The 56808-nt window shown below is 74.6% G+C and carries 51 protein-coding genes (1 of these 51 running past the window's edge); 29 read left to right on the top strand and 22 right to left on the bottom strand.

Annotated features, from left to right (window positions below; all coding sequences use genetic code 11):
• Window positions 1-37 carry the 5' end (the start) of an amino acid-binding protein gene (locus ACFY3U_RS24875; RefSeq protein ID WP_387205893.1) on the bottom strand. It extends 665 nt beyond the left edge of the window, so 37 of the gene's 702 nt are visible here — the first part of the coding sequence; its start codon is at window positions 35-37; its stop codon lies off the left edge, out of view.
• Between the two features lie 148 nt (window positions 38-185).
• Here ACFY3U_RS24875 and ACFY3U_RS24880 point away from each other — a divergent pair, with 148 nt between their 5' ends.
• Window positions 186-1268: a phosphotransferase family protein gene (locus ACFY3U_RS24880; RefSeq protein ID WP_387205895.1), complete on the top strand. Its 1083-nt coding sequence runs from the start codon at window positions 186-188 to the stop codon at window positions 1266-1268.
• Complete coding sequence (locus ACFY3U_RS24885; RefSeq protein ID WP_387205897.1) at window positions 1268-2488, top strand: acyl-CoA dehydrogenase family protein; 1221 nt, start codon at window positions 1268-1270, stop codon at window positions 2486-2488. The genes ACFY3U_RS24880 and ACFY3U_RS24885 overlap by 1 nt, the downstream gene beginning before the upstream one ends.
• Before the next feature lie 65 nt (window positions 2489-2553).
• Here the strand turns inward: ACFY3U_RS24885 and ACFY3U_RS24890 are convergent, their stop codons facing one another.
• The 5 genes from ACFY3U_RS24890 to ACFY3U_RS24910 all read right to left on the bottom strand — a co-directional run bounded on the left by ACFY3U_RS24890 (window position 2554) and on the right by ACFY3U_RS24910 (window position 8340).
• Window positions 2554-3600 (bottom strand): LacI family DNA-binding transcriptional regulator, encoded by a 1047-nt coding sequence (locus ACFY3U_RS24890; RefSeq protein WP_387205899.1) that lies wholly within the window; start codon window positions 3598-3600, stop codon window positions 2554-2556.
• A 92-nt stretch (window positions 3601-3692) separates the two neighbouring features.
• A complete protein-coding gene (locus ACFY3U_RS24895; protein ID WP_387205901.1) occupies window positions 3693-5126 on the bottom strand; it encodes a GH1 family beta-glucosidase in 1434 nt (477 codons plus the stop codon).
• A complete protein-coding gene (locus tag ACFY3U_RS24900; RefSeq protein ID WP_387205903.1) occupies window positions 5123-5965 on the bottom strand; it encodes a carbohydrate ABC transporter permease in 843 nt (280 codons plus the stop codon). The genes ACFY3U_RS24895 and ACFY3U_RS24900 overlap by 4 nt, the downstream gene beginning before the upstream one ends.
• Before the next feature lie 10 nt (window positions 5966-5975).
• Window positions 5976-6941, bottom strand: coding sequence for a carbohydrate ABC transporter permease (locus ACFY3U_RS24905; RefSeq protein ID WP_387205905.1), 966 nt, complete (start codon window positions 6939-6941; stop codon window positions 5976-5978).
• Window positions 6942-7044: 103 nt separating this feature from the next.
• Window positions 7045-8340: an ABC transporter substrate-binding protein gene (locus ACFY3U_RS24910; protein ID WP_387205907.1), complete on the bottom strand. Its 1296-nt coding sequence runs from the start codon at window positions 8338-8340 to the stop codon at window positions 7045-7047.
• A gap of 378 nt (window positions 8341-8718) precedes the next feature.
• Here ACFY3U_RS24910 and ACFY3U_RS24915 point away from each other — a divergent pair, with 378 nt between their 5' ends.
• Window positions 8719-9507, top strand: coding sequence for a pyrimidine reductase family protein (locus ACFY3U_RS24915; protein ID WP_387205985.1), 789 nt, complete (start codon window positions 8719-8721; stop codon window positions 9505-9507).
• Between the two features lie 374 nt (window positions 9508-9881).
• On the opposite strand, the gene ACFY3U_RS24920 is transcribed toward ACFY3U_RS24915, so the two are convergent.
• Window positions 9882-11423 carry a M4 family metallopeptidase gene (locus ACFY3U_RS24920; protein ID WP_387205909.1) on the bottom strand — a complete coding sequence of 514 codons (1542 nt, stop codon included), beginning with the start codon at window positions 11421-11423 and terminating at the stop codon, window positions 9882-9884.
• Window positions 11424-11728: 305 nt separating this feature from the next.
• On the opposite strand from ACFY3U_RS24920, the gene ACFY3U_RS24925 reads away from it, so the two are divergent.
• Window positions 11729-12181 carry a hypothetical protein gene (locus ACFY3U_RS24925; RefSeq protein WP_387205911.1) on the top strand — a complete coding sequence of 151 codons (453 nt, stop codon included), beginning with the start codon at window positions 11729-11731 and terminating at the stop codon, window positions 12179-12181.
• On the opposite strand, the gene ACFY3U_RS24930 is transcribed toward ACFY3U_RS24925, so the two are convergent.
• Entirely contained in the window at window positions 12153-13718 is a 1566-nt protein-coding gene (locus ACFY3U_RS24930) for a hypothetical protein (protein WP_387205987.1), read from the bottom strand. The genes ACFY3U_RS24925 and ACFY3U_RS24930 overlap by 29 nt on opposite strands.
• Window positions 13719-14114: 396 nt before the next feature.
• Between ACFY3U_RS24930 and ACFY3U_RS24935 the strand changes: the two genes are divergently transcribed.
• From ACFY3U_RS24935 to ACFY3U_RS24980, 10 genes are all read left to right on the top strand, one after another.
• Complete coding sequence (locus tag ACFY3U_RS24935) at window positions 14115-15863, top strand: ATP-binding protein (RefSeq protein WP_387205913.1); 1749 nt, start codon at window positions 14115-14117, stop codon at window positions 15861-15863.
• Window positions 15864-15879: 16 nt separating this feature from the next.
• A complete protein-coding gene (locus ACFY3U_RS24940) occupies window positions 15880-17037 on the top strand; it encodes an exonuclease SbcCD subunit D (RefSeq protein WP_387205915.1) in 1158 nt (385 codons plus the stop codon).
• Window positions 17037-19511: an AAA family ATPase gene (locus tag ACFY3U_RS24945; RefSeq protein ID WP_387205917.1), complete on the top strand. Its 2475-nt coding sequence runs from the start codon at window positions 17037-17039 to the stop codon at window positions 19509-19511. The genes ACFY3U_RS24940 and ACFY3U_RS24945 overlap by 1 nt, the downstream gene beginning before the upstream one ends.
• An 82-nt stretch (window positions 19512-19593) precedes the next feature.
• A complete protein-coding gene (locus ACFY3U_RS24950) occupies window positions 19594-20562 on the top strand; it encodes a hypothetical protein (RefSeq protein ID WP_387205919.1) in 969 nt (322 codons plus the stop codon).
• Entirely contained in the window at window positions 20562-21419 is an 858-nt protein-coding gene (locus tag ACFY3U_RS24955) for a spermidine synthase (RefSeq protein WP_387205921.1), read from the top strand. The genes ACFY3U_RS24950 and ACFY3U_RS24955 overlap by 1 nt, the downstream gene beginning before the upstream one ends.
• Before the next feature lie 82 nt (window positions 21420-21501).
• Window positions 21502-22191: a sigma-70 family RNA polymerase sigma factor gene (locus ACFY3U_RS24960; RefSeq protein WP_387205923.1), complete on the top strand. Its 690-nt coding sequence runs from the start codon at window positions 21502-21504 to the stop codon at window positions 22189-22191.
• Window positions 22188-22964, top strand: a complete 777-nt coding sequence (locus ACFY3U_RS24965; protein ID WP_387205925.1) for an anti-sigma factor family protein — start codon at window positions 22188-22190, stop codon at window positions 22962-22964. The genes ACFY3U_RS24960 and ACFY3U_RS24965 overlap by 4 nt, the downstream gene beginning before the upstream one ends.
• Before the next feature lie 207 nt (window positions 22965-23171).
• Window positions 23172-23840 carry a hypothetical protein gene (locus tag ACFY3U_RS24970; protein ID WP_387205927.1) on the top strand — a complete coding sequence of 223 codons (669 nt, stop codon included), beginning with the start codon at window positions 23172-23174 and terminating at the stop codon, window positions 23838-23840.
• 178 nt (window positions 23841-24018) lie between these two features.
• A complete protein-coding gene (locus tag ACFY3U_RS24975; protein WP_387205929.1) occupies window positions 24019-24933 on the top strand; it encodes a DNA-3-methyladenine glycosylase family protein in 915 nt (304 codons plus the stop codon).
• Between the two features lie 365 nt (window positions 24934-25298).
• Window positions 25299-26045: a tyrosine-protein phosphatase gene (locus ACFY3U_RS24980; protein ID WP_387205989.1), complete on the top strand. Its 747-nt coding sequence runs from the start codon at window positions 25299-25301 to the stop codon at window positions 26043-26045.
• Between the two features lie 144 nt (window positions 26046-26189).
• Here the strand turns inward: ACFY3U_RS24980 and ACFY3U_RS24985 are convergent, their stop codons facing one another.
• Window positions 26190-27440: a DUF222 domain-containing protein gene (locus ACFY3U_RS24985; RefSeq protein ID WP_387205931.1), complete on the bottom strand. Its 1251-nt coding sequence runs from the start codon at window positions 27438-27440 to the stop codon at window positions 26190-26192.
• Window positions 27441-27752: 312 nt separating this feature from the next.
• Window positions 27753-28253: a DUF1990 family protein gene (locus tag ACFY3U_RS24990; protein WP_387205933.1), complete on the bottom strand. Its 501-nt coding sequence runs from the start codon at window positions 28251-28253 to the stop codon at window positions 27753-27755.
• 75 nt (window positions 28254-28328) lie between these two features.
• Here ACFY3U_RS24990 and ACFY3U_RS24995 point away from each other — a divergent pair, with 75 nt between their 5' ends.
• Entirely contained in the window at window positions 28329-28817 is a 489-nt protein-coding gene (locus ACFY3U_RS24995; protein ID WP_387205935.1) for a GNAT family N-acetyltransferase, read from the top strand.
• Here the strand turns inward: ACFY3U_RS24995 and ACFY3U_RS25000 are convergent.
• Both ACFY3U_RS25000 and ACFY3U_RS25005 read right to left on the bottom strand, forming a co-directional pair.
• Window positions 28792-29214, bottom strand: a complete 423-nt coding sequence (locus tag ACFY3U_RS25000) for an SRPBCC family protein (protein ID WP_387205937.1) — start codon at window positions 29212-29214, stop codon at window positions 28792-28794. The genes ACFY3U_RS24995 and ACFY3U_RS25000 overlap by 26 nt on opposite strands.
• A gap of 127 nt (window positions 29215-29341) precedes the next feature.
• Window positions 29342-29551 carry a hypothetical protein gene (locus ACFY3U_RS25005; protein WP_387205939.1) on the bottom strand — a complete coding sequence of 70 codons (210 nt, stop codon included), beginning with the start codon at window positions 29549-29551 and terminating at the stop codon, window positions 29342-29344.
• A 136-nt stretch (window positions 29552-29687) separates the two neighbouring features.
• Between ACFY3U_RS25005 and ACFY3U_RS25010 the strand changes: the two genes are divergently transcribed.
• The 4 genes from ACFY3U_RS25010 to ACFY3U_RS25025 all read left to right on the top strand — a co-directional run bounded on the left by ACFY3U_RS25010 (window position 29688) and on the right by ACFY3U_RS25025 (window position 33600).
• On the top strand, window positions 29688-30803 hold the full coding sequence (locus tag ACFY3U_RS25010) for an ATP-dependent DNA ligase (RefSeq protein WP_387205941.1): 1116 nt from the start codon (window positions 29688-29690) through the stop codon (window positions 30801-30803).
• A 54-nt stretch (window positions 30804-30857) separates the two neighbouring features.
• Window positions 30858-32420: an alpha/beta hydrolase gene (locus tag ACFY3U_RS25015; RefSeq protein ID WP_387205991.1), complete on the top strand. Its 1563-nt coding sequence runs from the start codon at window positions 30858-30860 to the stop codon at window positions 32418-32420.
• 100 nt (window positions 32421-32520) lie between these two features.
• Window positions 32521-32973, top strand: a complete 453-nt coding sequence (locus ACFY3U_RS25020; protein ID WP_387205943.1) for a GNAT family N-acetyltransferase — start codon at window positions 32521-32523, stop codon at window positions 32971-32973.
• Between the two features lie 105 nt (window positions 32974-33078).
• Window positions 33079-33600: a hypothetical protein gene (locus tag ACFY3U_RS25025; protein ID WP_387205945.1), complete on the top strand. Its 522-nt coding sequence runs from the start codon at window positions 33079-33081 to the stop codon at window positions 33598-33600.
• 91 nt (window positions 33601-33691) lie between these two features.
• Here the strand turns inward: ACFY3U_RS25025 and ACFY3U_RS25030 are convergent, their stop codons facing one another.
• From ACFY3U_RS25030 to ACFY3U_RS25045, 4 genes are read right to left on the bottom strand one after another with little or no spacing between them, the layout of a single operon-like run.
• The gene (locus ACFY3U_RS25030; protein ID WP_387205947.1) at window positions 33692-34420 is read right to left on the bottom strand and encodes an ABC transporter ATP-binding protein; all 729 of its coding nucleotides are present in this window, start codon (window positions 34418-34420) and stop codon (window positions 33692-33694) included.
• Window positions 34413-35414: an ABC transporter ATP-binding protein gene (locus ACFY3U_RS25035; protein ID WP_387205949.1), complete on the bottom strand. Its 1002-nt coding sequence runs from the start codon at window positions 35412-35414 to the stop codon at window positions 34413-34415. The genes ACFY3U_RS25030 and ACFY3U_RS25035 overlap by 8 nt, the downstream gene beginning before the upstream one ends.
• Window position 35415: 1 nt before the next feature.
• Window positions 35416-38115 (bottom strand): FtsX-like permease family protein, encoded by a 2700-nt coding sequence (locus tag ACFY3U_RS25040; RefSeq protein ID WP_387205950.1) that lies wholly within the window; start codon window positions 38113-38115, stop codon window positions 35416-35418.
• A gap of 37 nt (window positions 38116-38152) precedes the next feature.
• Window positions 38153-41347, bottom strand: a complete 3195-nt coding sequence (locus ACFY3U_RS25045) for an FtsX-like permease family protein (protein WP_387205952.1) — start codon at window positions 41345-41347, stop codon at window positions 38153-38155.
• A 210-nt stretch (window positions 41348-41557) separates the two neighbouring features.
• On the opposite strand from ACFY3U_RS25045, the gene ACFY3U_RS25050 reads away from it, so the two are divergent.
• On the top strand, window positions 41558-41809 hold the full coding sequence (locus tag ACFY3U_RS25050; protein ID WP_387205954.1) for a hypothetical protein: 252 nt from the start codon (window positions 41558-41560) through the stop codon (window positions 41807-41809).
• Between the two features lie 68 nt (window positions 41810-41877).
• Here the strand turns inward: ACFY3U_RS25050 and ligD are convergent, their stop codons facing one another.
• Window positions 41878-42906 (bottom strand): non-homologous end-joining DNA ligase, encoded by a 1029-nt coding sequence (gene ligD, locus ACFY3U_RS25055; protein ID WP_387205955.1) that lies wholly within the window; start codon window positions 42904-42906, stop codon window positions 41878-41880.
• A gap of 47 nt (window positions 42907-42953) precedes the next feature.
• Here ligD and msrB point away from each other — a divergent pair, with 47 nt between their 5' ends.
• Window positions 42954-43364 (top strand): peptide-methionine (R)-S-oxide reductase MsrB, encoded by a 411-nt coding sequence (gene msrB / locus ACFY3U_RS25060; protein ID WP_387205957.1) that lies wholly within the window; start codon window positions 42954-42956, stop codon window positions 43362-43364.
• 38 nt (window positions 43365-43402) lie between these two features.
• Here the strand turns inward: msrB and ACFY3U_RS25065 are convergent, their stop codons facing one another.
• The gene (locus ACFY3U_RS25065) at window positions 43403-43678 is read right to left on the bottom strand and encodes a glycoside hydrolase (protein ID WP_387205959.1); all 276 of its coding nucleotides are present in this window, start codon (window positions 43676-43678) and stop codon (window positions 43403-43405) included.
• Window positions 43679-43838: 160 nt separating this feature from the next.
• Between ACFY3U_RS25065 and ACFY3U_RS25070 the strand changes: the two genes are divergently transcribed.
• Entirely contained in the window at window positions 43839-44096 is a 258-nt protein-coding gene (locus ACFY3U_RS25070) for a Prokaryotic metallothionein (protein WP_387205961.1), read from the top strand.
• 37 nt (window positions 44097-44133) lie between these two features.
• Here ACFY3U_RS25070 and ACFY3U_RS25075 read toward each other — a convergent pair whose 3' ends face one another.
• Window positions 44134-44847 carry a TetR/AcrR family transcriptional regulator gene (locus ACFY3U_RS25075; RefSeq protein ID WP_387205962.1) on the bottom strand — a complete coding sequence of 238 codons (714 nt, stop codon included), beginning with the start codon at window positions 44845-44847 and terminating at the stop codon, window positions 44134-44136.
• Window positions 44848-44941: 94 nt separating this feature from the next.
• Here ACFY3U_RS25075 and ACFY3U_RS25080 point away from each other — a divergent pair, with 94 nt between their 5' ends.
• Both ACFY3U_RS25080 and ACFY3U_RS25085 read left to right on the top strand, forming a co-directional pair.
• A complete protein-coding gene (locus tag ACFY3U_RS25080) occupies window positions 44942-46036 on the top strand; it encodes a serine hydrolase domain-containing protein (protein ID WP_387205963.1) in 1095 nt (364 codons plus the stop codon).
• A 23-nt stretch (window positions 46037-46059) separates the two neighbouring features.
• Complete coding sequence (locus tag ACFY3U_RS25085; RefSeq protein WP_387205965.1) at window positions 46060-46518, top strand: GNAT family N-acetyltransferase; 459 nt, start codon at window positions 46060-46062, stop codon at window positions 46516-46518.
• A 17-nt stretch (window positions 46519-46535) separates the two neighbouring features.
• On the opposite strand, the gene hemQ is transcribed toward ACFY3U_RS25085, so the two are convergent.
• Genes hemQ through hemE form a run of 3 tightly spaced genes read right to left on the bottom strand, consistent with a single transcriptional unit; the run spans window position 46536 to window position 49744 of the window.
• Window positions 46536-47237, bottom strand: a complete 702-nt coding sequence (hemQ, locus tag ACFY3U_RS25090) for a hydrogen peroxide-dependent heme synthase (RefSeq protein ID WP_387205967.1) — start codon at window positions 47235-47237, stop codon at window positions 46536-46538.
• Window positions 47234-48643, bottom strand: a complete 1410-nt coding sequence (gene hemG / locus ACFY3U_RS25095; RefSeq protein ID WP_387205969.1) for a protoporphyrinogen oxidase — start codon at window positions 48641-48643, stop codon at window positions 47234-47236. Before hemG ends, hemQ begins: the two co-directional genes overlap by 4 nt.
• 6 nt (window positions 48644-48649) lie before the next feature.
• Entirely contained in the window at window positions 48650-49744 is a 1095-nt protein-coding gene (gene hemE / locus ACFY3U_RS25100) for a uroporphyrinogen decarboxylase (protein ID WP_387205971.1), read from the bottom strand.
• 125 nt (window positions 49745-49869) lie between these two features.
• Between hemE and ACFY3U_RS25105 the strand changes: the two genes are divergently transcribed.
• The 5 genes from ACFY3U_RS25105 (at window position 49870) to ACFY3U_RS25125 (ending at window position 56657) form a co-directional block, all read left to right on the top strand.
• Entirely contained in the window at window positions 49870-50442 is a 573-nt protein-coding gene (locus ACFY3U_RS25105) for a DUF3000 domain-containing protein (RefSeq protein WP_387205972.1), read from the top strand.
• A gap of 110 nt (window positions 50443-50552) precedes the next feature.
• The gene (locus tag ACFY3U_RS25110) at window positions 50553-51863 is read left to right on the top strand and encodes a ribonuclease D (protein ID WP_387205974.1); all 1311 of its coding nucleotides are present in this window, start codon (window positions 50553-50555) and stop codon (window positions 51861-51863) included.
• Between the two features lie 228 nt (window positions 51864-52091).
• Window positions 52092-53285 carry a thiolase family protein gene (locus tag ACFY3U_RS25115; protein ID WP_387205976.1) on the top strand — a complete coding sequence of 398 codons (1194 nt, stop codon included), beginning with the start codon at window positions 52092-52094 and terminating at the stop codon, window positions 53283-53285.
• Window positions 53282-55348: a 3-hydroxyacyl-CoA dehydrogenase NAD-binding domain-containing protein gene (locus ACFY3U_RS25120; protein ID WP_387205978.1), complete on the top strand. Its 2067-nt coding sequence runs from the start codon at window positions 53282-53284 to the stop codon at window positions 55346-55348. The genes ACFY3U_RS25115 and ACFY3U_RS25120 overlap by 4 nt, the downstream gene beginning before the upstream one ends.
• 166 nt (window positions 55349-55514) lie before the next feature.
• Window positions 55515-56657, top strand: a complete 1143-nt coding sequence (locus ACFY3U_RS25125) for a hypothetical protein (protein ID WP_387205980.1) — start codon at window positions 55515-55517, stop codon at window positions 56655-56657.
• Window positions 56658-56808 lie beyond the last annotated feature (151 nt).

Genomic DNA, 56808 nt, shown 5'->3' on the forward strand with positions numbered 1-56808 from the left:
GTCGGTCCGGCAGGGTCACCCGAACTCTGAGCAACATGTCTGTCCCTCCGCCGCGCGGGCCGGCCGTCGCGGCCGGCAGGCTGGGCTCAGCCTGCCGGTTGACCATTTCGACCCTGTTGCCGCGGCATGTCCCGGGCGGAAAATCCGACCTTGACAAGAAAGCTGAGCTGCCATCAACTATTCGGATGACCGAACCGGCCCTCGACCCGCCGCGGGCCGCCGAGCCCGCGACCCGGTCCCCGAAGGGGCTGGATCTGGACCGGCTCGCCGAGCACCTCGCCCAGCACCGGCCGGAGCTCGCCGGCGGCCCGCTGAGCGCGACGCTGATCGCCGGCGGCAAGTCCAACCTGACCTACCTGGTCCGCGCGGGCGAGCGCGAGGTGGTGCTGCGCCGGCCGCCGCTGGGGCACGTGCTGGCCACCGCGCACGACATGGCCCGCGAGTTCCGGGTGATCTCCGCGCTCGCCCCGACCGACGTGCCGGTGCCCGGGGCGCTGCTGCTCTGCGCGGATCCGGAGGTGATCGGCGCGCCCTTCTACCTGATGGAGCGGGTCACCGGCGAGGTGTTCCGCAGCCGCGCCCAGACCGACCCGCTCGGCGCCGACCGCCGGCGCGAGCTGGCGCTGGCGATGATGGACACCCTGGCCGCGCTGCACCGGGTCGACCCGGCCGAGGTGGGGCTGGCCGACTTCGGCCGCCCGGAGGGCTACCTGGGCCGGCAGGTCCGCCGCTGGGCGGGGCAGCTCGACCGGTCCCGCAGCCGCGAGCTGCCCGGCATCGACGAGCTGCGGGACCTGCTCGCCGCCTCGGTGCCGGAGGGCGCCAACGCCGGCCGGATCGTGCACGGCGACTACCGGTTGGACAATCTCCTCGCCGGAGTCGACCCGGTCTCGGTGCGGGCGGTGCTCGACTGGGAGATGGCCACCCTGGGTGACCCGCTGGCCGACCTGGGCCTGCTGCTGACCTACTGGGACGTGCTCGGCGACAGCGAGCTGGCCGAGGGCAACCCGGTGGCCGACGGCATCGGCCCGCGCGCCGGCTTCCCCACCGGGGCCGAGCTGATCGACCGGTACGCCCGGCGCAGCGGGGTGGACGTCGGCCCGCTGCACTGGCACGTGGCGCTCGGCTGCTTCAAGCTCGCGGTGATCTGCGAGGGCATCCACTACCGGCACACCCTCGGGCAGACGCTCGGCGGGGGCTTCGACCGGATCGGCGAGATGGTGGCGCCGCTGGTCGGGCACGGACTGCACGCGGTCAGGGAGAAGTGATGGAGTTCGCGTACGACGCCCGCACGGTCGAGCTGCGGGAGCGGCTGACCGCCTTCCTGGACGAGTGCGTCCTGCCGGCCGAGCCGGTGCACCACGAGCAGGTGGCCGCCGCCGGAGACCCGTGGGCGCGCCCGCCGGTGATGGGCGAGCTGAAGGCCGAGGCCCGTTCGCGAGGCCTGTGGAACCTCTTCCTCCCCGATTCCCGCTACGGCGCCGGCCTGACCAACCTCCAGTACGCTCCGCTGGCCGAGCTGACCGGCCGCAGCCCGCACCTGGCGCCGGAGGCGCTCAACTGCGCCGCACCGGACACCGGCAACATGGAGCTGCTGGCCGAGTTCGGCTCCGAGGCGCAGCGGGAGCGCTGGCTCAAGCCGCTGCTGGACGGACAGATCCGCTCGGCGTTCTGCATGACCGAGCCGGAGGTGGCCTCCTCGGACGCCACCAACATCGCCACCCGGATCACCCGGGACGGCGACCACTACGTGATCAACGGCCGCAAGTGGTGGTCGTCCGGGGCGATGGACCCGCGCTGCGAGATCTTCATCGTGATGGGCAAGACCGACCCCGACGCCGACCGGCACCGCCAGCAGAGCATGATCCTGGTCCCCCGGGACACCCCGGGCGTGACCGTCCGCCGGGGCATGACGGTCTTCGGCTACAGCGACGCCCCGCACGGCGGGCACGCCGAGATCGACTTCACCGACGTCCGGGTGCCGGCGGAGCACCTGGTCGGTGCCGAGGGCACCGGCTTCGCGATCGCGCAGGCCCGGCTCGGCCCGGGCCGGATCCACCACTGCATGCGGCTGGTCGGGATGGCCGAACGGGCCCTGGAGCTGCTCTGCCGGCGGGCCGCCGAACGGATCGCGTTCGGCCGGCCGCTGGCCGAGCAGGGCGTGGTCCGGGAGTGGATCGCCGAGTCCCGGGTCCGGATCGAGCAGGCCCGGCTGCTGGTGCTCAAGACCGCCTGGCTGATGGACACCGTCGGCAACAAGGGCGCGCACACCGAGATCCAGGCCATCAAGATCGCCACGCCGGCGATGGCGGAGTGGGTGATCGACAAGGCGATCCAGGGGTACGGCGGCGCGGGCGTCAGCCAGGACACCCCGCTCGCCGCCCTCTGGGCCCAGGCGCGCACGCTGCGCCTGGCGGACGGCCCCGACGAGGTGCACCGCGCCTCGCTGGCGAAGCGCGAGCTGCGCCGCTGGACCACGCCCGCCTGACCGTCGCCGCGGGCCGGGCGGGACCGCCGACGGGCGGCCGCAAGGGCGGCCCGTGACCAGCCCGCTCAGGCGGAGGCACGCTCGACGAGCTTGGTCTCCAGCAGCAGGTGCGGGGCGGGGATCTCGTCGCCGCGGATCCGGGCCACCAGCAGCCGGGCCATCTGCCGACCCATCTCCTCCACCGGCTGGAAGACCGTGGTCAGCGGCGGCTCCGCCTGCTGGGCGATCGGCGCGTCGTCGAACCCGATCACGGCCACGTCCTCGGGCACCCGGCGACCGGCGTCGCGCAGCGTGCGCAGGGCGCCGAAGGCCATCAGGTCGGAGGCGACGAAGACCGCGTCCAGGTCCGGGCAGGCGTCCAGCAGCTGCCGCATGGCTGCCACGCCGCTGCCCTCGCTGAAGTCGCCGTACGCGATCATGCGGGGGTCGACCTCGCCCCCGGCGGCCCGGACGGCGTCCCGGTAGCCGGTCAGCCGGTCGACGCCGGCGCCCATGTCCTGCGGCCCGGCCAGGTGCGCGATCCGGCGCCGGCCCTGGCCGGCCAGGTGCTCGACCGCGTTGCGGGCCCCGCCGATGTTATCCACGTCCACGAACCAGGCCGGCTGCGCGCCGGGCTGGAGCATCCGGGCCGGCCGGCCGCCGAGCACGGTCGGCAGGTCGCGCTCCTCCAGCAGGGTGGGCAGCGGGTCGGCGTCGTGCAGCGAGAGCAGCAGCACCCCGTCGACGTGCTGGTTGGTCAGGTGGTGCTCGACGCGTTCCCGCTCGATCGGCGACTGCACCATGGCGAGCCAGAGCTGCAGGGGCGTGTCCAGCAGACCGGAGCTGACGCCCCGGACGATGGCGGCGAAGAACGGCTCGGTGAAGACCCGCTCCCCGGACTCGGAGACCACCAGGGCGACCGAGTCGGTCCGCTGGGTGACCAGGGCCCGGGCGGCCCGGTTCGGGACGTACCCCAGCTCGGCGATGGCCTGCTGGACCGCGGCCCGGGCCTCCGGGCTGACCTGGGGCGAGCCGTTGACCACCCGGGAGACCGTGCCCCGCCCGACCCCGGCGCGGGCGGCGACCGCGTCGAGTGTCGGGCGCCCGAGCGACCGGGTGCGCTGCGTTGTCATGGGTCTGCTCCTCCGACGTCGGGCGGCGCCGGCACCCACCCGTGGGAGCGGGTGGGTGCCGGGGCCGCCCGGAAAACTGGCTGGCCTTTCGCCTATTGTGCGGCCAGACCGTTGCGTCGGATCACCTCGGCGTACCACCTGGCGCTGGACTTGGGGATTCGTGCCTGGGTGTCGTAGTCGACCCGGACCATCCCGAAGCGCTTGGTGTACCCCCAGGCCCACTCGAAGTTGTCCAGCAGTGACCAGGCGAAGTAGCCCTTCAGCGGCACCCCCGCCGCGATCGCCTCGTGCGCGGCGCGCAGGTGCGCGTCGAAGTAGGCCAGCCGGTCGACGTCGTCGACCCGACCGTCGACCACCGTGTCGACGAACGCGGAGCCGTTCTCGGTGACGTACAGCGGCAGGTCGGTGTACTCCTCGTGCACCCGACGCAGCGTCTCCACCAGGCCCGGGGCGTCGATCTCCCAGTCCATGTCGGTGACCGGCACGCCGCGGGTGACGAACCGGACGTCCTCGCTGCCCGGCCAGCAGGACGGCGCCCGCCAGTACCGCTCCGGCTCGGCGTCCGGCACCGGGGCGGCCACCACGTGCCGGCTGTAGTAGTTGACGCCGACCACGTCCAGCGGGGTGGCGATGGTGGCCAGGTCGCCGTCGCGAACGTGCCCGAAGTCGGTCACCTCGCGCAGGTCGGCGACCAGGTCCGCCGGGTACGACCCGCGCAGCACCGGGTCGAGGAAGAACCGGTTGGCCAGCCCGTCGATCCGGCGGGCGGCGTCCACGTCGGCGGGCGCGTCGCTGGCCGGGGTGACCGGGTACAGGTTGACGGTGATGCCCAGCTTGGCCTGCGGCAGGGACGCGCGCAGCGCCTGCACGGCGAGCCCGTGGCCGAGCATCAGGTGGTGCCCGGCCCGGACGGCCTCGGCCCCGTCGGAGCGGCCCGGGGCGTGCACCCCGGAGCCGTACCCGAGGAAGGCCGAGCACCAGGGCTCGTTCAGCGTCGTCCAGTAGTCGACCCGGTCGCCGAGGGCGTCTCCGACCAGCTGGGCGTAGTCGGCGAACCGGGCGGCGGTGTCCCGGGCCGGCCAGCCCCCGGCGTCCTCCAGCGGCTGGGGCAGGTCCCAGTGGTAGAGGGTCAGCCACGGCTCGATGTCGTGGGCCCGCAGCTCGTCCACCAGCCGGCGGTAGAAGTCCAGCCCCCGCTGGTTGGCCGGCCCGGACCCCCCGGGCTGGACCCGCGGCCAGGAGACCGAGAACCGGTACGACTTCAGGCCCAGCTCGGCCATCAGCCGCACGTCGTCGGTCATCCGGTGGTAGTGGTCGCAGGCGACGTCGCCGGTGTGCCCGGCCACCACCCGCCCCTCGGTGTGACTGAACGTGTCCCAGATGGACGGGGTACGGCCGTCCTCGGCGGCCGCGCCCTCGATCTGGTACGCGGCGGTCGCCGCGCCCCACAGGAAGCCGGGTGGGAAGAGGAGTTCCGGCCCCTGGTCGAGGACGCCGACCGCGGGCGGATGGGATGGATTACTCACGATTTGACGGCACCTTCCATGATCCCGCCGATGATCTGGCGGCCGAACAGGACGAACACGATCACCAACGGCACGGTGCCGATGGCGGTCGCGGCGAACACCTGCGAGTAGTCGGTGTAGTAGGCGTACGACAGGAACGCCAGCGACACCTGCAGGGTCGGGTTCTCGGGGGTGAGCACGGCGTACGGCCACAGGTAGGAGTTCCAGGTCTCCATGAAGGTGAGCAGGCCGAGCACGGCGGCGGCGGGGCGCAGCGCGGGCAGCACGATGTTCCAGAAGATCCGGAAGGTGCTGGCGCCGTCGACCCGACCCGCCTCGATCAGCTCGTCGGAGATGGCCTGGGTGGCGTACTGCCGCATCATGAACACCCCGAACGCGCTGACCAGGAACGGCACGGTCACCGCGAGCAGCGAGTCGTACCAGCCGAAGTCCTGGATCATGCCCCAGAGCGGGATCAGGCCGAGCTGGGTGGGGATCATCATGGTCACGATGATCGACAGCAGCAGGGCGTTGCGGCCCCGGAACCGCAGCTTGGCGAAGGCGAAGCCGGCGAGCGAGCCGGTGACCACCACGGAGATGGTCACCACCGTCGCGACGACCAGCGAGTTGATCAGGCCGGTGACGAAGTTCGCCGCGTCGTTGTCGAGCACCCGACCGAAGTTCGCGCCGAAGTCCCCGGCCGGGGTGACCGGCGGCGGCACGTCGTTGATCGAGTCCAGGCTGCGGGTGGCGATGACGATCATGTAGTAGAAGGGATAGATCGAGAAGAGCACCGCGAGCACGAGCGCGCAGTACATCAGCGGGCTGGTGCGCCAGAGGCGCTGGGATGCCTGGTTCACGGTGCGCTCCTCACTTCACCGTACGACGGACGAGCAGGAAGTTCACCAGCGAGACCAGGGCGATCATCACGAACATCGCCCAGGCGACCGCGGCGCCGTACCCGGCCGTGTTCAGGTTCTCGATGCCCAGCTCGTACATGTACATGGCCAGGGTCTGGAACTCGCGCTGGTCGCCGCCGATGATGTTGCCGTTGGCGAAGACCAGCGGCTCGGTGAACAGCTGCAGGCCGCCGATGGTGGACAGGGTGACGACGAAGACGAAGGTCGGGGTGAGCATCGGCAGGGTGATCCGCCAGAACTGCTTCCACTGGCCGGCGCCGTCGATCGCGGCCGCCTCGTAGAGATCCTTGGGGATAGCCTGCATGCCGGCCAGCAGGATCAGCGTGTTGTAGCCGGTCCATCGCCAGTTGACCATCGAGGCGATCGCCGTCCAGGAGCTCCACTTCTGCGCGTCCCAGTCGACCGGGCCGACGCCGACGTGCCCGAGCAGCCAGTTGACCAGGCCGAAGTCGCGCTGGAAGAGCATCCCGAAGACGATCGCGACGGCGGCGACGGAGACCACGTTCGGCATGAAGATGGCCAGCCGGAAGAACGTCCTGGCCCGCAGGAAGGTGCGGTTGAGCAGGGTGGCCAGGAACAGCGCGAGGAGCAGCTGCGGGACGGTGGACAGCAGGAAGATGCCGAACGTGTTGACGGTGGCGTTCCAGAAGTACTCGTCGGTGACGAGCCGGGTGTAGTTGTCGAACCCGATGAAGCTGTGCCCGCCGATCAGGTTCCAGTCGTGCAGCGACATCCACGCGGTGCGCAGCATCGGGTAGAACCCGAAGATCCCGAAGAGCACGAAGAACGGGGCGATGTAGAGGTACGGGGAGAGCTTCAGGTCGAGGCGGTGCGACAGCACCCCGGCCCGGCGGCGGGGCGGCGGGGGCGGTGGTGTGGTGGGTGACGGAGGTGCCGTGGTGGCGGACAGGCTCATCGGGAGTCCTTCCCTGCGCCGGTGAGGCGGGCGGTACGAGAGAGCGGACGCGACCGGTGGCGCCCGGGGGACCCGGACGCCACCGCCGCTCGGGGATCAGGGATCAGAAGGCGCCCTGCGTCTTGGCGTCCTTGGCGAACTGCTCCCAGGCCTTGTCCTTGGGGGACTGCCCGCTCTCGTACGACCGCAGTGCCGGCTCGAACGCGTTCTCCTTCACCGACTGGTGCTTCGGGCCGAGGTGCAGTGGCTGGATCTTGGCGACGCTGTCACCGAAGATCTTGCCGGTCGGCGCGTTGTTGAAGTACTCGTTGGTGTAGCCGAGGAACTCCGGGTTCTTCAGCGCCTCCAGGTTGGTCGGCAGCGGGCCCTTGAGCTTGAACGCCGCCACCTGGCTCTGGGCGTTGGTGAGGTACTCGGCGAGCTTCGCCGCCTCCTTCTGGTGCTTGCTCTGGCTCGGCACGGCGAGCCAGGAGCCGCCCCAGTTGCCCGCGCCGCCGGGGACCGGCGCCACGTCCCACTTGCCCTTGTTCTCCGGGCCGGAGTTGTCCGCGACGATGCCGAGCATCCAGGACGGGCAGAACGTCGCCGCGAAGGTGCCCTGCTTGAAGCCGGCGGACCACTCCGGCGACCAGGTGGCGCTCTGCGCGCTGATCTTCGCGTCGGCCATCGCGACCGCGGTGTCCCAGGACTTCTTCACCGCCGGGCTGGTGTCGGCGACGATGTTGTCGTCCTTGTCGTAGAACAGGTCGCCGCCCTGCTGGAACATCACCGCGCTGGCCGCGGTGGTCACCGAGTCGATCAGGCCCTTGCCGGTGGCGGCGCGGTACTTCTTGCCGGTTTCGATGAAGGCGTTCCAGTCCGGCCAGAGCGCCGCCACCTGGTCCCGCTCGACCGGCAGCTTGGCGGCCTGGAACAGGTCCCGCCGGTAGCAGACGGCGAGGCTGCCGACGTCGGTGGGCAGGCCGATCAGCCGACCGTCCGCCGCCTTGCCCAGCTCCCACTTCCAGGGCAGGTAGTCCTTGCTGTGGTCGGCCACCAACGGCCCGAGGTCGGCCCAGTTCGCCGGGTTCGTCTTGAACTCGTTGAGGATGCCCTCCTCCAGGGCGACCACGTCGCCGGCGCCCTTGCCGGTGGCCAGCGCCCGGACGACCTTCGGGCGGTACTCGTTGAGCTGGGCGGTCTTGCGCAGCTCGACCTTGATGCCGGTGTCCTTCTCGTACTGCTTGACGATCTCGTCGTAGCCGAACTCGCCGAACGTGTCGACGACCAGCTTGTCGGGCTTGCCCTCGGCCTGCGTGGCGCCGTCGTCGTCCTTGCCGCAGGCCGCGAGACCGCCGATGGCGGTGATCGCGGCCAGGGCGGCGGCCGCGAACCGGCCGCGCCGCGTGGTGACGCTCATCCTGACCCCTCTTCTCAGTGGTGAGGCTGGGTGGGTGTGGTGGGGAGTGCTGTGCGCGCGCCCGTACCGCTCCGGCGTCGGCCACCGGTCGGCGGTCGTGGCGCGCGAGTGAGCCGCGCCACGCCTTGGGAACGCTCCCATGACATTGCCGGCCGGTCTCAGGAGTGTCAATAGACCGATGGGAGCGTTCCCAGATCGTTACCGGCAGGAGGGTTTGCGGTACCGCCGCCGGGGCCACGGCCGGGCCGCATAGGCTGCCGGCATGATCTGCCGAGCGTGCCGGGACCGTCGGCACCGCGACTGCCGGGGCCGGACGTGGTGCGACTGCCAGCACCGCGCGCCCGCGCCCACCCCACCGGCGACCGGGTCGGCCGGCGAGTGACCGCGCCGACGCCGATCTCCCGGGTCTGGCCGACGCCGTCCGCCGGGCCGCTGGACGACCCGGAGCTGACCGGCCTCTACGGCCGGGCCGGCCGACCGCGCCTGCGGGTCAACTTCGTCTCCAGCGTGGACGGCGCGGTGACCCTGGACGGGTACTCCGCCGGGCTCTCCGGCGAGCCCGACAAGCGGGTCTTCGGGCTGCTGCGGATGCTCTGCGACGGGCTGCTGGTGGCCGCCGGCACGCTGCGCCACGAGGGGTACCGCGCGATCCGGCTGAGCGAACCGCGCCGGGCCTGGCGGCGCGCGCACGGGCTGGCCGAGTACCCCACCCTGGTGGTGGTCTCCCGGTCGCTCGCCCTCGACCCGGCGCAGGCCGCCTTCGCCGACGCGCCGGTGCGGCCGGTCGTGCTCACCACCACCGACGCCGAGCCGCCGCCCGGGCTGACCGAGGTGGCCGACCTGGTGCGTCGCGGCACGGGCCGGGTCGACCTCGCCGCCGGCCTGGGCGAGCTGCGCCGGCGCGGGCTGGCGGAGCTGCTCTGCGAGGGCGGCCCGCACCTGTTCGGCGCGCTCACCGCCGCCGACCTGGTCGACGAGCTGTGCCTGACCGTCGCCCCGCTGCTCGCCGGGGCCGGCCCCGGCCGGATCACCGCCGGCGAGGGCAGCGCGCCCCGGCACCTTCCGCTGCGGCACGTGCTGGCGGCCGACGACGGGGTGCTGATGCTCCGCTACGCCCGCGACGACGCACCGCCCGCCGCTCCCGCCGGCGCCGCTCCCGCCGGCTGAGCGACGCCGCCGAGACGGGGCGGCCCGGGAGGGCGGCGCGGGCCCGACCGCCCGTGCCGGCCCTCGTCGGTACCGGCTGATCCGCCGGTACGCGGACACTGCGCCCCGGCCACGGCGAAGGGCGCGGGGGCCGCCCGGGGGGGGGCCCGGGGCCCGCGGGCGCCGGGGGGGGCGGGGCCGGGGGGGGGGGGGGCGCCCCCCCCCCCCGGGGGCGCCGCGGGGGGGGGGCCGGGCGGGCCGGCCCCCCCGGCCCCCCCCCCCCCCCCGCGGGGCGGCGGGGGGGGCCCCCGGGGGGGGGGCCCCCCGCCCCCGGACGCGAGCCGTGCTCCGCGCCGCCGACGGAGGAGGAGCCGCCGGCGGCGCGGATCAGTGGGTCAGTTGACGCTCACCGCCGACCAGGCGGCGGCGACCTTGTTGTACTCCACGCTGCCGGCGCCGTACAGGTCCCGGGCGGCCGACAGGGTGGCGGTGCGCGCCCCGGCGTAGTTGGTCCCCGAGGTCATGTAGGTGGTCAGCGCGCGGTACCAGATGGCGCCGGCCTTGGCGTTGCCGATGCCGGTCACCGTGCTGCCGTTGCAGGTCGGGCTGTTGCCGTAGGACGAGGAACCGCTACCCACCGCGAGCAGGTAGAAGAAGTGGTTCGCCACGCCGGAGGAGTAGTGCACGTCCAGCCGGCCCACGGAGCTGCTGTAGCAGTCCGCCGAGTTGCCGTCCTTGGACGGCTTGTCCATGTACCGCAGCGGGGTGCCGCTGGTGCGCAGCTTCTCGCCGATCAGGTAGTCGCCCGGGTCCTTGGCGTTGGCCGCGTAGAACTCCACCAGGGTGCCGAAGATGTCGCTGGTCGCCTCGTTGAGACCGCCCGACTCGCCGCTGTAGCGCAGGCCGGCGGTGTTGCTGGTGACACCGTGGCTCATCTCGTGGCCGGCCACGTCGAGTGAGGTCAGCGGGTACCAGCCGGAGCCGCCGTCACCGTAGGTCATGCAGAAGCAGGAGTCGCTCCAGAACGCGTTGGCGTAGTTGCTGCTGTAGTGCACCCGGCTGTACGCCCCGACCCCGTCGTTGCGGATGCCGCGGCGGCCGAAGGTGTTCTTGTAGTAGTCCCAGGTCTCCTGCGCGCCGAAGGCGGCGTCGGCGGCGGCGGTCTGCCGGTTGCTCAGCGTGCCGTTGCCGAAGACGTTCGTGGCGCTGGTGACCAGCGTGCCGGTGCCACTGGTGCCGCCGTTCAGGTCGTACGTCTTGTGCCCGCCCCGGGTGGCGTCGGCGAGCTGCCAGGTGCTGCCGGACTGGGTGCTGCCCACCGTCACCGTGCCCGAGTGGAAGGTGTTGCCGGTGCCGTCGCGCTGCACGCCCTCCCACGAGTCGCGCACCCGGCCGGTGCTGGCGTCCACCAGGACGTGCAGCTCGCTCGGGGTGCCGTCGGCGTAGCTGCCACCCACCACCACCTCGTACGCCAGGGTGGTGGTGGCCCGGTCGGCGTCGAAGACCAGCTGGCTGCCGGAGACCGTACGCCCGGTGGCGGTCGACGCGGCCAGCGCGACCCGCCCGGCGGCGGCCTTGCTGATCTTCGCCTTGGGGCTGCGGGCCGGGGTGGCGGCGAGGCTCTGGTCCGCGCCGCGCCAGGCGTTGCCCCGGCCGAGGTGGACCACGACGTCGCCACGGAGGACCGGCAGCCCGTCGGAGTAGCGGTTGAGCCGGACGTGCTCGGTGCCGTCGGCGTCGGTGGCGACGTTCTTGAGGGTGTAGGACTGGCTGTCGGCGGCCAGCCCGGCGCCGGAGTGCGCCTTGAGCTGGGCGACGGCGCGGGTGAACGCGTCGCCGGAGACACCGGGGGCGGCGGCGGCCGCGGTGGGCACGGTGACCGCGGCGGCGAGCAGGGCGGCTGTTGCGAGGCCGCTCAGGACAGTGGTACGACGCATCTGGTTCTGCCTCCACTCAGACGGCCGAGGGGGTCGGCCGGGGATGGCCCGGGGGGTTGCGGGCCAGTCCTGGCCGCAGGTCACAGCCAGGACGGCAGGCATCGAGAAAAAGAAGATCCTCGATCCGCTGTTGTGGCTATTCTGGACCCAGACCGCCCATCCGTGTCACGACTTGACGGCTGATTTTTTTCCAGAATTTTTCGCATGGCGTTCACCAGCGCGGACCGTCGAGCCGCCCGCAGTGACCCGGCGGGCGCTTCCGCCGACCGCCCACCGGCCGCCGATCAGGCCCTTAAGCTGGGAAAATGGGCGACGGGCCGGCGATCGGGGAGATCGCGACGCAGCCGCCGCGGCGGCCGCTGCTGGCCGGCGGCCTGCTGGCGGGCGCCGGCCTGATGGACCTCCTGTCCGCGTGGGCCAACACCCTCGGCGATCCGTACCTGGTGGAGACGGCCCGCGGCCCCACCGTGGTCGACATCACCGGCTGGGCGTGGCTGCACGCGGCGGTCGCCGCGCTGGTACTGGCGGCCAGCCTGGTGGTGGCGGCGGGTCGGCGCGGTGCGGTGCCGCTCGGGCTGGCCGCGGCCGGGCTGTCGGCCGCCATCGACCTGCTGCTGTTCCCGTTCGCCCCGATCCGGGCGGTGCTGGTGCTCGGCTTCACCGCGGCCGCCGCGAGGCTGTTGTTGCGGCACCGCCGTGCGACGGCCGCGCACGCCCGAGCGGCCGCGGTCAGCGTCCCTGGCAGATCCGACCGCTGAAGGCAGGGTCCGGCTGGCGAACGTCGCGCCACGCCGGGTTCACCGAGATGGCGAGCGGCGGGGTCTGCCAGGCCGCTCCGAGATGCTGGAGCAGTGCGTACTCCTTGCGCGGGCCCTCGGGGCTGGCCCCCTGCAACACGTCGATGATGCGCTGCTGCGTGCCCTGCCGCCCGAGCGCCCCGCCGTGCAGGGCGGGCACCTGATAGACGGGGACCGCGGTGTACTGCCCGGGAGGCGCCTCGACCGCGCTGCCGGTGGGCAGGAAGCCGACCACCCGGACGCCGCGGATCGGGCAGAGCGACAGGTTGCGGTAGAGCGGGGCGTTGTCCATGATCGATCGGAAGAGCGGCTCGTCGGGGTTCGACCGTCCTCCTCCGCCGAGGTCGGCCAGTCCGAAGATGGCCCGCAGTTCCCAACCGGCGACCAACCCCCAGCCGTCGCGCGCGTCCGGCGGCGGATAGTAGCCCCGGCCGGGGCGGATCAACGGGCTGAACTCGAGAGACACCTGCACCGGTGTGCCGGGCGTACGCTCCAGGTAGGTGCGCGCCACCAGGGCCCCCTCGCTCTGGCCGATCAGGGCCACCGGCCGGCCGGTGCGCCGGTGCACCGTGGCCACCTGCGCGGCGAGCAGGTCGGCGCTCGAGCCGAGCGCCTGGTGGGTCGCCTCCTGCGGATATGGCAGCGGCCTGCCCTGCGCATCCAGGCCCCGGTAGGAGAACCGTTGGACCATGGGGTCACCCGCCGGCCGCCCGTCATAGGTCGAGTCGTATCCGGCGAGCACGATCACCGCCTGCCGGACCTCGGACGGGAGCGGCTCGGTGACGATGGGCGGGCGCCACCGGTCGCCCTGTCCGGACGGCGCCGCGACCAGGCTCTGGGCCAGTAACGAGGTGAACAGGACGAGGCCGATCGCCAGCGGCGCGACCGGCACCCGCGGCCACCGCAGCGGTTCGGGCCGCAGGGCCTCCCGCACCGCCTGTCGGCGCAGCAGCCCGTTGACCGCCCCGGCCACCGCCACCACCGGGACCGCCCACCAGCCCGGCGTGCTCGCGGCGAGCGCCCCGAAGAGGGTGAGCAGGGCGACGCTCAACGCCGACCAACCGAGCAGTTCCAGCGAGGGCAGACCGCGCCACCAGTGTTTCACCGTCCCCGCGCGGACCAGGAACGGCGAGAGCAGGAGCATCGGCCCCAGCGAGGCGAGCAGCACCCAGTAGACTGCCACCACCGAGAACGCCACCGCCAGCGCGGCCCAGGGCGACACCACCACCGCGGCGAGCGCGGCGACGTCCAGATTGCGCCTGACCAGCCAACGGATCGGCGGTCGGGGAACGTCTCTCGGCCAGGACAGCACGACCAGCCCGGCGGAGGTCAGCCCCCGCAGCACGGTGACGGCGACGAGCAACGCCACGAAGCTGCCGAGCGAATCGTGGTAGACCAGGAGCCACCGCATGTCGTGGTAGGCGTAGTACGGCCACAGCGCGGTGGCCTGAGGCGCCAGCGCCCGGGCCGCCTGGAAGCCGATGGCGGCGACGACCATGGCCTCCAGCACCGGCGGTGCGGCGGCGAGCGCCAGCAACGCGCCGGTCCTGCGCCGCTCCGACCACACCGTCGCCCCCTCGCCGCCATCCACCCGTGCCCTAGCAGGATCTCCCCTGACGGGGGGCGGGGTGGGCGGATCGGTCGGAGCGGCCGAAAACCGGCCGGCACGGCGGCACTCCAGCCCTGCCGCCGGGCGGCACCGCGGCCCGGCCCTCCGGGCCACGCCGGCGCCACCCGACCGGGGGCACGCACGGTTCGTGCCCGGTGACCGCCAGCGAGGTGGGTGGACGGCCGGAGGTGGCGTCCGACGCGTCGCGTGGCAACCTGTCGTACTCCTCGGGCAGGATGCAGGCGTGTGCCCTGACCGAGACGACCAGCTGACCGGAGCCCGCCGATGACCGACGACCCGATCGACGGCCCCGGCGACCCGGTGGGCCGGGTGCTCGGCACGGCCGACGCCACCCCGCTGCAGTTCTGGACGGCGGTCTCGCCCGACAGCTACCTGCAGCTCGACGACGTGGTGGTCACCCGGCGCGAGCTGCCCGACCGCGAGCCGGTGACGATCGCCGGGGTGGTCACCCAGGTCCGCGCCCGGCACGAGGGCGCCCAGTTCGAGTCCGACGTGTTCGCCATCGCCGACGGCACCCTGCCGGCCCAGGTGCAGGAGGCCGCCGAGATCACCACCACCCGGGTCGACCCGGAGTTCTACGTCCCGCCCGCGCCCGGCGCCACGGTGTTCCGCGCCCAGGGCGACGCCCGGGCCCGGGCGCTGCACTTCGACCGGATGGAGCGGCGGATCCCGATGGGGATGGGCCGCGACGGCGTCCCGGTCTACCTCAACGCCGACTTCCTCGACGGCAGCCGGGGCGCGCACGTCTCCATCTCCGGGATCTCCGGGGTGGCCACCAAGACCAGCTTCGCCACCTTCCTGCTCTACTCGGTCTTCCGCTCCGGCGTGCTCGGCGGGGACGCGGTCAACGCCAAAGCGCTGATCTTCAACGTCAAGGGCGAGGACCTGCTCTTCCTCGACCACCCCAACGCCCGGCTGGACGACCCGACCCGGGCCGCGTACGCGAAGCTCGGCCTGGACGCCGGGGCCTTCCCCGACGTCCGGGTGTACGCCCCGCCCCGGGTCGGCGACTCCTCCGGCACGCCCGACGTGTCCAGCCGGCTCACCGGCGTGGACAGCTTCTACTGGACGCTGACCGAGTTCTGCGCCGACCGACTCCTGCCGTACGTGTTCGCCGACGCCGACGACGAGCGCCAGCAGTACACGATGGTGGTCCACTCGGTCGCCGCCCACCTCGCCCGGTACGCCCAGCCCGCCGACGGCGGGGTGAGCATCGACGGGGTCCGGCTGGGGTCGTACGCCGACCTGGTCGACCACGTCGTGGAGCAGCTCAACGACGACGAGACCCGGTCCGAGTGGGCCGGCAGCGCGGTCGGCCTGGGCACCGTCAACGCCTTCGCCCGTCGGCTGATCGGCAGCAAGAAGGACCTCGGCCGGCTGATCCGCGGGGATCTGGCCGAGCGCCGCCCGCACTCGATCAACACCGCGGAGAGCGCCCAGGTCACCGTGGTCGACCTGCACAACCTGCCGGACCGCGCGCAGCGGTTCGTGGTCGGCGTCACCCTCAAGAGCGAGTTCGAGCGCAAGGAGAAGGCCGGCACCGCCAAGCCGCTGCTCTTCGTCGTGCTCGACGAGCTCAACAAGTACGCCCCGCGCGAGGGCTCCTCCCCGATCAAGGAGGTGCTGCTGGACATCGCCGAGCGGGGCCGGTCGCTCGGGGTGATCCTGGTCGGCGCCCAGCAGACCGCCAGCGAGGTGGAGCGGCGGATCGTCACCAACTCGGCGATCCGGGTGGTCGGCCGGCTCGACCCGGCCGAGGCGTCCCGCCCGGAGTACGGCTTCCTCCCCCCGGCCCAGCGGCAGCGGGCGCTGCTGGCCAAGCCGGGCACCATGTTCGTCAACCAGCCGGACATCCCCGTCCCGCTCTGCCTGGAGTTCCCCTTCCCGGCCTGGGCCACCCGGGTCTCCGAGGCGGGCCGGCCGCCGTCGGAGACGCTGCGCTCGATCACCCAGTCGGCGGACCCGTTCGCGGTGGTCGGCTCCGGCGACGGCGACGACGACATCCCGTTCTAGAGGGGCTGGCTCACCCGTGAAGATCCTGCACACCTCCGACTGGCACGTCGGCAAGGTGCTCAAGGGGCAGTCCCGCGCCGACGAGCACAAGCAGGTGCTCGCCGGGGTGATCGAGATCGCCGCCGCCGAGCGCCCCGACCTGGTGATCGTCGCCGGTGACCTCTACGACACCGCCGCGCCGACCGCCGAGGCGACCCGGCTGGTCACCCGGGCGCTGACCGCGCTGCGCCGGACCGGGGCGGACCTGGTGGCGATCGGCGGTAACCACGACAACGGGCAGGCGCTCGACGCGCTGCGCCCGTGGGCCGACGCCGCCGGGATCACCCTGCGCGGCGGCGTCCGGGAGAACCCGGCCGAGCACGTGATCGACGGGGTGACCCGCGACGGCGAGCGCTGGCAGCTCGCCGCGCTGCCCTTCCTCTCCCAGCGGTACGCCGTCCGCGCGGTGGAGATGTACGAGCTGACCGCCGCGGAGGCCACCCAGACGTACGCCGACCACCTCGGCCGGGTGCTGGCCCGGCTGACCGAGGGCTTCACCGAGCCCGACCGGGTGCACCTGGTCACCGCGCACGTCACCGTGGTCGGGGCGAGCACCGGCGGCGGCGAGCGGGACGCGCACACCGTGCTCGGCTACGCCGTACCGGCGACCGTCTTCCCGGGCACCGCGCACTACGTGGCGCTGGGCCACCTGCACCGCTCGCAGCGGGTGATCGGGCCCTGCCCGGTGCGCTACAGCGGCAGCCCGCTCGCGGTCGACTTCGGCGAGCAGGAGAACGTCCCCTCGGTGACGCTGGTCGAGGTGACCGCCACGACGGCGGCCCGGATCCGCGAGGTGCCGGTGCCGGCGGCGGTGCCGCTGCGGACCGTACGCGGCACCCTCGACCAGCTCGACCAGCTCGCTCAGGGCGGGCCGCCGGAGGGTTGGCTGCGGGTGTTCGTCCGCGAGCAGCCCCGGGCCGGCCTGCGCGAGCAGGTGCAGGAGCTGCTGCCCCGGGCGCTGGAGATCCGGATCGACCCGGAGCTGGTGCCCGTGCCGGGCAGCGGCACCGGCACCGCCCAGCGCGCCGGCCGCTCCCCCCGCGAGCTGTTCGCCGACTACCTGGACAGTCGCGGTCACGACGACGACGAGGTGCGGCAGCTCTTCGACGAGCTGTTCGAGGAGATTGATCACTGATGCGCCCGATGCGGCTGGACATGGCGGGCTTCACGGTCTTTCGCGACGAGACCACCGTCGACTTCACCGACGCGGACTTCTTCGCGCTGGTCGGCCCGACCGGCTCGGGCAAGTCCACGGTGCTGGACGCGATCTGCTTCGCCCTCTACGGCACGGTCCCCCGCTGGGGCGGTGCCCGGGGGCTGGCCAACGCCCTCGCCCCGTCCGCCACCGAGGCCCGGGTGCGGCTGGTCTTCGAGTCCGCCGGGGCCCGCTACGTGGCCACCCGGGTGGTCCGCCGCGACGGCCGGGGCACGGTCAAGACCACCAACGCCGGGCTGCAGCTGATGCCGCCCGGCTTCGACGTGACCAAACTGGACACCGGGCTGAGCCCGGACGACCTCGGTGAGGTGGTCGCCGGCACGCCGGCCGAGATGGAGGGTGCGGTGTTGGCGGCGGTCGGCCTGCCGTACGAGCAGTTCACCTCGTGCGTGGTGCTGCCGCAGGGGCAGTTCGCCGACTTCCTGCACGCCAAGCCGGCCACCCGGCAGCAGATCCTGGTCAACCTGCTCGGCCTCGGCGTCTACGAGACGGTGCAGAAGAGGGCCACCGAACGGGCCACCCAGGCGGAGGCGAAGCTCGAGGCGGTCGACCGGATGCTCGCCGGGCTGGCCGACGTCGACGACGAGACCCTGGCCGCGGCCGCCGCCCGGGTGGACCGGATGCGCGCGCTGTCCACAGCGGTGGACGCCGCCGTACCGGAGCGGGAGCGTGCCCGGGCCGCGGCCCGGGAGGCCGCCGCGGCGCTGGCCACCCTGGACGCCGACCTGGCCGGGCTGGCCGGGGTGCGGGCACCGGACGGCGTGGCCGAGGTGGCCCGCGCGGTGACCGCCGCCCGGGCGGTCGCCGACGAGGCGGCCACCGAGGTGACGCTGGCCGAGGAGCGCGAGGAGAAGCTGCGCGGCGAGCTGGCCGCCGCCGGCGACGAGAGCACCCTGCGGCTGCTGCTCACCGCGCACGCCGACCGGGAGCGGTTGACCGCCGAGACGGCGACGGTGCGCGCGGCGCTCGCCGCGGCCGAGCGGGAGCACCGGGCCGCGGTGGCGGCGCTGGACGCGGCCGGAGCGGCCGCCGCCCGGGCGGAGGCTGACCTGGAGGCGGCGTTCCGGGCGCACGAGGAGGCCAAGGCCACCGACCAGGCGGTGGCGCTGCGCGCCCACCTGACCGACGGTGGCGTGTGCCCGGTGTGCGAGCAGACCGTCGGGGCGGTGCCGCCGGTGCCGGCCGGCTCGGCGGTGGCCGCGGCGACCGCCGCCGGCAAGGCCGCCCGGGTGGCCAGCAAGGCGGCCCAGGCGGTGGTGCAGCAGCGCGACGCCGCCGCCCGCGACCTGGACCGGGTGCTGGTCCGGGCCCGGGCCCAGCACGACCAGTTGGCCGCCCGGCTGACCGAGCTGGACGACCGGCTCGCCGACGCGGCGCCGCCGGAGGCGCTGCGCGCGGCGCTGGCCGAGCACGCCCGGCTGCGCAAGGCGCTGGACGAGGCCGCCTCGACGGTGCGCGCCGGCCGGGACGCCGCCCGCCGGGCCCGGGGCGGCCTGGACACCGCCCAGGAGCGGCTGCACGCGGCGTGGCGGGGCTTCGACACCGCCCGAGACCGGTTGGCCCGGTTCGGCCCGCCGGCGGCCGACCGGGAGGACGTGGCCGCCGCCTGGGCGGTGCTGGCCGAGTGGGCGGCGGGGCAGGCCGAGCAGCGCCGCGCCGGGCGGGTCGCGCTGGCCGCGTCGGTGGTGGACGCCGAGGCGGCCGCCCGCGCGATGGAGGACCGGCTCGCCACCCTGCTCGCCGACGCCGGGCTGCCCCCGGCCGACGACCCGGTGCGCGCGGTCACCGTGGCCGCCGAGCGCGCCGAGGCCGACCGGCGGCAGCTGGCCGAGCGCCGGGAACGCGCCGGTGAGCTGCGCGGGCAGCGGGCCGAGCACGAGCGCGAGGCGCGCACGGCCCGGGCGCTCGCCGGCCACCTGCGGGCCAACAACTTCGAGCGCTGGCTGCTCGCCGAGGCGCTGGACCTGCTGGTCGACGGCGCGTCCCGGATCCTGCGTGAGCTGTCCCAGGGCCAGTACGACCTGGTCCACGACAAGGGCGAGTTCTTCGTGGTCGACCACCACGACGCGGGGCTGCGCCGGGGGGTGCGGACGCTGTCCGGCGGCGAGACGTTCCAGGCGTCGCTGGCGTTGGCGCTGGCGCTGTCCGAGCAGCTCGCCGGCATGTCCACCACCGCCGCCAGCCTGGAGTCGATCGTGCTGGACGAGGGTTTCGGCACCCTCGACGCGGCCACCCTGGACACCGTCGCCGCCACCCTGGAGGGGCTGGCCGCCCGGGGCGACCGGATGGTCGGCGTGGTCACCCACGTGCCGGCGCTCGCCGAGCGGATCCCGGTCCGCTACGAGGTCCGCAAGGACGCCCGCACGGCCCGCATCGAACGGACCGGCCTGTGACGCGCGAGGAGCGCAGCGCAGCGGAGCCCCGCAGTCGCGAACCGATCAGGCCTGTGAGGTCCGGCTTCGTGAGGTTCGGCGGGTGAGCGGGCCGCGGTTGTTCGTCGACGCCTGGGATCCGGCGTACGGCGCGTCGTTCGAGGCGTCCGTCGGTGGGCCGGCCGCGCCGAGCAGCGCCCAGGTGGAGGCCGACGTCGAGCTGCCGGCGATGGACTGGCGGGCGATCGGTCCCCGCCCGGGGGTGACGGCGCCGGACGTGGTGCTGCTGGTCGACGGGGTACGCCGGATCGACGCCAGCGTGTGGACGGCCGAGGAGGACGGGGCGTCGTACCCGGGCATCGCCGCCTCGTACGCGGCCGGGGTGGTGCGCTGCGACCTGGAGCGCGGCGCGGCGGAGCTGGCCGGCGCCCGGGTCGAGCGGGGCCTGTTCACCGCCAGCCCGTCGGCGCAGGAGGTGGTCTGCGGGCGGGTCCGCTACCCGGTGCGCCGGGTGGGCGGCACCGGTGAGCTGAGCAAGCTGCCGGCCGCCGTGCAGGGGCCGCTGACCGCGCTGGAGGTGGCCGTCTCCGACGCCGTCCGCACCGACGGCGACCTGCTGGTGGTGGACGGTCCGCTGCGGGCCCGCCGGCAGTTGCCGCGCACGCTGGGCTACATCAAGACCCAGCACAGCCAGTATCTGGACGCCCGACTGACCACCGTGGTGACCGGCCTGGCGCCGGGCGAGCGGTCCCCGGTGTTCCGGCTGGGCACCGCCTGGGGCGGGTTCTCCTGGTACGTGCGGCTGCCGGTGGCGCCGGGCGCGCCGTGGGCCGGCATCGTCCGGATCGAGTGCTCGGCGGAGCTGCCGGATCAGGAGGCGATCGGGCTGGCCGACCTGTCCCTGGTCACCCTGCCCCGGTTCGCCTCCTCGCCGTACAAGGACCCGCGGGCCCCGCAGAACCTGGTGCCGATCGCCGGCCTGGAGCGGCGGCTGCGCGGGCTGCTCGGCGACGCCCGGCTGCTGCACCGGGCCCTGGCCACGGCCACCCGGGCCGGCGGGGCGGGGCGCTGATGGGCCGCCGCCGCGGCACCGACCGGATCGTGGCGCCGGTCGACGGCGGCACGGCCGAGCTGGTGCCGGACGCCGACCGCCCGGGCGCGTGGACGCTGCTGCTCGACGGCGCCCCGCAGTCGCACGTGGACCTGACCGACCCGGGCCACCTGGAGTTCGAGTACGTCCGGCGGCTCGGCGCGGCACTGGACCTGCTCGCCCCGCCCGGCGCACCGCTGCGGGTGCTGCACCTGGGCGGCGGCGCGCTGACCCTGCCCCGGTACGTGCAGGTGACCCGGCCGGGCTCGACCCAGCGGGTGGCCGAGGTGGACGGCGCGCTGGTGGAGCTGGTCCGTCGGGAGCTGCCGTGGCCGGCCGATCCGCGGTTGAGGGTGCGGGTGGCCGAAGCCCGGGCCACGCTGGCGTCCACCCGGGACGGCGCGTACGACGTGGTGGTCGCCGACGTGTTCGCCGGCGCCCGCACCCCGGCGCACCTGACCAGCGCCGAATACGCCGCGCAGGTGGCCCGGGTGCTCGCCCCCACCGGCTGGTACCTGGCGAATCTCGCCGACGGGCCGCCGCTGCGGCACGCCCGGGCCCAGGTCGCCACCGTGCGTTCGGTGCTGCCCCGGGCCTGCCTGGTGGGTGACGCCGCCGTGCTGCGCGGCCGGCGCTACGGCAACCTGGTGCTGATCGCGGGCCGGACGGAGCCGCCGGTGCCGCAGCTGTCCCGGCGGGCGGCCGGGGACTGGTTCCCGGGTCGGGTGCTGGCCGGCGAGGAGCTGGACCGGTTCGCCGGTGGCGCCGCGGTGGTGTACGACGTGGACGCCACCGACTCCACCCCGCCACCGCCGGGAATTTTTTCGGTCCGTCGTTGATCCGCGGCGCGGAGGCGTCCGTATCACCGGGCGGCCCTCCCCGATCCGGGCCGGCTGATGTCAGTGGACAGCAGGAGGTCTCATGCACGCGGTCGCGGCCGGCTGGCAGGGCGAGATGGCCAGGCCAGGGTGGATGTTCGCCCGCGCCCAGCCCCAGTCCCGGGCGGGCCGGGGGGTCGACGCCGGACCCGTCTCTCGCCAGAATGACCCGGTGACGCCGCGACCGGCGCCCGGACGACACCAGGCGACCTCCCCGGAGGCCAACCACTCCGACCAGCTGGTCCGGATGCTCTACGCGGAGCACGCCGGCCCGTTGCTGATGTTCGTGATGCGGTTGACCGGCGGTGACCGGCAACGCGCCGAGGACATCGTGCAGGAGACCCTGCTGCGGGCCTGGCGCAACGCGCACCGGCTGGGCACCCAGGGCCAGGGCTCACTGCGCCCATGGCTGGTCACGGTGGCCCGGCGGATCGCCATCGACGAGCATCGCAGCGAGCAGGCCCGGCCGGCGGAGACGTACGACCGGGACCTGACCGCGTTCGCCGAGGCGGACAGCACCGACCGGGTGCTGCGCACGATGACCGTGGCCGACGCGCTGCGTACGCTGAGCCAGTCGCACCGGGAGATCCTGGTGGCGACGTACTTCCGGGGCCGTACGGTGCCCGAGGCGGCCGAGGAGCTCGGCCTGCCACTCGGCACCGCGAAGTCGCGGGTCTACTACGCGCTGCGCGCCCTGCGCACGGCTCTGCAGGAGAGGGGGGTGACGGAATGAGCCGGGCAGACCACATGGACGTCGCCGCGTACGCGCTCGGTGTGCTGGACGCGCAGGACGCCGAACGGTTCGAGGAGCACCTCGCCACCTGCTGGGCGTGCGCCGCGGAGTTGGAGACGATGGTCCCGGTGGTGGGGCTGCTGTCGGACATCGACGGCGAGACGATGATGGCGATGGAGCACACCGCCACCGATCCCGCCCTGCTGGACCGCACCCTCGGCGCGGTGCGCGCGCACCGGCGGCGCTCCCGGATGCGGCAGGTGCTGGCCACCGCGGCGGCGGTGGTGGCGGTCGGCGCGCTCAGCGGCGTCGGAGTGGCCACCATGGGCGGCGAGACCGACGGCTCGACGGTGGCGCTGCCCACCGCGACCGCGCCGGTGGGCCCGCCGAGCCCGCAGCCGACCCGGACCGGGCCGGGCACGGGCGGGCCGAATGAGATCGAGGGTGATCAGTTCGACGCGACCGACGGCAGCACCGGGGTGAAGGCCACCATGTGGCTGGCGGAGAAGGAGTTCGGCACCTGGGTCGGGTTCAACCTGACCCGGCTGCCCGGCCCGCGCACCTGCCGGCTGGTGGTGGTGCGCAAGAACGCCACCACCGAGGTGATCTCGAGCTGGTCGGTGCCGGGCACCGGTTACGGCACCAACACCAACCCGCAGGACCTGCAGCTGGAGGCGGCCACCGCTGCCCGCCGCGACGACATCGCCAAGCTGCAGGTGCAGTCGGTCGACGCGGCCGGCATCGCCAGCCCGCTGGTCACCGTCACGCCCTGAGGCACCCCGCACGGATCGGCGCCGGCCCATGGTGGGGGCGGCGCCGTTTCGGCGTGCCCGGGCGGCGGCGCCCGTCGAACCCTGCCCACGTACGGCCGCCCGCAACGGTTCAACCGAGCCGTAGTGAAATGGCCCACTGTCGATCGTTCAACCTTGACAGCGGGCCCTCCGTACTACCCCGTGAACTGCCAAGAATGAGGAGGGCACGTGGCACAGATCAAGCGGACGACCATCATCGTCGCGAGCGCGATGGTCGCACTTACGGCCTGCGCTCCCGCGGGCTACGACGGGGCGAACTCCAGCGCAGCCGAGCCGGTCGCCGTCGCCGCGGCCGAGCCCACCGCGGCGGTCGAGCAGCCGGAGGCCTCCGCCTCCGCCGAGGCGCCTGCCGCCCCGCAGGCGCCCCCGCCCGCCAACGTCCGGCTCACCGACCAGCTGATCGGCAAGAAGGTGGCCCGGATGGGCAACGTCGTGATGGACCAGGACGGCTGGATCCTGTACCGCTTCGACAAGGACTCCGCCGATCCGCCGTCGTCCAACTGCGTCGACAAGTGCGCCCAGGTCTGGCCGCCGGCGATGACCGACGGCAACCCGCAGCTGCAGGGCGTCGCCGACGACAAGGTCGGCACCGTCACCCGCCAGGACGGCACCCGGCAGATCACCATCGGCGGCTGGCCGGTCTACCGCTACATCGGCGACAAGAAGCCCGGCCAGTGGAAGGGCCAGGCCGTCGGCGGCACCTGGTTCGTGGTCGACAACAACGGCAAGAAGAACCTGACCTGCCTGCCCAAGAGCACGCCGAAGGCGGTCGCCCCGCCGGCGTCGGGGAGCGACTCCGGCAGCTCGGACAGCGGCGGCTCGGGCTACTCGTACTGACCCGCCCACCGGACCCGGTGGCCGGCCGCAGCCGGGGAGGGCGCGGCCGGCCACCGTCTCGGAACCGGAGCCCTGGCGCACCGGCAGCGCCGGGCGTCCCGGTGGCGGCGCCGATCCCGTCCCGGGGTCGGCGCCGCGCCGTCGCGCCGCCGGGGCCGGACGTGGCAGAGTGTCTCCGGTGACCCTTCCCGCCGCCAGCCGGGTGCTGCGACCACCGGCCGACCACCGGCTGGTGCCGACCGTCCGGGCGCTCACCTTCAGCCCGTACGACCCCTGCGCCCGGATCGCCGCCGGCACCTTCTGGTGGGCCACCCGCACCCCGGACGGCCCGGCCACGCTGGCGCTGCGCCCCGGCGCCGGGGAGATCACCGCCGAGGGCTGGGGCCCGGGCGCCGACTGGGTGGTGCGGCAGGCCGACGCGGTCGCCGGGCTGCGCGACGACCTGACCGGGTTCGCCGAGTTGGCCCGGGCGCACCCGTTGGTGGCCCGGCTGGCCGCCGCGCACCGCGGGCTGCGGATGCCCCGCACCGGCCAGGTCTTTCCCCGCCTGCTGCGCGCGGTCTTCGAGCAGAAGGTGACCGGCAAGGAGGCGTACCGGGCGTACGCGTCGACGGTGCGGCACTTCGCCGAGCCGGCGCCGGGGCCGTTGCAGCCGCTGCTGCTGCCGCCCGAGCCGGCCGCGGTCGCGGCCGCGCCGTACTGGGTCTTCCACCCGTTCGGGGTGGAGCAGCGGCGGGCCGACACGCTGCGTCGGGCGGCCGCCGTCGCAGACCGGCTGGAACGCTGCGCGGACAGCGCCGAGGCCACCCGCCGGCTGACCGCGATCGCCGGCATCGGCCCGTGGACCGCCGCCGAGGTGGTGCGGATCGCGTACGGCGACCCGGACGCGGTCAGCGTCGGCGACTTCCACATCCCGAACACCGTGGCCTGGGCACTGGCCGGCGAGGCGCGCGGCGACGACGCCCGGATGCTGGCCCTGCTGGAGCCGTTCCGGGGTCACCGCGGCCGGGTCTGCCTGCTGTTGGCGGCGGCCGGGATCTCGGCGCCGAAGTTCGGGCCACGGATGCCGATCCGCTCGTTCGCCCGCTTCTGAGCCCCCCGGATCGCGCCAGGCGGTGGCGCCGGATCGCGACCGAGTCCCACCCCCGCGCCCGTGCCGTCGCCGAAGCGCACCGCCGTCACCAGGGCCGCTGTCCCGTCCCCTGAAGTGGCAGTGTCCGCGGCGAGGTGGCACCGAGCTGGCATCGTCTGGGCAAAGTGGCACCTCCCGTACGGTGCCGTGGTGCTCAGTGCGGGTGTGTTGAGCGACAGGTTTCTCACTGGTCGAAGACACGCTCATCACCGGATCGGCGCGTTGATGCCGATCAGTGCCGGACGCCTTCACCCTGTGACCTTGACCTTGACCTCGGAGCGAGCATCATCGTGAGCTATGCGGGAGTCGATCGAGCGGGGGCGATGATGGACACGGTGGCCTGGCCTGGGGGTCGAAACGTACGGGACTTGGGGGGCCGAGCCCTGCGTATCGGAGGCCACACTCCATTCGGCCGGGTCTTTCGTTCAGCAGCACCGGAGCACCTGACCGACGAGGGGTGGACCGCGGCGAAGGCCGCAGGCGTGCGCACGGTGGTGGATCTGCGTAACGCCCCAGCCGAGACACGACGTACCGTCGACCACCCGGTCATCCGGCCCGAGTCGCTGCGCGGGCTGACCTTCGTGCCGGCACCGACCGAAGACCCAGAGGACGCCGATTTCCTCCGGTTAGGCGGACCGCACCTGGATCACCCGTGTTCCTGGATCGACAACGCGCGGCTGGCACCAGCCCGCATCGCAGCCGCCCTGCGGGCGATCGCCCAGGCAGACGGAGCGGTCCTCGTGCACTGCGCGGGAGGCCGGGACCGCACCGGCATGGTCTCCGCGATGTTGTTGCACACCGCTGGCGCGACAGACGAGGCCATCGTCGAGGATTACGCGGACGGGTGGCGAGGTGCCGGGACGTATGCCGGGCACGGCTGGGTTTACAACCCGAACCGGGAGAGCTGGGAGCGGCATCGGCACGGGCCGACGGAGGCTGACGAGTTGGAGCGCCAGGTCGCCGATCGAGTGCCCGCCCTGCAGGAATGGATCGCGACGTTCGACAGTGCGGCATTTCTGGAGCCCGCCGAGGTGCTCGCCCTGAGAATGAGGCTTAAACCGGTTGACGCCTAAACGACTGGACATTCCTGGAGCCGCGGTTCAACCTCACCACCGTCACAGCTGTCGGCCCAGGACCGCCTTGGGCGGGACAAGCTCCTTCCCGGCACGTGCTCGCCGGTTGGGATGGGGTGGCGTATGTCCGGGTTCCGGGCCCGGTCAGGGTCTTCGGTGCAGCAGGTTGCGACGGGGGCGTCGGTCGGGGTCGAGCCAGGCCGGTGGAAGGAACTCGGGTCGGTGGTCGGTGCCAACGCGGACGGTCCAGTCGCCGTGGTGGATGAGGCGGTGGTGGTGGCCGCAGAGCAGGACCGCGTTGTCGAGGCCGGTCTGCCCGCCGTCGGCCCAGTGTCGGACGTGGTGCCCGTCGCACCAGCGGGGCGGGCGGTCGCAGCCGGGGAACGCGCAGCCACCGTCGCGCAGGACGAGGGCGCGGCGCAGCGGGCCGGTGAACAACCGTCGACGGCGACCCAGGTCGAGGACCTGACCGTCACCGCCCAGCACGGCAGGCAGCACCGCCGCGTCGCAGGCCAACCGGCGCACGGCAGCGGCGGTAAGCCGCAACCCGGTATCCAGAGTGCCGGCGGCTAGGGCGCCGGTCAGCACGTCGTACCGGGTGGTGACCACCACCTGCGGGCGGTCGCCGCCGTTGTCCGGCAACCGCCCGGTGCCCAACGCGAGCCGGCACACCTCACCCAGCGCGTCGGCACGACGCTGACCAGGACTGCGGTCGTCGCCGTCACCGGCAGGCGCGGTGAGCGGATCGATCGCGGCGCGTAGCAGGGCCGCGGTCTCCGCGTCGAGGCTGCCGACCAGCCGGACCTGACCGTCGGCCTGGTCGGCGAGGGTGACATGCCGGCGCTCCCACGCCCGCTGCGCGGCCCGGGACAGGGCCTCCAACTCCGCCCGCTCAGCGATCTCAGGTGCGACGTGGGCCAGGACCCGTTCCCCGAGGCGCCGCAACACCGCCGGCTCGAACCGACCCGCCGCATCCAGCAGCGCGTGCGCGGCCTTGTCCGCGACCTCCGGGCCGGCCTCGGCCGGCAACGCTTCGACCGCGGCAAGGATCACCTCACCCTGCGCCACGGTGACCGCACCCGACACCACCGCCGCCCGCACCGCCGACGGACCCGCATCCAACGCGGCTGCCACCCGCACCAACTCCCGAGCGCTACGCCCGGACACCCGCAACCGGTCACGCAACCACACCGCCGTGGACGACGCCCCCTGCGCGGTCGCCACGCCACGACCATCGACCTCCCGCACCAACGCCAGCTTCACCGCGGCCAACCGCTGCTCCACGGCATGCACGGCGTCGAGCGACGCGACCAGTTCCGCCTCGCCGAGCGGCCACGCGGGGACATCGACGAGGTCATCCAACACCTCGTCGAGCACGGCCACCGCAAGCCTCATGCACGCAGATTAGAACACGCGTACGACACTTTCCGCGACCACTGGCGCCCAGTGGGACTTCACCTGCGCGGAGCTGGGCGTGCTGGCGGCGTTCTACCGGCACAGGCGGCAACGACACCGCTGAGCCCGGCGTGGCTCACCGGCACCCCGCACACCCGCCGCTGGCATGGACGGGAAACCAACGGAGCCGACGACGCCGGCGAGCCGGTGACCGAGCCGGCACCGGCGGCGTTCTCACCGCGCGGCCGATGAGGGCGGATGGCGTCCGACAGGGCGATCGCGCGAACAGCCCGGCCGGTAATCGCACCGCTGTCAGCGGTGGACGCAGAGCCGGCGCAGGGTGCGGCCCAGCCACCAGGCGTACCCGCGCTGGAAGGCCCCGGTGACCGGCCCGGCCGCGCGGACGTACCAGCGGGCGGGCAGGCTGAACGCGGTCACCTCGAAGAACACCCCGTCCGCGCCCCGGCGCACCAGGAACGCCTCCTCGCCGCGCTCCGGATGCCCGGGCAGCGTGCCGTAGCCGAAGCCGGCCCGGTCGTCGCCGTCCGCCACCCAGACCACCTCGGTGGGCCCCCACACCCGCAGCGGGCCGACGCCCAGCCCCGGGGTGACCCGCACGCCGGGCGCGGCGCGCGGCGCGTCGGTGCGCATCACCACCCCGGCTGCGCGGTGCAGCCGGAAGCTGAGCACCGCGTCGGCGGCGGCCGCGAAGCTGCCGTCCGGCAGCCGGACCCGATGCCGCAGGTGGTGATAGCCGGCCGGCAGCGGGCCGTCGCGGGTCGCCCCCGCCTCCGGGTACGTCAGCTCGGACACCGCGCCTCCTCCGGTCGCTGTCCAGCCTACGGGCGGGCGCCCCACCGTGCCGGGCGGCCGTGGTTGGCTGGCCACGTGCTGCTGACCGTCACCCCGGCCGGGGTCGCCGACTCCGGCGAGTTGCTCACCGTGCAGCGGGCCGCGTACCTCGTCGAGGCCCAGCGATACGCCGACCCGTTCCTGCCCCCGCTGACCGAGACGCTGGACGAGCTGCGGGCCGTGCTGGCCGGGCCGACCCTGGTGCTCGCCGCCCGCGCCGGCCACCGGCTGGTCGGCTCGGTGCGGGTACGCGTCGACGGCGGCACCGGCCACGTCGGCCGGCTGTCCGTGGCGCCCGACCAGCAGGGGCGGGGCATCGGCAGCCGGCTGCTCACCACCGTCGAGGCGGCCTGCCCGCGGCAGGTCGACCGGCTGGAGCTGTTCACCGGGGCGGGCAGCGAGGACAACCTGCGGCTGTACCGCCGGCACGGCTACGTCGACCTGCGCCACCAGGCCCTCGCGGCCGGGCCGGGGCTGATCTGGCTGGAGAAGGCGCTGGTCAGCCCCGCTCGCAGCGGCGCTTGAGCCCCTCGGTCTCCTGCCGCAGGTAGCGGCGCATCGTCCCGCCGCCGAGCAGCCCCACCGCCGCGGCCAGCGGGCCGGTCTGCACCAGGGCCAGCTCCACCCGGACCCGCCCGTCGGGCAGCGGGTCGATCCGGTGCTCGCCGCGGCTGCGTACGCCCGGACTGGCCGACTCCCAGGCGAAGAAGCGCGGCGGGTCGATCTCGATCACCCGCCAGAGCGCCGGTCGCAGCCGGGGCTGCTCCAGCCGGGCGGTGGCGCCGAGCGTGAACGGGCCGTCCTCGCCCCGGCGGGCGGCGCGGACCGACGGGGTCCACTCCGGCCAGCGGTCGATGTCCGTCTGCACCGCCCAGACCCGGTCGACGTCCGCGTCGATCTCGATCGAGGTCACGAAGCGCATCTCGTCCTCCCCGGTGCCGCCCCGCCGTGGGGCGCGCACGGCACGACGACGACGTTGCCGGGCCGGACGTGACAACGCCATCGCCCGGCCGGCCACCGTCCGGACGCGGGGGGTCGGGCAGCGTGGGTCAGGCGGCCTCGCGCAGGTCGGCCAGGGTGAGCGGGGTACGCCGGCGCAGCAGCTCGGCCAGCTCGTCGACCGTGCCCACCTCGCCGAGCACGTCCTTGCCGCCGCCGAAGCGGGCCGGGTAGCGGCGCGACAGCCGGTACCGGTACCGGCCGCGGACCAGCTCCACGCTGACCCGCCAGCGCCCGCAGCAGCCGCACCCCCACTCCATCCGGCGACGGTAGCTCTGAGCTGGGCGAACGTGATCCGCGCGGCCGGGCACGAGGAGGACGGACGGGGACGACCCGCCGCCGCGCCGCCGGTGATCCGGCTCACGATTGTCGCCCCCGTCTGATTGACTGGTCGCCGTGGACCTGCCGATCAATCCGCCGGTCGAGCCGATGCTCGCCAAAAGCGTGGCCCGGCTCCCCACCGAGCCGGGCCTGACCTACGAGCCGAAGTGGGACGGCTTCCGGTGCATCGTGTTCCGCGACGGCGACGAGGTCGAGCTGGCCAGCCGGGGCGGCAAGTCGATGACCCGCTACTTCCCCGAGGTGGTCGAGCAGGCCCGCCGGCAGCTGCCCGAGCGGTGCGCGGTCGACGGCGAGCTGATCGTGATCCGGCGGGACGGCCCCGGCGGGCAGCCCCGGCTCGACTTCGAGCTGCTCGCCCAGCGCATCCACCCGGCGGCGTCCCGGGTGAAGCTGCTCGCCGAGACCACCCCGGCCGACTTCGTCGCCTTCGACCTGCTCGCCCTCGACGACGAGCTGCTGACCGACCAGCCCTACCCGGTCCGCCGGGCCCGACTCGAGCGGGCGCTGGCCGGCGTCCGGCCGCCGGTGCACGTCACCCAGGTCACCACCGACCCCGAGGTGGCCCGCCGCTGGTTCGAGGTGTTCGAGGGCGCCGGGCTGGACGGGCTGATCGTCAAGCCGGCCGACCTGCCGTACGAGCCGGGCAAGCGGTTGATGTCCAAGGTCAAGCACGCCCGCACGGCCGACGTGGTGGTGGCCGGCTTCCGCTGGCACAAGTCCGGCCCGGTGGTCGGCTCGCTGCTGCTCGGCCTCTACGACGACGACGGCGTGCTGCACCACGTCGGGGTGAGCGCCTCGTTCACCATGGCCCGTCGGGCGGAGCTGCTGGACGAGCTGGCCCCCTACCGGGAGGTCGGCGGCGAGCACCCCTGGGTGCACGGCGACCACGAGCGCGGCCAGCGCATCCCGGGCGGGGTGAGCCGGTGGACCGGCACCAAGAACCTGGAGTGGGAGCCGCTGCGCCCGGAGCTGGTGGTCGAGGTGGCGTACGACGCGATGGAGGGCGACCGGTTCCGGCACACCGCCCGGTTCGTCCGCTGGCGGCCCGACCGGGACCCCCGCTCCTGCCGCTACGACCAGCTCGACCGCCCGGTCCGGTTCGATGTGGACGAGGTGCTGCGCGGCGACCCGCTGGCCACCGTCGAGCCGGCCGCCGCAGGCCCGGCGTAGCCTGGCCGGCGACACGATCACGGAGGCTCGCTGGTGACCCGCACTTCCCACCGGATCCGTCGGATCCGGCTCGCCCTGGCCGGGTTCGTCGCGGTCCTGCTGCTCGTCTCCGGCTGCACGGCGCCGGCGTTCGCGCCGCGCACCGAGGCGCGGGGTGGCGCGGCGGCGCCGGGCGGGGGGCCGGACTGGCGGCCCTGCCCGGAGGTGGCCGATGAGCTGGTCGGCCGCGGCGCGCCCGGCCTGCGGTACGACTGCGCGAAGATCTCCGTCCCGCGGAGCTGGGGCAACGGGACCGGTACGACCGCCGGGCCGGGCGGCGGGCAGACCTTCGAGATCGCCCTGCTGCGGGCCCGCTCGTCCCGGCAGCAGAGCAGGATCGGCTCCCTGGTGATCAACCCGGGTGGCCCCGGCGGTTCCGGTGTGGACACCGCGGTCTACCTGTCCTTCGGGCCGGCGTTCGGCGGGCTGCCCGCCGCGGTCACCGACCGGTTCGACATCGTCGGCTTCGACCCGCGCGGGGTGTCCCGGTCCAGCCCGGTCAAGTGCATCTCCGACGCCGAGCTGGACACCAGCTTCGGGTACGACCCCGACCCGGCCGCCCAGCGCTCCTTCGACGACTTCGTGGCGCTCAACCAGCGGATCGGCGCCGGCTGCGGCAAGAAGTACGGCGACCAGCTGCCGCTCTACGGCACCGAGCAGGCCGCCCGGGACATGGACGCGGTGCGGGCGGCCGTCGGCGACGACAAGCTGACCTACCTCGGGTACTCGTACGGCACCCTGCTCGGTGCCACCTACGCCCAGCTCTACCCGCAGCGGGTGCGCGCGCTGGTGCTCGACGGCGCGGTGGATCCGCAGCAGCAGCTCATCGCCGGGTCGGAGAGCCAGGCGAAGGGCTTCGAGCGGGCCTTCGGCAACTTCGACCGGTGGTGCGCGGGCAACGCCGCCCGCTGCCCGATCGCCCCGGACGCCCGGGCCGCGGTCGTCTCGGCCATCGACAAGGCGAAGGTGTCACCGGTGCGCGGCGCCGACGGTAGGGAGGCCACGGCCGGCTGGGTGTTCTACGCGGTGATCTCCTCGCTCTACACCGAGTCCGGCTGGCAGGAGCTGGCCCGGGCGATCGACCGGCTGCGCGGCGGCGACCCGGCCGACGTGTTCAAGCTCGCCGACGCGTACGCCGGGCGGGGCGAGGACGGGCACTACTCGAACCTCTTCGACGCCAACCTGGCGATCAACTGCGCCGACGAGACCGAGAAGCCCAGCCTCGACCAGATCCGCCAGCTGCAGTCGCAGTGGCGGCAGAAGTACCCGCTGTTCGGCCCGGCGCTGGCGGTGGGCATGCTGGGCTGCGTCGAGTGGCCCGGCCAGCGGGACCCGTACCCGACCGGCAAGGCGGTCGGCGCGCCGCCGATCGTGGTGGTGGGCACCACCGGCGACCCGGCCACCCCGTACGAGCAGACCGCCCGGCTGGCCGACATGCTGGGCGTCGGGCGGGTGCTGACCTGGGAGGGCGAGGGGCACACCGCCTACCCGCAGACCAGCTGCGTCACCGACGCGGTGAACGCCTACCTGATCTCCCTGACCGTTCCCCCGGAGGGACTGCGCTGCCCGGCCCGTTGACCGGCCGACCCTCGCCCCGAACGCCCGGACGCCCAAACGCGGCACCGCGGCCGGGCAACCGGGCACGCCTCGCCGCAGGGTCGTCTGGCAGGCTGCTGACATGAGTGACCTGATCTTCCGGGAGGCGCTCCGGGCCGACCTGCCCGCCGTCATCGCCCTGCTCGCCGACGACGTGCTGGGCCGGACCCGCGACGTCGGCGCGGTCGACGAGGCGTACGAGCGGGCCTTCGCCGACATCACCGCCGACCCGCGCAACGAGCAGATCGTCGTGGAGCGGGCCGGTGAGCTGGTCGGCTGCCTGCAGCTCACCTGGATCCCCGGACTGGGTCGGCACGGCGCCGAACGCGCCCTGGTCGAGTCGGTGCGGGTCCGCTCCGACCTGCGGGGTCAGGGTCTGGGCCGGCTGATGATGGAGTGGGTGATCGACCGGGCCCGGGAGCGCGGGTGCGGCCTGGTGCAGCTCACCACCGACAAGTCCCGCGCCGACGCGCACCGGTTCTACCGCGGTCTGGGCTTCGAGGCGAGCCACGAGGGCATGAAGCTGCCCCTCTGAGGGTCGCCGCTCCCCCGCGCGGGGGAGCCGGTTCACCCGCTCGCGGGGCGGCTGCCCGGGCGGCGCCGGCAAGGCTGGAGGTCAGCCGAGGAGAGCGGGTACGCCATGACCACCGCCGCCGTCCACCCCCGCGACGGTCGACCGGCACCGCCCTGGGCGGTCCGGGCCGCCCACCTGATCCCCCTGGCCACCCTCCCGTCGGGGCTGTGGCGGATCGCCCTGGTCGCGGGTGTTCCGCTCGGTGTGCCCGACAGCGCCAAGGCCGTCGGGCCGTGGGCCTGGTGGGCGCTCTACGTCGTCTCGCTGAGCCTGGTCACGGAGGCGCTGGCGCTGCTCTCCGTCGGGCTGGTCCGCCCCTGGGGAGAGATCTTCCCCCGGTGGTTGCCGCTGATCGGTGGTCGGCGGGTGCCGCCGACGGTCGCGGTGGCGGCGGCCGGTGCGGGCGGCGTCGCGGTCACCCTGATCTTCGGGTACGCCACGGTGAACATGCTCGCCGGCCGGGCCGAGCTGGCCATCTCCGGTGCCGGCTGGGCGCTGCTGACCGTCTGCTACGCCCCGCTGTTGCTGTGGGGCCCGCTGCTGCTGGCCGTCACCGTCGCCTATTACCGCCGCCGCTGCCGCGACTGAGACCCGCCGGGATCGCCGACGGCCCGCCCACCCGCACCCGCCGGGATCACCGACGGCCCGCCCGCCGCGCGCGGGCTGGCCGGCGTACCCGTCAGCCGTCGACCAGCCGGCCGTCGCGCAGGGTGAGGGCCCGGTCGGCGAGCTCGATCAGCGCCGGGTCGTGCGTCGCCACCAGCGCCGTCATGCCGCGGGCGTGCACCACCGCGCGGAGCAGGTCCATGATGGAGCGGCCGGTCTCGGAGTCCAGCTGGCCGGTCGGCTCGTCGGCGATCAGCAGGTCCGGCTCGTTGGCCAGCGCCCGGGCCACCGCCACCCGCTGCTGCTGGCCGCCGGAGAGCTCGTACGGCCGCTGCGCGGCGTGGCCGCCCAGCCCGACCAGCTCCAGCAGCACCGCCACCCGCTGCTCCCGCTCGGCCGCCGGCACCCGGGCCAACCGCAGCGGCACCCCGACGTTCTCGGCCGCGGACAGGATCGGCACCAGCCCGAAGGTCTGGAAGATGAAGCCGACCGTGCCCCGGCGCAGCCGCAGCAGCTCCGCCTCACCCGCGCCGGTCACGTCGTGCCCGGCCACCCGCACCCGCCCGGCGTCCGGCCGGTCCAGGCCGCCGACCAAATTCAGCAGCGTGGTCTTGCCGGCCCCGGAGCGCCCGCGTACCGCCACCAGCTCGCCCCGCCCGGCGGTGAAGGACACGTCCCGCACCGCGTGCACCGCGCGCCCACCGCGCCCGAAGGTACGGGTCACCCCCGTCACCTCGACCACCGGTCCACCGCCCGCCACCGCACCGGCCGGCGCGGGCCGGCTCGCCACCTGCTCACTCACCTGGGTTCTCCTTGTTCTCCGCCGCGCGGTCGCCGGGGCGGACCTGCACGTGGTCGGGTTCGAGGTTGAGCCGGACCCGGTCGCGCAGCGCCAGCGCGTCGACGAAGGGGGTCGGCAGCTGCATCCGGCCGCCGCGGTCCAGCACGGCGTACTCCTCGCTGATCAGCTCGGTGCCGCCGTCGGCGCCGATCCGCGCGGTGCGGCGTACCTCGGAGGCGGTCCGGCCGTCCCGGATCGCGACGGTCCGGCGGACCTGGTCGGCCACCGCGTGGTCGTGGGTGACCACCACGATGGTCACGCCCAACTCGGCGTTGATGGTGCGCAGCGCGTCGAAGACCTCCGCGCCGGTGGCCTCGTCCAGCTCGCCGGTGGGCTCGTCGGCGAAGAGCACCTCCGGGTCGTTGGCCACCGCCACGGCCACCGCGACCCGCTGCTGCTCGCCGCCGCTGAGCTGACCGGGCCGCCGGTCCGCGCAGTAGCCCACCCCGACCAGCTCCAGCAGCTCGTCGGCGCGCGCCCGACGGCCCCGCCGGCCGCCGGACCGCCCGGCCAGCTGCATCGGCAGCTCCACGTTCTCCCGCGCGGTCAGGTACGGCAGCAGATTCCGACCGGTCTGCTGCCAGACGAAGCCGACCATCTGCCGCCGGTAGCTCAGCCGCCGCCGGGCCGACAGGTTGAGCAGGTCGTACTCGCCGACCCGGGCCACCCCGGCGGTCGGCGTGTCCAGCCCGGACAGGATGTTCAGCAGGGTCGACTTGCCGGAGCCGGACGCCCCGACGATCGCCACCAGCTCGCCCCGGTCGATCACCAGGTCCAGCCCCTGCAGGGCGACCACCTCGACACCCTCGGTCTTGAAGATCCGGACCAGACCGTCGCAGACGATGTGCCCGCGTAGCTTGTCCAACCCACCCGCCCGGTCCGCCGCCCGCTGCGCCGCGCGCCGCTGCAGGTCGGCCAGGTCCGGTACGACCGGGATCTCCGCGGTTGTCGTCATCTCAGCTCTCCTCTCCGAGCCGCAGCGCCTCACCGAGGCGCGACCGGCGGTTGTTCAGGGCCTCGACGGTGATCGCGAGGCCGAGGGCGACCGCCCCGAGCACCACCACCGCGACGACGAGGGTGGGCTCGAACGCCACCCGGACGGGCACCCCGCCGGTGAACGCGGTCAGCCCGAGCAGGGGGTTGAGCAGCACCGGCAGCAGGGCGCCGACCAGCGCGCCGGTCACCACCGCCGCGGCGACCAGCGGGGTCAGCTCCACCAGCAGCAGGCCGCGCCCCTGCCCGCGGGACAGGCCCAGGGTGCGCAGCCGGGACAGCACCTGCCCGCGCGCCCGCGCGCCGGCCAGCACGGTGAAGGCGATGGCGAGCAGCCCGAGGACCGTGCCGGCCACGGCGCCCGCCACGAAGCCGAAGACGAGCATCCCGTTGGGCCCACGCGCGCCGATGTCGCGCCGGGTCCGGTCCCAGGTGGACACCTCGACCGGCAGGCGGCTGCGGCCGGCGCCGGCCTGGAACCGGGCCTGCCCGGCGTCGCCGATCCGGCTCAGCTCGGTGGCGTCGAGGCCGGTGCCGGTGAGCACGAAGCCGGTCGGCGCCACCGCCGCCCCGCCGGTCGGCGCCGCCTGCCAGGGCAGCACGACGAACCGGTCCCCGGCGTCGTCGAGCAGCGGAAAGTCGGCCGCCCGCGCGGCGACCCGGAACTCGTACCGCCGGCTCTGCACGGTGATGGTCGCAGAGCCGGACAGCCCCGCCCGGGCCAGGTCGGCGGCGACCGCCGGGGAGACCACCGCGGGCAGCGGGCCACCGGCCGGGGCGGTGAGCAGCGGGCCGGGCAGCTCGACGGGCCGGCCGGCGGCATCGGCCGCGGCGTCCAGCGCCGCCGCGTCGACCAGCAGCACGGTGGCGTCACCGATCCCGGCGTCGGTGCCGTCGGTGTCCCGGCCGAGCCGAACTCCACGCTCCTCGGCGAGCGGGGCCACCACGCTCGCCCCCGCGGAGCGTTCCAGTTCGGCCCGGGTGTCCGGGGCGAACCGGGTGCCGCGCAGCACGGCGTCCGCCGGCACCAGCGCCGTCGCCGCCCGGTCGCGGCTGGCGTCGACGCCCGCGGCGACCACCGTGCTGAACGCCGCGGTGGCGATCGCCAGCACCACCACGACCAGCGGGGCGGTGGCCACCGCCCGGCCGGCCCGCGCGGTTCCCAGGAAGGCGACGCTGCCCCTGGCCCGGGCGGCCAGCCGGCTCACCAGGCGCAGCGGCAACGGGTACAGCCGGACGGCCAGCACCCCCGCCGCGGCGGCGAGCAGCACCGGTACGGACACCAGCAGCGGGTCGATCTCGCCCAGCACCAGGCCACGGCGGCGCAGCAGCCCGGCGGCGAGCGCGGCGAGCAGCAGCACCCCGACGTCCAGCGTGAGCCGGCGCGCCGACGGCCGTAGCCGCAGCACCTGCCGGCGGGCGACCACGCCGGTCGGGACGGCCAGGGTGGCCGCCGGCAGGGCGAGGGTGAGCAGCACCGTCACCGCCACCGCGAACAGCAGCGTGTCGCCGGGCCGGCCCGGCATCAGGGTGGCGGCCAGCCAACCGACCGCCGCGGCCGGCGGCACCACCAGCAGCGCCTCGACCAGGCTGCGGCCGGCCGCCGCGCCGGTAGCACCGCCGCGGGCCCGCAGCAGGACGAACTCCGCCCGCCGGCGGCGGACCGCCGACATGGTGGCGAGCGCGACGATGCCGGCCAGCGTGGCGAGCACCCCGGAGCCGATCACCGCGAGCACGGTGTCGGCGGCGTCCACCCCGGCGACGAACTGCCGCAACGGCACGTCGAAACCCTGGACGAAGCTGCGCCCCTCGGCCTGCCGGGACATCTCCTGCAGGCCGGCCAGCACCTGGTCCACCGACCGCACGTCGAGGCCGTGGGCGCCCAGCCGGTAGCGCCAACTCAGCCGCAGCGGCGCTCCGGCGGCGGCCTGCCGGTCCAGGGTGGTCGGGTTGGCCACGGCCGCGGCGACCAGCGGTTGCCCGTCACCGGCCGGCTCGACGACCCGCAGCAGCGGCGGCAGGTCCTCCCAGGTGCCGTCGTCCGCGGCGTGCGGGCGGAACAGCCCGACGACCGTGACCGGCAGCGGAGGCGGCCCGAACCCGGCGGTGCCCGTCGCGGTCATGGTCAGCCCGCTGCCGACCCGCAGGTTCAGCCGCTGGGCCACCGGCTGGTCGAGCGCCACCTCGACCGGCCGGCCGGCGGGCACCGGCCCCGGCGCCGGCCAGCGCCCCTCGACCAGGGCCGCCGCGTCCCGGATGTCCGGCACGATCCGCAGGCCGAGATCCACCAGCAGGTTCTTCGCGGCGAGGTCGGGCCCGGTCACCCGGGCCGGCTCGGTGTACGCGCTGTACCAGCGCCGCTCCACCCGCGGACGGATCGACGCCGGCATCCGGGCCTCGATGGTCGCCAGCTCCCCCTGGTTCGCCTCCACCAGCGTGGCGCCGTTGTTGGCCGCCGTCAGCTCGCCCGACGTGTAGGCCACGTCCCGCTCCCGGGCGGGCCGGTCGGCCAGGAACTGCCGCAGGCCCTGCTCGGCGTGCCAGTTGACCAGCCGGGGCACCCCGCCGACCAGCGCGGTCGCCACCATCGTCAGCACCGCGAGCAGCACGAACTGCCCGCCGTACGCCCGGATCCGCCGGGCCGCCGCCGCCACGCTCAGCACGACGCCTCCCGGGCGCTGGTCCCGCCGTCCGGTCCGGTCACCGATCTCCCCCGATCCGCAGTTGGGCCGCCGCCACCCGCTGGCGGATGCCGAGGACGATGAACGCGCTGCACCCGAGCGCCGCCAGCAGCAGGCCCAGCGCGGTCAGCCCGACCGGCGCCCAGGGCAGCACGAAGGCCGGTTCCGGCACCGGTCGGTCGGCCGACGGGGTGAGCACCACCAGCGGGGCCATGGTCGCGCCCACCACCGCGCCCAGCAGCAGCCCGACCCCGACGCCGATGCCGGCCAGGAAGGTCTGCTCGGCGAGCAGGGCGCGGGCCAGCAGCCGGGGGCCGGCGCCGAGGGTGTGCAGCACCGCGAACTCGGTGAGCCGGTGCCGGGCGGTGGCCCACACGTCGACCATCAGGCCGACCAGGGCGAGCAGCACCGCGCCGAGCGCGGCGGCGAGCAGGCCGGTCCGGGCGCCCCGCCAGTACGGGTCGGCGGCCGCCCGGGCGGCTTCCGCCCGCCGGTCCACCACCGTGACCTCGGGCAGCGCGCCGGCCTCCCGTAGCGCCGCCGGATATCCGTCGTCGCCGGTGTCGAGCCACCACTCCATCGGCGGGCGCACCCCGCCCCGGTCACGGGCCAGCCAGTCCACCGCGGCGGGCAGGTCGAGCAGCACCGCCGGGCCGGCGGTGCCGGGCACCGCCGCCACCTCACCGACCAGCACGACCGGCAGCGTCACCCCGGACAGCGCCAGTTCGACGGTGTCCCCGGTGCGCAGGCTCAGCGCCTCCCGGACCGCCGGGGTCATCAGGGCCGGCACCGGACGGTTGCCGCCGGCCGGCACCACCTCGAACCGGGAGGAGAGCTGATACGCGAACTGGCCGCCCTCGAGGTACGGCACCTCGCGTTCGACGCTCAGCCCGGCGTCGGTCTTCACCCGGGTGGGCTTCTCCTGCGGGTTGCCGGAGGTGGTCTCCCAGTCGCCCGCCAGGCCCAAGGGTCGCGCCGCGCCGTCCGCGCCGACCGTCCGCAGCCCGGTCACCCGCAGCCCGTACGCCCGGCCCTGCACGTCGCCACCGTCCACCTCGAACGCGGCCAGCCGCAACGACCCGGCCCCCGCCTCCGGCAGCGCCACGGTGAACGGGACCGCCCGGCCGTCGCTGCCGGCGACGGCCACCGGCAGCCGGTACGCCACCCCGTCGGCCCGGGTGACCACCACCGCGACGGCCACGCGGTGCGGGGCGATCGGGTCCCGCACGGGGGTACGCAGCGCACCGGCCAGCGACCGGCTGCCCGGTGGCAACAGCGTCCCCGCCGGGGTGCCACGGGCCCGGGTCAGTCGGTCGAACACCGCCGGCACCGGCTCGTCGGCCAGCCGGTCACTGAACTTCACCACCCCGGCGGCGGCCGCCGCGTCCAGACTGACCACGGTGGCCGGCAGGTCCGCCCGGCCGACCCGGATCTCGTCCCGCCACGCCGGCAGCGCCCGGCGCACCCCGGGCAGCGCGGCGACCGTACCGGCCCGGTCGGCCGGCGCGGTGCCCGAGCGTTCGACCAGGCGCAGGTCGGCGCCGACGTCGTGGGCGGCCCGCTCCACCTGGGACCGTTCGCCGGTGCTGACCAGCGACCAGGCGAGGGTGCTGCCGCCGACGGCGAGGGCGAGCAGCAGCACCGGGCCGGCGTGCGGCCGGCGGCCGGCCTGCCACATGCCGAACATGGTGGCCGTCCAGGGCCGCCGGTCGACGAACCGCTCGGCGAACCGGGTGGTCGGGGGCAGCAGCCGCAGCGCCACCACCGCCCCGGCGAGCACCCCCACCGTCGGGGCGGCGACCAGCAGCGGGTCCACCCCGAGCCGGCCACCGGCGCCGATCACCGGTGACGAGTACTGCCGCAGCTGGGTCCAGGCCAGCACGGCGAAGCCGACGAGCAGCAGGTCGACGCCGGCCCGCCCGAGCGTGGCCGCCCGGGTCGGCCGGGAGCGGGCGGCCATGTCCGCGACGTACGTGCCGGCGCTGCGCAGGGTGGGCGCCACCATCGCGGCCAGGCAGGCGGCGGCGGTCGCCGCGGCGACCCACCACAGCGACCCGGCTCCCGCGCCCGAGGCGGGCGCCGCCGAGCCGCCGCCGGCCCGCCGCAACGCCTCCCCGGCCAGCAGCGGGGCGAACACCGCGGCCGGCAGCACCACCAGCGTCGCCTCCCGCGCGGCGAGGCCGGCCAACTGCCGCCGCGCGGCGCCGCGGGCGCGCAGCAGGGCGGTGGCGTTGCGCCGGTCCTCGTGCAGCAGCGCGGCGACCAGCACCAGCGCGTACCCGCCGAGGACGACGATCAGCAGCACCGGGGTGGCCAGTGACGAGCGACCCACCAAATCGGCCCGGGAGACCCGGTTGAGCAGCCGATCCATCGTGGTCACGGTCTGCGCCGAGGAGCCCAGCCCGGCGGCCTCGGGGACCTGCGCCACCGCGTCGGCCAGCGCGGCCCGGACCTCCAGCAGCCGGCCACCCGCGGCCGCCGACCGCAGGTCCGGCTCGACCAGCCAGGCGGCCGAGACCGACCCCGGGAAGCTGCGGGCGAAGTCGGCCGGATCCAGCACGAACGGCCCGTACGACGTGTCCGAGGCCACCGCGTCGCCGGCGCCCACCCCCGGCGCCAGCCGCCAGTACGCCGCGGCCGGGTCCCGCGGCCGCCAGACGCCGACCAGCCGCACCGCGCCGGCCCGCTCGGTGCCGCGGTCCAGCAGCGGCACCCGGTCACCGACCCGCAGGCCCAGCGCCGCGGCCACGGACTGCGGCACGGCCACCTGCATCGGGTTCGCGCCCGGGGTGGGCCACACCCCGTCGGTCAGCTCGGCGCGGTCGGCCAGGCCGTCCAGCACGGCGAGGTCGGCGAAGATCGGATCGTCGCCGGTGCGGACCACCGGGCCGAGGTCACCGGTCAGCTCCCGGCCGCCGCCGTACCGGGCGGTGGTGATGGTGACCGGCGCGCCGCCGACGCCTGCGGTGAAACCGTCCCGGACGGCCCGGTCCCGGCCGGCGAGGTCGGCCGCGTCCCGACCGCCCGAGCCGCTGACCAGCAGGCTGCGCTCCTCGGCCGGAGCGCCGGCGAGCATCGCTCGTTGACCGGCCTCGACGGCCCGCCGGTTGTAGTCGGTGAGCCCGGTGACGAGGGCCACGGCCACGAGCGCCGCGGCCACGGCGGCGAGCAACAGTCCACGAGCGGCAACGGCCCGCCTCCACACCAGTCCCATCCGACGCCCTCCCCGAGGCCCCCTGGGCGGGGCCGACGACGAGGGAAAGCACCGACGGGTCGGAAAAGGTTGGCGGGCGTTACGTGATCGTTACGCCGGTCGATCCCGGCCGCGCCGCAGGCCGCGGGTGGGCGGGCCCGACATCAGTCTGCTTGGATCACCGGCATGGAGTGACTGCTCGCGGCCGTCTCGGCGCTCCTTCTCGGCCTGTTGATCGGGCAGTCCAACTCCCGGCACCTCCGCCGGGATGACCCGGCGTGGCGGCTCGGTGAGATCGAACGCCGGCTGACTCTGGTGATGGACCAGCTCGGCGTGGTCGACGAGGGACCGACCCTGCCCGGGGTCCGGGAGCAGCTGGCCAGCGGCAACAAGATCAAGGCGATCAAGGCGTACCGGGAGGCGACCGGCGCGGACCTGAGGACCGCCAAGGACGCGGTCGAGGCGATGATCGCCGGCCGCTGAGGCACCGCGCGATGACATCGACACTGCCCGGGTCGGATCGGGTCGGGACGGGTCGGGACGGGTCGCGGTCAGCGCGGCCGGTCGCGGTCCTTGGAGGGCTGGACCCGTTTCGGCTCGCCGGGCATCTTCGGGTGGTCCGGCGGGTACGGCAGGTCGCCCTGGCCGGCGGCGGCGTCCCGCTCGGCCCACTCCAGCAGCGGGGTGATGTCCCACCCGGCGGCGTCGATGGTGGCGTGCGGGTCGCCGCGCTCGGCCAGCCGGGCCGGCACCGTGCGCAGGTCGAAGTCGTCCGGGTCGACGTCGGGCAGCTCGTCCCAGTCGACCGGGGTGGAGACGGTGGCCCGGGCGTTGGCGCGCAGCGAGTACGCGCAGGCGATCGTGCGGTCCCGGGCCATCTGGTTGTAGTCGACGAACACCCGGGTGCCGCGCTCCTCCTTCCACCAGGCGGTGGTGACCAGCTCGGGCCGGCGTCGTTCCAGCTCGCGGGCCAGCGCGATGGTGGCCCGGCGCACCTCGACGAACGTCCAGCGGGGCTCGATCCGCAGGTAGACGTGCAGCCCGCGGCCGCCGGAGGTCTTCGGCCACCCGCTGACGCCCAGCTCGCCGAGCAGGGCGCGCAGCTCGCCGGCCGCGGTGGCCGCGTCGGTGAAGTCGGTGCCCGGCTGCGGGTCGAGGTCGATCCGCAGCTCGTCGGGGCGGTCGGGGTCGGCGGCGCGCACCGGCCAGGGGTGGAACACCACGGTGCCCATCTGGGCGGCCCAGGCCACGTGCGCCAGGTCGGCCGGGCGCAGCTCGTCGGCGCCGCGCCCGCTGGGGAAGGTGATGCCGACGGTCTGCACCCAGGGCGGGACGCCTCGGGTGGGCACCCGCTTGGAGAAGAACGCCTCACCCTCCACCCCGTCGGGGAAGCGTTGCAGGGTGGTCGGCCGGTCGCGCAGCGCCCGCATGATGCCGTCGCCGACCGCGAGGTAGTAGTGGAAGACGTCGGCCTTGGTGAAGCCACGCTGGGGAAAGATCACCCGGTCCGGACTGGTCAACCGGACGGTGTGCCCGGCGACCTCGATCTCGGTCACCGTCGCCTTGGCGCTGCCTGCCATTGGGCGACCATATGCCACACCCCCGACGTCCGACGTACCGTTGGGGGGTGAGTCTTGACGAGAGCGAACTGCCCCGCACCGAGGACGAGTGGCGGGTCCGGCTGAGCCCCGAGGAGTTCCACGTGCTGCGCGAGCACGGCACGGAGCGCCCGTGGACCGGCGAGTACGTGGACACCAAGACCGCGGGGGTCTACCACTGCCGGGCCTGCGGGCTGGAGCTGTTCTCCAGCGACACCAAGTTCGACTCGCACTGCGGGTGGCCGAGCTTCGACGACGCGATCCCGGGCCGGGTGCGCGAGATCGAGGACAATTCGCTCGGCATGCGGCGTACGGAGATCCGCTGCGCCCGCTGCGACAGTCACCTCGGGCACGTCTTCCACGGCGAGGGCTTCACCCCGAAGGACACCCGGCACTGCGTCAACTCGGTCTCCATCCGGCTGGAGCCGAAGCAGGGCTGAGCCGAGGCAGGGCTGAACACAAGCGGGGCGGACCGCGCTCACAGCAGCAGCAGGCTGCCCCGGTCGTCGACCCGGTCGGCGGAGTCGTCGTCGAGCCACACCCCGCCGGTGGCGAGGTAGCGGAACCGGTGCTCGCCGGGGCCGAGCTTGACGGTGACCGTACGGGTGCCGTCCCGGCGGGCGACCAGCTCGTGCCGGCCGGGCTGCCAGTCGTTGAAGCAGCCGACCACGCTGACCGTGCCGGGCGGGGCGTCGCGGGGCAGGCAGAAGGTGACCCGGGTCTGGTTGCCGAAGAGCCGGTTCCGCTTGATCACATCGTCCTCCCGGGGTCGAAAGCGGGTTCTACCAGGCCCAACGCGCGACACGCCGGGGGCGAAACGCCGTACCGGCCGATCGGCTGGCCGGAATTCCACCCGGGACGCCCCGACTCGGCGCAGGCTGAGGGCACATGTCCTGATTCGGGGGGTTTCGACGGTGGGTACCTGCGAGGTCTGCGGCAACGAGTACTCGATGACGTTCGAGGTGCGCACGGTCAGCGGTGACACGCACACCTTCGACTGCCTGGAGTGCGCGGCGCACAAACTGGCGCCGATCTGCGAGCACTGCGACGTGAAGATCCTCGGGCACGGGGTCGAGGTCGGCGGCCGGTTCTTCTGCGGCGCGCACTGCGCCCGCGCGGTCGAGGCCCAGGGTGCCGAGCTACGCGACGCGGTGGGCGCCCGCCCGGCCTGAGCGCCCGGCGAGGGTGACGGCGCGATCCCGGGGTGAATCAGTGCCGGCCGCCGGCCGGATCCAGTCGATCGAGCGCGGTCGCCAGCGCGACCCCGAACATCTCCTCCGGGTCGGCGCGGTAGAACGGCAGGTGCCCCAGGACCTCGAGCACCACGTACCCGTGCAGGTCGGTCCAGGCGGCCAGCGCGGCGAACAACGCCCCGTCGGTCGGCTCGTCCGACCGCGGCGCCATCGCGGCCAGGACGGCCCGGTAGTGCGCCAACTCCGGCGCGGCCGACGGCGGGGGCGTCGGGTGACGGTCCGCGGCCAGCAGCGGACCGGCCTCGTCCAGCAGGGTGGTGACGAACCGGAGCCGCGAGCCGGGCTCCCGGCCGGCGACCGGTGGCCGCACCGCGGCGTCAGCGCCCCGATCGAGCATCAGCCGGAACTCCCGCCGATGGTCGAGCGCCCAGCGGCGGTACGCCCCGGCCAGCGCGGCGACTCGCGCGCGAGGTGCCCGGCCGGCACCATTCGCAGCGGCCTGCATGGCCCGCAGCGCATCGAGATAGAAGTCGCCGAGCACCGCCCCGAGCAGCTCGTCGCGGGAGCCGTAGTAGCCGTAGAGGCTCCCCGCGGAGCGATCCATCCGGTCGGCCACGGCACGCAGTGTCAGCCCGGTCTCGCCCTGCTCGGCGAGCAGTTCCGCAGCATGTCGACGGATCTCGGCGGCCGTCCTGTCATGCCGCCGCTGTTGCCCTGCCGAGCGCGCCAACGCACCACCCCTCCGCTTCCGTTTCCGAGCACCTTACTGGTAGCTTCTCTAAAACTGAACGCCATTCAGAAACTGACGAGCGTTGGAGAAGTAGATGAGACGAGCTGCCAGGACCGCGCTCGCGGGCACGACGGTCATGCTGGTGGCCGCCGGCGTCGCCGGGTTGGTGCTGGACCGGCCGTTCGCGGCAGCCCGTTCGGGCCCCGCCGGCCAACCACTGCAACCGGCCGCGGGTTGGCCGGCCGACCTGGGCGAGCGGGTCGGTCGGATCGCCGAGGAACGCGGTGCCGAGGCCGTCGTCGCACTGGAGGGCGATCGGCTCGCCGGCCGCTGGGGCAGCGTCGACGAGCGGTACAACGTCGCCTCGATCCGCAAGAGCATCGTCTCCGCGCTGTTCGGGGTGGCCGCCGACCGCGGGCTGGTCGACCTCGACGCCACCCTCGGCCAACTCGGCATCGACGAGACAGCCACTCCGCTGACCCCGATCGAGCGCACGGCGACCGTTCGTGACCTGCTCAGCGCCCGCTCCGGGATCTACCTGCCGACCAGCGGGGAGAACGCCGGCATGCGGGACCGCAAGCCGGCGCGGGGCGCCTACCGACCGGGTACCCACTTCTACTACAACAACTGGGACTTCAACGTGCTCGGGACGATCCTCGAGCGGCAGACGAAGCTGAGCCTGGGTCAGGCCTTCGACGACTGGATCGCCCGCCCCACCGGGATGACCGGCTTCACCCCCGACGACGTGGTCTACTCCGACGGTGGCGACAGCGACCACCGGATGTACCGCTTCTACCTGAGCGCCGAGGACCTCGCCCGCTTCGGCGCGCTCTACGCCGACGGTGGTCGCTGGGGCGATCGGCAGGTGGTGCCCGCTGCCTGGGTCGCCGAGAGCCTCCGCCCGCACAGCACGCTGACCGCCACCGACTCGCCGGACTACCGCGCGTACGGATACCTCTGGTGGCTGGATCCGGAGCACTCGCTCGCCTACGGCATCGGCTCCGGCGGCCAGTGGCTCCGGGTCGACCCGGCCCGGCACCGGGTGATCGTGGTCCTCAACGACACCGGAACGTCCCCGCTGCGGATGTTCAGCTACCGGCACCTGGACGGCGGTGAGGTGCTGCGGGACGCGCCGGACCGGATCGCCGAGCTGGTGGAGACGGTCGCCCCCACCGGTACGGCGGGCTGACCGACCCGACCTACCATCGCCAGATGCTTTCGCCGACCGCCGACCTGCACGTCGCCGCCTTCGCCGACCTGGACGCGCGCACCTTCCACGACCTGCTCCGGCTGCGCGTCGACGTGTTCGTGGTCGAGCAGCACTGCCCGTACCCGGAGCTGGACGGGCGGGACGTCGAGCCCGGCACCCAGCACCTCTGGCTGGCCCACGACGGCGCCCACGACGGCGTCGTGCTGGCGTACCTACGGATCCTGGCCGACCCGGGCGGCGTGGCCCGGATCGGCCGGGTGGTGGTGGCCCCGGCGGCCCGCGGCGGCGGGCACGCCGGCCGGCTGATGACCGAGGCGCTACGCCTGGTCGGCGACCGACCCTGCGTGCTGGACGCCCAGGCGTACCTGGTCGACTTCTACGCCCGGCACGGCTTCGCGGTCACCGGCCCGGAGTACGTCGAGGACGGCATCCCACACGTCCCGATGCGCCGCCACCCCTGACGCCGCCGGGGCCCGGCTCAGACCAGGCTGTTGACGATGTCCGCGACGGACCGGCGACGGCCGGTGTAGAACGGGACCTCCTCGCGGACGTGCCGCCGGGCGCCCGAGGCGCGCAGGTCCCGCATCAGGTCGACGATCCGGTGCAGTTCGTCGGCCTCGAACGCCAGCATCCACTCGTAGTCGCCGAGCGCGAACGCGGCCACCGTGTTGGCCCGCACGTCCGGGTAGCCGCGGGCCATCCGGCCGTGCTCGGCGAGCAGCTCGCGCCGCTCGGTCTCGGGCAGCAGGTACCACTCGTACGAGCGGACGAACGGGTAGACGCAGAGGTAGGGCCGGGGCGTCTCGTCGGCGAGGAACGCCGGGATGTGGCTCTTGTTGAACTCCGCCGGCCGGTGCAGCGCCAACTGCGACCAGACCGGGGTGAGCGCCCGACCCAGCGTGGTCCGCCGGAACCGCCCGTACGCGTCCTGCAGCGCGTCGCTGGAGGACGAGTGCCACCAGATCATCACGTCGGCGTCGGCGCGCAGCCCGGCGACGTCGTACACGCCGCGGATCGTCACGTCCTTGCCGGCCAGCTCGGCGAAGAGAGAGTCGACCTCGTCGACGACGTTCTCCCGCAGGGTGGGCAGCGGGCTGCTGGCCCGAAACACCGACCACATGGTGTAGCGGACGGTGGCGTTCAGCTCCTTGAGCCGCGCCGCGTTGGTCTGCTCGGTCATTGAACCGGTCCTCCCAGTGCATCGATGATCTGCTCGGCCGCCGTCTCGCCGGAGCGGACGCAGACCGGGATGCCCACCCCGTCGTGCCCGGCCCCGGCCAGGGCCAGCGTGGGGTGGGACGCGCGCAGCGCCGCCCGGGTGGCGGCGAGCCGGTCGAGATGCCCCGGGGCGTACTGCGGCAGCGCGCCGCCCCAGCGCTGGACGTGCCCGGCGACCGGCGCCGGCAGCGGCACGCCGAGCACCGTGGACAACTCCCGGTGCACGGTGGCCACCAGCTCGTCGTCGGTGAGCTGGAGCTGCCGCTCGTCGCCGTACCGGCCGACCGAGGCGCGGACCAGCGCGATCCCGTCCGGCCGGGCCAGGTGCCCCCACTTGGTGGTGAAGAAGGTGGCCGCCTTGATCAGCAGCCCCTCGCCGGCCGGCACCAGGAAGCCGGACAGCGCCGGCAGCGCGGGCTCCGGCAGGGCCAGGGTGACCAGGGCGACGCTGGCGTAGTCGAGCGCGCCGACGGTCGCGGCGACCGCCGGGTCGACGTCGGCGAGCAGCCGGGCGGTGGGCCGGGCCGGCACGGCAAGCAGCACCGCGTCCGCCTCGACCCGCTCCGGGTCGCGGGTCGGGCCGACGGTCAGCCGCCAGCCGTCGCCGACCGGGGTCAGTTCGCGGACGGTGGCGTGCCGCCGGACGGTCGCGCCGGCGGCCCGCTCGGCCGCCGCCACAAGGGTGCCCAGGCCGCCGTCCAGGGTGCCGAAGACCGGGGCGCCGGGCGCCCGCGGCGCGGCGGCCTGCGCGGCGCGCACCGCCCCGACCAGGGTGTGCTCCGTCCGGGCCGCGCGGGCCAGCGCCGGCATCGTGGTGACCAGCGACAGGTCGTCGGCCCGGCCGGCGTACACGCCGCCGAGCATCGGGTCGACCAGCCGGTCCACCACCTGGTCGCCGAGCCGGGCCCGGACCAGCGCGCCGACCGCGACGTCCTGGTCCGCCCCGAGCAGCGGCCGGCCGCCGTCGAGGTCGGCGTCCGCCGCCGGCTCGGCCACCGCCGCCACCCGCTCCAGATCCCCGGGTACGCCCACCAGGGTGCCGCCCGGGACCGGCCGTAGCTCCCCGTCGACGGCGATCGCGGCCTGCCCGACGGTGGGGTGCACGATCCGGTCGGCCAGGCCGAGCCGGCGGATCAGCGCGACCGCCGCGGACTCCCCCCCGGCCGGGTCGCGCATCAGGAAGGACTCGGCGCCGAACTCCACCGGCTGCCCGGCCAGCTCACCGGTGCGCAGCTTGCCGCCGAGCGCACCGGACTGCTCGTACACGGTGATTTCCGTGCCCGCCGGGGCGGCGTCGCGCAGCCGGAGCGCGGCGGCCAGGCCGGTGATCCCACCGCCGACCACCGCGACCCGCCACGGCCGCCGCACGGCGCGTCAGCCCCGCTCGGCCCGGCGCGCGGACACCTCGTGCACCAGCGCGACCACCCGGGTCAGCACGTCGGGGTCGGTCTCCGGCAGCACGCCGTGACCCAGGTTGAACACGTGGCCGGGGGCGGCCCGGCCCTGGTCGAGGATCCGCCGGACCTCCGCCTCCACCACCGACCAGGGGGCCAGCAGCACGGCCGGGTCGAGGTTGCCCTGCACCGCGCGGTCCGCGCCGATCCGCCGGGTGGCCACGTCCAACGGGGTACGCCAGTCCACGCCGACCACGTCGGCGCCGGCCTCGCCCATGGCGGTCAGCAGCTCGGCGGTGCCCACCCCGAAGTGGATCCGGGGCACCCCGGAGTCGGCCAGTCCGGCCAGCACCGCGGCCGAGTGCGGCAGCACGTAGCGGCGGTAGTCGGCCTCGGAGAGCGCGCCCGCCCAGGAGTCGAAGAGCTGCACCGCGGAGACCCCGGCGTCGACCTGCACCTTGAGGAAGGCCAGGGTCACCTCGGCGAGCCGGGCGCACAGCGCGTGCCAGAGCTCCGGCTGGCCGTACATCAGGGCCTTGGTCTTCGCGTGGGTGCGCGACGGGCCGCCCTCGACCAGGTAGCTGGCCAGGGTGAACGGGGCGCCCGCGAAGCCGATCAGCGGGGTGTCGCCCAGCTCGGCGACGAGCAGCCGGACGGCCTCGTCCACGTAGGACACCTCGTCCCGCCCGATCGGGCGGATCCGCTCGACGTCCTGCGCGGTGCGGATCGGCTCGGCCACCACCGGCCCGGTGCCGGGCACGATGTCCAGGTCGATCCCGGCGGCGGCGACCGGCACCACGATGTCGCTGAACAGGATCGCCGCGTCCACGCCGTGCCGGCGCACCGGCTGGAGGGTGATCTCGGTGACCAGATCCGGGCGGCGGCAGGAATCCAGCATCGCCACGTTCGCCCGGATCTCCCGGTACTCCGGCAGCGACCGGCCGGCCTGGCGCATGAACCAGACCGGGGTGTGCGGGCCGGGCTGCCGGCGGCAGGCCCGGACGAAGGGCGATTCGGCCGGTCCGCCGGCGCGGGCTGCGTCTCGGGCGGCACTGCCCGCGGTCTCGGTGCTCATCGCGGCAATCGTGCCACGGCTGCGGGCGCGGTCGGCGGGCAGCGCCGCGTTTTGTGATCCGCGCCGGCCCGGTCGACGGCGCGCCGCGAGGGCGGCCGACCGTGGCGCGGCATAGGCTGCCCGGCATGGCCCCCCCGATCGCGCTCCCGGAGACGTTCGCCCGCGCGGTGGCCGGGTTGCGGTCGGTCACCCCCCGGCCGGAGATCGTGCTGGAGGAGGTCGGCGCCCCCCAGCGCCTCGCCCCGTACGCCTTCGCCCTCTCCGCCGGGGTGCTGCGCGACGGCGAGGAGACGGCCACCGGCCGGTTGATCCTGCTGCACGACCCGGCGGGGCACGAGGCCTGGCAGGGCACCCTGCGGCTGGTCACCTACGTGACCGCCGAGCTGGAGATGGACCTGGCCGCCGATCCGCTGCTGCCGGGCGTGGGCTGGACCTGGCTGACCGACGCCCTCGCCGCGCACGACGCCGACCACCGGGCGGCCGGCGGCACGATCACCCAGACGCTGTCCACCCGGTTCGGCGAGCTGGCCGGGCCGCCCGCCGCGGGCGACATCGAGATCCGGGCGTCCTGGACGCCGCTCGGCACCGACCTCGCCGCGCACCTGCTCGCCTGGTGCGCGCTGCTGGCCTCCACGGCGGGGCTGCCCCCGCCCGGGGTGACCGCGCTGCCCGAGCGCCGCCCGGCCGGGGCGGGATGACCGCTGTCCCACCCTTCCGTGGCCCCCGTCCGGCCACCTTCCGGCCGTCCGGCCGACACACACCCGACCGGCTGCGCACACCGGATGCCGCTTCGCACTAGGGTTGTCAGGTGACCGACGAACCACCCCTGCGCCGTCGGGCCGCGGAAAGCCGTACGGGAGGCGTCTCGCCCTCGGCCACGCCGGAGCCGGAGGACGCGGGGACCGACCAGCCCGACGGCGGCCCCGTGCCGCTGACCGCCCCCCGCGACGGCACCCCCCAGCCGGTGGCCACCCCGAGCGAGCTCGACGAGGTCGTGGCCCGCTTCGCCGCCGGCAGCGGCCCGGTGGCCCTGGACGCCGAACGCGCCTCCGGATACCGCTACAGCCAGCGGGCCTACCTCGTGCAGCTGCGCCGCGAGGGCGCCGGCACCGCGTTGATCGACCCGCTGCCGCTGCCTGACCTGGCCGCCCTGGACGCGGCGATCGGCGACGCCGAGTGGGTGCTGCACGCGGCCAGCCAGGACCTGGCCTGCCTGGCCGAGGTGGGGCTGCGTCCCCGGCGACTGTTCGACACCGAGCTGGCCGCCCGGCTGGCCGGCTTCGAGCGGGTCGGCCTGGCGGCGCTCACCGAGCAGCTGCTCGGCTACAGCCTGGAGAAGCACCACTCGGCAGCGGACTGGTCCAGCCGGCCGCTGCCGGAGTCCTGGCTGACGTACGCCGCGCTGGACGTGGAGATGCTGGTCGACCTGCGCGACGCCCTCGACGCGGAGCTGGCCCGGCAGGGCAAGTCGGCGTGGGCGGCGGAGGAGTTCGCCGCGCTGGTGCGCACCGGCGCCCGGCCGCCCCGGGTCCGGGCCGAGCCGTGGCGCCGCACCTCCGGCATCCACCGGGTACGCGGCGCCCGCGCCCAGGCCCGGGTGCGGTCCCTCTGGTACGCCCGGGACCAGATCGCCGCCCGGCGGGACGCCGCTCCCGGCCGGGTGCTCCCGGACTCGGCGATCGTGGCCGCCGCCGAGCTGGACCCGAAGGACGAGAAGACCCTGCTCACGCTGCCCGGCTTCGGCGGCCGGTCGGTACGCCGGCTGGCCCGCACCTGGCTGGCCGCGCTGGACGACGCCCGGCAACTGCCGGAGGACGCGCTGCCGGTCAGCCCGACGGTCGAGGGCCCACCGCCGCCGCACCGCTGGGCGGAGCGCGACCCGGTGGCGGCCGGCCGGCTGACCCGCTGCCGTGAGGTGGTGGTCCGGATCTCCGGCGAGCACAACCTGCCCCCGGAGAACCTGATCGCCCCCGACTCGATCCGCCGCCTGGCCTGGCAGCCCCCCGAAGAGATCACCGAGGACACCGTCGCGGAGACCCTCCGCACCTCCGGCGCCCGCGAATGGCAGCTGACCCTCCTGGTCCCCGCCCTGACCCAGTCCCTCCCCCCACCCCCCTGACCCACCCCCACCTCCGGCTCCCGGCTCCCGCAGTTGATCAAGGAGTTTGCGTCGGCGACACGCCGTACGACAGACGCAAACTCCTTGATCAACGACCCGGGGCCGGGGATGAGGTCGGAGGGCGGGGTCGGGGTGGGTGTGGGGTGGGCCACAGGGGGGGTGGTGACGGGGTTGGTTACTGGCGAGTAGCATCCGAGGCATCTGCCAGTGCCGGCTAGGAGGCTCCAAGTGCCCCGTGAAGTTCGAGATGTCGTCTTCGTCGACGGCGTCCGTACCCCGTTCGGCAAGGCGGGTGGCATGTACGCCAACACCCGCGCCGACGACCTGGTGATCCGCTGCATCCGCGAGCTGCTGCGCCGCAACCCGCAGCTGCCGCCGGAGCGGGTGGAGGAGGTGGCGATCGCCGCCACCACCCAGATCGGCGACCAGGGCCTGACCATCGGCCGCACCGCCGCCCTGCTGGCCGGCCTGCCCAAGACGGTGCCCGGCTTCGCCATCGACCGGATGTGTGCCGGCGCGATGACCGCGGTGACCTCGGTGGCCGGCGGCATCGCGATGGGCGCGTACGACATCGCCATCGCCGGCGGCGTCGAGCACATGGGCCGGCACCCGATGGGCGAGGGCGTCGACCCCAACCCGCGGATCATCGCGGAGAAGCTGGTCGACCCGTCCGCCCTGGTGATGGGCGCCACCGCGGAGAACCTGCACGACCGGGTCCCGCACATCACCAAGGCGCGCACCGACGCGTTCGCGCTCGCCTCGCAGCAGAAGACCGCCAAGGCGTACGCCAACGGCAAGCTGCAGGACGACCTGGTCTCCGTCGCCACCCGCGACGAAGAGGGCGGCTGGGGCCTGGCCACCGTGGACGAGGCCCCCCGGGACACCTCGCTGGAGAAGCTCGGCACCCTGAAGACCCCGTTCCGCCCGCACGGCAAGGTCACCGCCGGCAACGCGGCGGGCCTGAACGACGGCGCCACCGCCAGCCTGCTCGCCGACGAGGCGACCGCCCGTGAGCTGGGCCTGCCGGTCGCCATGCGGCTGGTCTCCTTCGGCTACGTCGGCGTCGAGCCCGAGGTGATGGGTGTCGGCCCGATCCCGTCGACCGAGAAGGCGCTGCGGATCGCCGGCCTGAGCATCGACGACATCGGCCTGTTCGAGCTGAACGAGGCGTTCGCCGTGCAGGTGCTCGCCTTCCTCGACCACTTCGGCATCGCCGACGACGACCCGCGGGTCAACCCGTGGGGCGGCGCGATCGCCATCGGTCACCCGCTCGCCTCGTCCGGCGTACGGCTGATGACCCAGCTGGCCCGGCAGTTCGCCGAGCACCCCGAGGTCCGCTACGGCCTCACCGCGATGTGCATCGGCATCGGCATGGGCGGCACCGTGATCTGGGAGAACCCGAACTGGGAGGGCAACAAGTGAGCCTCACCGCGCCGAACGAGGTCGTCACCAGGGCGCTGCTGCGCCAGGTGAACGTGCCCGGGCTGGACCGCCCGGCCGCCCTGATCACCCTGGACAACGGCTTCGACCACACCAAGCCGAACACCTTCGGCCCGGCCGGCCTGACCAGCCTGGACGAGGCGATCAGCACCGCGCTGGCGGCGAACCCGGCGTTCATCGCGGTCACCGGCAAGCCGTACGTCTTCTGCGTCGGCGCGGACATCGTCGGCCTGCCGGCGCTGGCCGACCGGGAGCAGGCGCTCGAGGTCGGCCGGCTCGGCCACCGGGTCTTCGCCCGGCTCAAGGACAGCGAGATCCCGACCTTCGCCTTCGTCAACGGCGCGGCCATGGGCGGCGGCCTGGAGCTGGCGCTGCACTGCCACTACCGGACGCTGTCCGGCGGCGCGGCGGCGCTGGCGCTGCCCGAGGTCTCGCTCGGCCTGGTACCGGGCTGGGGTGGCACCCAGCTGCTGCCGAACCTGATCGGCATCCCCGCCGCCACCCAGGTGATCATCCAGAACCCGCTGATGCAGAACAAGATGCTCAAGCCGAAGCAGGCCGCGGAGATGGGCATCGCGGACGTGCTGCTGGAGCCGGGCGACTTCCTGGAGCGGTCGCTGGAGTGGGCCGCCGGCGTGGTCCGCGGCGAGGTCACCGTGGTCCGCCCCGAGGTCGACAATGACATGTGGGCGGGCGTGCTCTACTTCGCCCGGGAGACGCTGAACCAGCGGCTGCACGGCGCGGTCCCGGCCGCGTACAGGGCGCTCGACCTGCTGGAGACGGCGAAGGACGCGGACTTCGCCACCGGCACCGCCGCCGAGGACGAGGCGCTGGCCGACCTGGTCTTCTCCGAAGAGCTGCGCAGCGGCCTGTACGCATTCGACCTGGTGCAGCGGCGGGCCAAGCGCCCGGCCGGCGCGCCGGACAAGGGCCTGGCCCGGCCGGTCACCAAGGTCGGCATCGTGGGCGCCGGCCTGATGGCCAGCCAGCTCGCCCTGCTGTTCGCCCGCCGCCTCCAGGTGCCCGTGGTCCTGACCGACCTGGACCAGTCCCGGGTGGACAAGGGCGTCGGCTACGTGCACACCCAGATCGAGAAGGCCGTCAGCAAGGGCCGGATGGACAAGGGCACCGCCGCCAAGCTGTACGGCCTGGTCAGCGGCTCGGTCGACAAGGGCGCGTTCGCCGACGCGGACTTCGTCATCGAGGCCGTCTTCGAGGACCTGAACGTCAAGAAGCAGGTCTGGGCCGAGCTGGAGAAGATCGTCAAGCCGGAGGCCGTGCTCGCGACGAACACCTCGTCGCTGTCCATCACCGAGATGGCCGCCGAGCTGGAGCACCCGGAGCGGGTGGTCGGCTTCCACTTCTTCAACCCGGTCGCGGTGCTGCCGCTGCTGGAGATCGTCCGGGGCGAGCGCACCGACGACGCCACGCTGGCCACCGCGTTCGCGGTCGGCAAGCAGCTGAAGAAGTCGTCCGTGCTGGTCAAGGACGCCCCGGCGTTCGTGGTGAACCGGCTGCTCACCCGCTTCCTGGGCACCGTGTTCGCCGCCGTCGACGCGGGCACCCCGCTGGACGTGGCGAACAGCGCGCTGGACCCGCTGGGCCTGCCGATGCGGCCGCTCGCCCTGCTCCAGCTGGTCGGCCCCGCCGTGGCGTACCACGTGGGCGGCACCCTGCACGCGGCGTTCCCGGACCGGTTCGAGGTCAGCGAGAACCTCAAGCGGATCGCCGAGTCCGGCCAGCCGATCGTGGTCGACGACCAGATCAACGCCGAGGTGGCCAAGCTGCTGGTGGTCGGCGACCAGCCGCTCACCGCCGAGCAGGTACGCCAGAACGCGCTGGACGCGCTGGCGCAGGAGATCCGGCTGATGCTCGACGAGGGCGTGGTGGCCGAGGCGCAGGACATCGACCTGTGCATGATCCTCGGCGCCGGCTGGCCGTTCCACCTGGGCGGCGTCACGCCGTACCTGGACCGGACCGGCACCTCCGAGCGGGTCACCGGCAAGCGGTTCCTGCCGCGCGGCGCGGCCAGCCTGCCCGCCTGATCCACCGCCGCTCCCCCGCGAACGCGGTGGTCGGGACCGTCCGCTCCGGACGGTTCCGGCCACCGCGTTCGTCGTCGTGGCGGCCCGGCAGTCGGGAACGGGGCAGCGGGACCGCCCGCGGGATGGCTACCATCACCCGTTCTCTTCTTCGCCTGGAGCTGATCTGATGTCCTCACCCCCGGTCGATCCGTGGTCCGCGCAGCCGGAGCACGGCCCCCCGCACAATCCCCCCGCGCAGCCCGGGCCACCGCCGCCCGGTGACTGGCCCACGGCGCACTACCCGACCGCTCCGCAGGGCGGCGGCTGGCCCGGGCCGGCGCAGCCCGGCCACCCGTACGCCGGCCAGCCGCCCGCACCGCCCTCCGGCGGCTACCCGAACGCCCCGACCTCCGGCGGCTACCCGCCTCCGCCGGCCTCGGGCGGCTACCCGAACGCCCCCACCTCCGGCGGCTACCCGAACGCCCCGACGTCCGGCGGGTACCCGGTCGGGTCGTACCCGGCAGCGGCGCCCGGTGGTCAGCCGCCGACCGCCGGCTACCCCGCCGTCGGCGCCGATCCCACCCAGCCGTACCCGGGCTTCCAGAACGGGCCGTACGGCCCGCCGCCGGCCCCGCCGAAGAAGTCCCGGCTGCCGCTGGTGCTGACGCTGGGGCTGGTCGGCCTGCTGGTGCTCTGCCTCGGCGGCGGTGGCCTGGCCTGGGTCGCCCTCGGCGACGACGAGCCGGCGCCGAGGGCGGGCGGCGCCCCCGCGCCCAGCGACGCACCCGCGCCGACCCGCGGCGCCACCCCCGCCGAGACCGACGACCCCACCGCCGAGCCCTCCCCGTCCGAGACGGAGGAGGACGAGCTCGGTCAGGTCCGGTTGGTCATCCCGAAGACCCTCGCCGGCCGGGCCAAGAGCACCGACCCGACGCTGCGCAAGCTCGCCGACCAGACGACCCGGGACATGAAGTCGGACGTCACCAACGAGACCGGCGCGGTGAGCGCGTTCTACGGCAGCCCCGCGCGGCGCAACATGGTGATGATGGCCGGCGCGTCCGGTCCGGTCCTGTCTCCGGAGAAGGAGCTGGACGACGCGCTCAAGGGCCTCGGCGCGACGCTCGCGGTCAAGAAGACGACGCCGGTCAGCCCGGGCCCGCTCGGTGGGGTGGCGCGCTGCGGCGACGGCAAGGCCTCCGGCATCTCACTGGGCGTCTGTGCCTGGGCCGACCACGGCAGCGTCGGCGTGCTCGTCCTGTACTTCTCCTCGGCGAGCAAGGCCAAGGCCGAGTTCGTCACCATGCGCGGCCAGATCGAGAAGCCGATCTGAGCCACGCCGGCCAGGTGGGGCCCGGGCCCCGGGCCCCCCCCCCGGGGGCGGGGGGGGGCCCGGGGGCCCCCCCCCCCCCCGCCCCCCGGCCCCGCCCCCCCCCGCGGGGGGGGGGGGGGGGGGCGCCCCGCGGGGGGGGGCCCGCGCCCCC

This window comes from Micromonospora sp. NPDC000089, assembly GCF_042899365.1.
Classification (GTDB): Bacteria; Actinomycetota; Actinomycetes; order Mycobacteriales; family Micromonosporaceae; genus Micromonospora.

Excerpts from the sequence above, each read along its gene's own strand:
- ACFY3U_RS25020 (WP_387205943.1), top strand. The coding sequence starts at position 32,521 with ATGAGTGACCTGATCTTCCGGGAGGCGCTCCGGGCCGACCTGCCCGCC.
- ACFY3U_RS24935 (WP_387205913.1), top strand. The coding sequence starts at position 14,115 with ATGACCGACGACCCGATCGACGGCCCCGGCGACCCGGTGGGCCGGGTG.
- ACFY3U_RS24920 (WP_387205909.1), bottom strand. The coding sequence starts at position 11,423 with ATGCGTCGTACCACTGTCCTGAGCGGCCTCGCAACAGCCGCCCTGCTC.
- ACFY3U_RS25045 (WP_387205952.1), bottom strand. The coding sequence starts at position 41,347 with ATGGGACTGGTGTGGAGGCGGGCCGTTGCCGCTCGTGGACTGTTGCTC.
- ACFY3U_RS25105 (WP_387205972.1), top strand. The coding sequence starts at position 49,870 with ATGGCCCCCCCGATCGCGCTCCCGGAGACGTTCGCCCGCGCGGTGGCC.
- ACFY3U_RS24885 (WP_387205897.1), top strand. The coding sequence starts at position 1,268 with ATGGAGTTCGCGTACGACGCCCGCACGGTCGAGCTGCGGGAGCGGCTG.
- ACFY3U_RS24955 (WP_387205921.1), top strand. The coding sequence starts at position 20,562 with ATGGGCCGCCGCCGCGGCACCGACCGGATCGTGGCGCCGGTCGACGGC.
- ACFY3U_RS24925 (WP_387205911.1), top strand. The coding sequence starts at position 11,729 with ATGGGCGACGGGCCGGCGATCGGGGAGATCGCGACGCAGCCGCCGCGG.
- ACFY3U_RS25005 (WP_387205939.1), bottom strand. The coding sequence starts at position 29,551 with ATGGAGTGGGGGTGCGGCTGCTGCGGGCGCTGGCGGGTCAGCGTGGAG.
- ACFY3U_RS24880 (WP_387205895.1), top strand. The coding sequence starts at position 186 with ATGACCGAACCGGCCCTCGACCCGCCGCGGGCCGCCGAGCCCGCGACC.
- ACFY3U_RS24910 (WP_387205907.1), bottom strand. The coding sequence starts at position 8,340 with ATGAGCGTCACCACGCGGCGCGGCCGGTTCGCGGCCGCCGCCCTGGCC.
- ACFY3U_RS24945 (WP_387205917.1), top strand. The coding sequence starts at position 17,037 with ATGCGCCCGATGCGGCTGGACATGGCGGGCTTCACGGTCTTTCGCGAC.
- hemQ (WP_387205967.1), bottom strand. The coding sequence starts at position 47,237 with ATGACCGAGCAGACCAACGCGGCGCGGCTCAAGGAGCTGAACGCCACC.
- ACFY3U_RS24980 (WP_387205989.1), top strand. The coding sequence starts at position 25,299 with ATGGACACGGTGGCCTGGCCTGGGGGTCGAAACGTACGGGACTTGGGG.
- ligD (WP_387205955.1), bottom strand. The coding sequence starts at position 42,906 with ATGGCAGGCAGCGCCAAGGCGACGGTGACCGAGATCGAGGTCGCCGGG.
- ACFY3U_RS25000 (WP_387205937.1), bottom strand. The coding sequence starts at position 29,214 with ATGCGCTTCGTGACCTCGATCGAGATCGACGCGGACGTCGACCGGGTC.
- ACFY3U_RS24960 (WP_387205923.1), top strand. The coding sequence starts at position 21,502 with ATGCACGCGGTCGCGGCCGGCTGGCAGGGCGAGATGGCCAGGCCAGGG.
- hemE (WP_387205971.1), bottom strand. The coding sequence starts at position 49,744 with ATGAGCACCGAGACCGCGGGCAGTGCCGCCCGAGACGCAGCCCGCGCC.
- ACFY3U_RS25025 (WP_387205945.1), top strand. The coding sequence starts at position 33,079 with ATGACCACCGCCGCCGTCCACCCCCGCGACGGTCGACCGGCACCGCCC.
- ACFY3U_RS25085 (WP_387205965.1), top strand. The coding sequence starts at position 46,060 with ATGCTTTCGCCGACCGCCGACCTGCACGTCGCCGCCTTCGCCGACCTG.
- ACFY3U_RS25080 (WP_387205963.1), top strand. The coding sequence starts at position 44,942 with ATGAGACGAGCTGCCAGGACCGCGCTCGCGGGCACGACGGTCATGCTG.
- ACFY3U_RS24890 (WP_387205899.1), bottom strand. The coding sequence starts at position 3,600 with ATGACAACGCAGCGCACCCGGTCGCTCGGGCGCCCGACACTCGACGCG.
- ACFY3U_RS25125 (WP_387205980.1), top strand. The coding sequence starts at position 55,515 with ATGTCCTCACCCCCGGTCGATCCGTGGTCCGCGCAGCCGGAGCACGGC.
- ACFY3U_RS24965 (WP_387205925.1), top strand. The coding sequence starts at position 22,188 with ATGAGCCGGGCAGACCACATGGACGTCGCCGCGTACGCGCTCGGTGTG.
- ACFY3U_RS24930 (WP_387205987.1), bottom strand. The coding sequence starts at position 13,718 with ATGGTCGTCGCCGCCATCGGCTTCCAGGCGGCCCGGGCGCTGGCGCCT.
- ACFY3U_RS24985 (WP_387205931.1), bottom strand. The coding sequence starts at position 27,440 with ATGAGGCTTGCGGTGGCCGTGCTCGACGAGGTGTTGGATGACCTCGTC.
- ACFY3U_RS24905 (WP_387205905.1), bottom strand. The coding sequence starts at position 6,941 with ATGAGCCTGTCCGCCACCACGGCACCTCCGTCACCCACCACACCACCG.
- ACFY3U_RS25035 (WP_387205949.1), bottom strand. The coding sequence starts at position 35,414 with ATGACGACAACCGCGGAGATCCCGGTCGTACCGGACCTGGCCGACCTG.